The organism is Klenkia terrae (assembly GCF_900491935.1).
In the GTDB taxonomy this organism is placed as follows: domain Bacteria; phylum Actinomycetota; class Actinomycetes; order Mycobacteriales; family Geodermatophilaceae; genus Klenkia; species Klenkia terrae.
In genome coordinates this window covers 675,060-730,852 of sequence record NZ_UEXK01000004.1, presented here as the reverse complement: position 1 = coordinate 730,852, position 55,793 = coordinate 675,060, and the positions used below count along the sequence as shown (strand labels likewise).

The 55,793-nt window shown below is 71.7% G+C and carries 63 protein-coding genes (2 of these 63 cut by a window edge); 48 read left to right on the top strand and 15 right to left on the bottom strand.

The window, feature by feature from the left end; all coding sequences use genetic code 11:
* The 4 genes from LFA75_RS03795 to LFA75_RS03780 form a co-directional block, all read left to right on the top strand.
* Positions 1-1,216 carry the 3' portion of an acyl-CoA synthetase gene (locus LFA75_RS03795; RefSeq protein ID WP_097196981.1) on the top strand. It extends 332 nt beyond the left edge of the window, so 1,216 of the gene's 1,548 nt are visible here — the last part of the coding sequence; its start codon lies off the left edge, out of view; the stop codon is at positions 1,214-1,216.
* Between the two features lie 357 nt (positions 1,217-1,573).
* Positions 1,574-1,924: a PaaI family thioesterase gene (locus LFA75_RS03790; protein ID WP_225232379.1), complete on the top strand. Its 351-nt coding sequence runs from the start codon at positions 1,574-1,576 to the stop codon at positions 1,922-1,924.
* 35 nt (positions 1,925-1,959) lie between these two features.
* Complete coding sequence (locus LFA75_RS03785; protein WP_225232378.1) at positions 1,960-3,009, top strand: BtrH N-terminal domain-containing protein; 1,050 nt, start codon at positions 1,960-1,962, stop codon at positions 3,007-3,009.
* Positions 3,010-3,067: 58 nt separating this feature from the next.
* The gene (locus tag LFA75_RS03780; RefSeq protein WP_097196984.1) at positions 3,068-3,796 is read left to right on the top strand and encodes a dienelactone hydrolase family protein; all 729 of its coding nucleotides are present in this window, start codon (positions 3,068-3,070) and stop codon (positions 3,794-3,796) included.
* Between the two features lie 110 nt (positions 3,797-3,906).
* Here LFA75_RS03780 and LFA75_RS03775 read toward each other — a convergent pair whose 3' ends face one another.
* A complete protein-coding gene (locus LFA75_RS03775) occupies positions 3,907-4,308 on the bottom strand; it encodes a hypothetical protein (RefSeq protein ID WP_097196985.1) in 402 nt (133 codons plus the stop codon).
* A 79-nt stretch (positions 4,309-4,387) separates the two neighbouring features.
* The gene (locus LFA75_RS03770) at positions 4,388-6,685 is read right to left on the bottom strand and encodes an MMPL family transporter (RefSeq protein WP_225232377.1); all 2,298 of its coding nucleotides are present in this window, start codon (positions 6,683-6,685) and stop codon (positions 4,388-4,390) included.
* A 215-nt stretch (positions 6,686-6,900) separates the two neighbouring features.
* Here LFA75_RS03770 and LFA75_RS03765 point away from each other — a divergent pair, with 215 nt between their 5' ends.
* The 3 genes from LFA75_RS03765 (at position 6,901) to LFA75_RS03755 (ending at position 10,879) form a co-directional block, all read left to right on the top strand.
* A complete protein-coding gene (locus LFA75_RS03765; RefSeq protein WP_167758200.1) occupies positions 6,901-7,605 on the top strand; it encodes a TetR/AcrR family transcriptional regulator in 705 nt (234 codons plus the stop codon).
* 151 nt (positions 7,606-7,756) lie between these two features.
* Positions 7,757-8,191 (top strand): MarR family transcriptional regulator, encoded by a 435-nt coding sequence (locus LFA75_RS03760; RefSeq protein ID WP_217991698.1) that lies wholly within the window; start codon positions 7,757-7,759, stop codon positions 8,189-8,191.
* Positions 8,192-8,581: 390 nt separating this feature from the next.
* A complete protein-coding gene (locus LFA75_RS03755; protein ID WP_097196989.1) occupies positions 8,582-10,879 on the top strand; it encodes a heterodisulfide reductase-related iron-sulfur binding cluster in 2,298 nt (765 codons plus the stop codon).
* An 81-nt stretch (positions 10,880-10,960) separates the two neighbouring features.
* On the opposite strand, the gene LFA75_RS03750 is transcribed toward LFA75_RS03755, so the two are convergent.
* Positions 10,961-11,521 (bottom strand): TetR family transcriptional regulator, encoded by a 561-nt coding sequence (locus LFA75_RS03750; protein WP_209305938.1) that lies wholly within the window; start codon positions 11,519-11,521, stop codon positions 10,961-10,963.
* A 227-nt stretch (positions 11,522-11,748) separates the two neighbouring features.
* Between LFA75_RS03750 and LFA75_RS03745 the strand changes: the two genes are divergently transcribed.
* From LFA75_RS03745 to LFA75_RS03730, 5 genes are all read left to right on the top strand, one after another.
* Positions 11,749-13,026 carry a cytochrome P450 gene (locus tag LFA75_RS03745; RefSeq protein ID WP_097196991.1) on the top strand — a complete coding sequence of 426 codons (1,278 nt, stop codon included), beginning with the start codon at positions 11,749-11,751 and terminating at the stop codon, positions 13,024-13,026.
* A gap of 29 nt (positions 13,027-13,055) precedes the next feature.
* Entirely contained in the window at positions 13,056-13,247 is a 192-nt protein-coding gene (locus tag LFA75_RS03740) for a ferredoxin (protein ID WP_097196992.1), read from the top strand.
* A gap of 2 nt (positions 13,248-13,249) precedes the next feature.
* Positions 13,250-13,528, top strand: coding sequence for an NAD(P)-binding protein (locus tag LFA75_RS03735; protein WP_281256827.1), 279 nt, complete (start codon positions 13,250-13,252; stop codon positions 13,526-13,528).
* Complete coding sequence (locus LFA75_RS23980; protein WP_281256828.1) at positions 13,414-13,734, top strand: hypothetical protein; 321 nt, start codon at positions 13,414-13,416, stop codon at positions 13,732-13,734. Before LFA75_RS03735 ends, LFA75_RS23980 begins: the two co-directional genes overlap by 115 nt.
* A 64-nt stretch (positions 13,735-13,798) precedes the next feature.
* The gene (locus LFA75_RS03730) at positions 13,799-14,989 is read left to right on the top strand and encodes an NAD(P)/FAD-dependent oxidoreductase (protein WP_097196993.1); all 1,191 of its coding nucleotides are present in this window, start codon (positions 13,799-13,801) and stop codon (positions 14,987-14,989) included.
* Between the two features lie 231 nt (positions 14,990-15,220).
* Here the strand turns inward: LFA75_RS03730 and trxA are convergent, their stop codons facing one another.
* The 4 genes from trxA to LFA75_RS03710 form a co-directional block, all read right to left on the bottom strand.
* A complete protein-coding gene (gene trxA, locus LFA75_RS03725; RefSeq protein ID WP_097196994.1) occupies positions 15,221-15,589 on the bottom strand; it encodes a thioredoxin in 369 nt (122 codons plus the stop codon).
* 71 nt (positions 15,590-15,660) lie between these two features.
* A complete protein-coding gene (locus LFA75_RS03720) occupies positions 15,661-16,452 on the bottom strand; it encodes a sulfite exporter TauE/SafE family protein (protein ID WP_097196995.1) in 792 nt (263 codons plus the stop codon).
* Positions 16,449-16,802 carry a rhodanese-like domain-containing protein gene (locus LFA75_RS03715; protein WP_135095150.1) on the bottom strand — a complete coding sequence of 118 codons (354 nt, stop codon included), beginning with the start codon at positions 16,800-16,802 and terminating at the stop codon, positions 16,449-16,451. The genes LFA75_RS03720 and LFA75_RS03715 overlap by 4 nt, the downstream gene beginning before the upstream one ends.
* Positions 16,803-16,824: 22 nt before the next feature.
* A complete protein-coding gene (locus tag LFA75_RS03710) occupies positions 16,825-17,640 on the bottom strand; it encodes a GntR family transcriptional regulator (protein WP_225232376.1) in 816 nt (271 codons plus the stop codon).
* Between the two features lie 128 nt (positions 17,641-17,768).
* On the opposite strand from LFA75_RS03710, the gene LFA75_RS03705 reads away from it, so the two are divergent.
* From LFA75_RS03705 to LFA75_RS03665, 9 genes are all read left to right on the top strand, one after another.
* Positions 17,769-18,530: a DsbA family protein gene (locus tag LFA75_RS03705; RefSeq protein WP_209305937.1), complete on the top strand. Its 762-nt coding sequence runs from the start codon at positions 17,769-17,771 to the stop codon at positions 18,528-18,530.
* The gene (locus LFA75_RS03700; protein WP_097196999.1) at positions 18,523-19,428 is read left to right on the top strand and encodes a cytochrome c biogenesis CcdA family protein; all 906 of its coding nucleotides are present in this window, start codon (positions 18,523-18,525) and stop codon (positions 19,426-19,428) included. Before LFA75_RS03705 ends, LFA75_RS03700 begins: the two co-directional genes overlap by 8 nt.
* The gene (locus LFA75_RS03695; protein ID WP_097197000.1) at positions 19,425-19,925 is read left to right on the top strand and encodes a hypothetical protein; all 501 of its coding nucleotides are present in this window, start codon (positions 19,425-19,427) and stop codon (positions 19,923-19,925) included. The genes LFA75_RS03700 and LFA75_RS03695 overlap by 4 nt, the downstream gene beginning before the upstream one ends.
* A gap of 29 nt (positions 19,926-19,954) precedes the next feature.
* Entirely contained in the window at positions 19,955-20,533 is a 579-nt protein-coding gene (locus LFA75_RS03690; RefSeq protein ID WP_097197072.1) for a class I SAM-dependent methyltransferase, read from the top strand.
* 152 nt (positions 20,534-20,685) lie between these two features.
* Positions 20,686-21,102: a hypothetical protein gene (locus LFA75_RS03685; RefSeq protein ID WP_225232375.1), complete on the top strand. Its 417-nt coding sequence runs from the start codon at positions 20,686-20,688 to the stop codon at positions 21,100-21,102.
* 17 nt (positions 21,103-21,119) lie between these two features.
* Entirely contained in the window at positions 21,120-21,602 is a 483-nt protein-coding gene (locus tag LFA75_RS03680) for a DUF2243 domain-containing protein (protein ID WP_097197002.1), read from the top strand.
* Positions 21,603-21,607: 5 nt separating this feature from the next.
* Complete coding sequence (locus tag LFA75_RS03675; protein WP_135095149.1) at positions 21,608-22,447, top strand: cytochrome c oxidase assembly protein; 840 nt, start codon at positions 21,608-21,610, stop codon at positions 22,445-22,447.
* Between the two features lie 574 nt (positions 22,448-23,021).
* On the top strand, positions 23,022-23,411 hold the full coding sequence (locus tag LFA75_RS03670) for a DUF302 domain-containing protein (protein WP_097197004.1): 390 nt from the start codon (positions 23,022-23,024) through the stop codon (positions 23,409-23,411).
* Positions 23,412-23,460: 49 nt separating this feature from the next.
* Positions 23,461-24,819, top strand: a complete 1,359-nt coding sequence (locus LFA75_RS03665; protein WP_097197005.1) for an MBL fold metallo-hydrolase — start codon at positions 23,461-23,463, stop codon at positions 24,817-24,819.
* A gap of 13 nt (positions 24,820-24,832) precedes the next feature.
* Here LFA75_RS03665 and LFA75_RS03660 read toward each other — a convergent pair whose 3' ends face one another.
* The 6 genes from LFA75_RS03660 to LFA75_RS03635 form a co-directional block, all read right to left on the bottom strand.
* Positions 24,833-25,261 carry a DUF2892 domain-containing protein gene (locus LFA75_RS03660; RefSeq protein WP_209305935.1) on the bottom strand — a complete coding sequence of 143 codons (429 nt, stop codon included), beginning with the start codon at positions 25,259-25,261 and terminating at the stop codon, positions 24,833-24,835.
* A gap of 151 nt (positions 25,262-25,412) precedes the next feature.
* Positions 25,413-25,682: a metal-sensitive transcriptional regulator gene (locus LFA75_RS03655; RefSeq protein ID WP_097194514.1), complete on the bottom strand. Its 270-nt coding sequence runs from the start codon at positions 25,680-25,682 to the stop codon at positions 25,413-25,415.
* A gap of 165 nt (positions 25,683-25,847) precedes the next feature.
* Entirely contained in the window at positions 25,848-27,236 is a 1,389-nt protein-coding gene (locus LFA75_RS03650) for an MBL fold metallo-hydrolase (protein ID WP_225232374.1), read from the bottom strand.
* 37 nt (positions 27,237-27,273) lie between these two features.
* Positions 27,274-27,588: a rhodanese-like domain-containing protein gene (locus LFA75_RS03645; protein WP_225232373.1), complete on the bottom strand. Its 315-nt coding sequence runs from the start codon at positions 27,586-27,588 to the stop codon at positions 27,274-27,276.
* A gap of 990 nt (positions 27,589-28,578) precedes the next feature.
* Positions 28,579-29,268 carry an ABC transporter ATP-binding protein gene (locus LFA75_RS03640; protein ID WP_097197012.1) on the bottom strand — a complete coding sequence of 230 codons (690 nt, stop codon included), beginning with the start codon at positions 29,266-29,268 and terminating at the stop codon, positions 28,579-28,581.
* Positions 29,265-30,347, bottom strand: coding sequence for an ABC transporter permease (locus LFA75_RS03635; protein WP_097197013.1), 1,083 nt, complete (start codon positions 30,345-30,347; stop codon positions 29,265-29,267). Before LFA75_RS03635 ends, LFA75_RS03640 begins: the two co-directional genes overlap by 4 nt.
* Positions 30,348-30,561: 214 nt before the next feature.
* Here LFA75_RS03635 and LFA75_RS03630 point away from each other — a divergent pair, with 214 nt between their 5' ends.
* The 3 genes from LFA75_RS03630 (at position 30,562) to LFA75_RS03620 (ending at position 32,902) form a co-directional block, all read left to right on the top strand.
* On the top strand, positions 30,562-31,746 hold the full coding sequence (locus LFA75_RS03630) for a sensor histidine kinase (RefSeq protein ID WP_225232372.1): 1,185 nt from the start codon (positions 30,562-30,564) through the stop codon (positions 31,744-31,746).
* Complete coding sequence (locus LFA75_RS03625; RefSeq protein WP_097197015.1) at positions 31,743-32,378, top strand: response regulator; 636 nt, start codon at positions 31,743-31,745, stop codon at positions 32,376-32,378. Before LFA75_RS03630 ends, LFA75_RS03625 begins: the two co-directional genes overlap by 4 nt.
* A 296-nt stretch (positions 32,379-32,674) precedes the next feature.
* Positions 32,675-32,902 (top strand): hypothetical protein, encoded by a 228-nt coding sequence (locus tag LFA75_RS03620; RefSeq protein ID WP_225232371.1) that lies wholly within the window; start codon positions 32,675-32,677, stop codon positions 32,900-32,902.
* A gap of 309 nt (positions 32,903-33,211) precedes the next feature.
* Here LFA75_RS03620 and LFA75_RS03615 read toward each other — a convergent pair whose 3' ends face one another.
* On the bottom strand, positions 33,212-34,345 hold the full coding sequence (locus tag LFA75_RS03615) for a site-specific integrase (RefSeq protein ID WP_097197017.1): 1,134 nt from the start codon (positions 34,343-34,345) through the stop codon (positions 33,212-33,214).
* 311 nt (positions 34,346-34,656) lie between these two features.
* On the bottom strand, positions 34,657-34,878 hold the full coding sequence (locus LFA75_RS03610; RefSeq protein ID WP_097197018.1) for a helix-turn-helix domain-containing protein: 222 nt from the start codon (positions 34,876-34,878) through the stop codon (positions 34,657-34,659).
* A 548-nt stretch (positions 34,879-35,426) separates the two neighbouring features.
* Here LFA75_RS03610 and LFA75_RS03605 point away from each other — a divergent pair.
* The 24 genes from LFA75_RS03605 to LFA75_RS03490 form a co-directional block, all read left to right on the top strand.
* Complete coding sequence (locus tag LFA75_RS03605; protein WP_097197019.1) at positions 35,427-35,879, top strand: helix-turn-helix domain-containing protein; 453 nt, start codon at positions 35,427-35,429, stop codon at positions 35,877-35,879.
* Positions 35,880-36,278: 399 nt separating this feature from the next.
* A complete protein-coding gene (locus LFA75_RS03600; RefSeq protein WP_225232370.1) occupies positions 36,279-36,686 on the top strand; it encodes a hypothetical protein in 408 nt (135 codons plus the stop codon).
* A gap of 584 nt (positions 36,687-37,270) precedes the next feature.
* Positions 37,271-37,582: a hypothetical protein gene (locus LFA75_RS03595; RefSeq protein ID WP_225232369.1), complete on the top strand. Its 312-nt coding sequence runs from the start codon at positions 37,271-37,273 to the stop codon at positions 37,580-37,582.
* Positions 37,583-37,710: 128 nt separating this feature from the next.
* Positions 37,711-38,262, top strand: a complete 552-nt coding sequence (locus LFA75_RS03590) for an SAF domain-containing protein (RefSeq protein ID WP_225236004.1) — start codon at positions 37,711-37,713, stop codon at positions 38,260-38,262.
* A gap of 14 nt (positions 38,263-38,276) precedes the next feature.
* Positions 38,277-39,080, top strand: a complete 804-nt coding sequence (locus LFA75_RS03585; protein WP_225232368.1) for a P-loop NTPase family protein — start codon at positions 38,277-38,279, stop codon at positions 39,078-39,080.
* Positions 39,070-40,491: a CpaF family protein gene (locus tag LFA75_RS03580; protein ID WP_225232367.1), complete on the top strand. Its 1,422-nt coding sequence runs from the start codon at positions 39,070-39,072 to the stop codon at positions 40,489-40,491. The genes LFA75_RS03585 and LFA75_RS03580 overlap by 11 nt, the downstream gene beginning before the upstream one ends.
* On the top strand, positions 40,488-40,874 hold the full coding sequence (locus tag LFA75_RS03575) for a hypothetical protein (RefSeq protein WP_225232366.1): 387 nt from the start codon (positions 40,488-40,490) through the stop codon (positions 40,872-40,874). Before LFA75_RS03580 ends, LFA75_RS03575 begins: the two co-directional genes overlap by 4 nt.
* Positions 40,817-41,398 carry a type II secretion system F family protein gene (locus tag LFA75_RS03570; RefSeq protein ID WP_225232365.1) on the top strand — a complete coding sequence of 194 codons (582 nt, stop codon included), beginning with the start codon at positions 40,817-40,819 and terminating at the stop codon, positions 41,396-41,398. The genes LFA75_RS03575 and LFA75_RS03570 overlap by 58 nt, the downstream gene beginning before the upstream one ends.
* Positions 41,395-42,309: a type II secretion system F family protein gene (locus LFA75_RS03565; protein ID WP_097197026.1), complete on the top strand. Its 915-nt coding sequence runs from the start codon at positions 41,395-41,397 to the stop codon at positions 42,307-42,309. Before LFA75_RS03570 ends, LFA75_RS03565 begins: the two co-directional genes overlap by 4 nt.
* A 30-nt stretch (positions 42,310-42,339) precedes the next feature.
* The gene (locus LFA75_RS03560) at positions 42,340-42,537 is read left to right on the top strand and encodes a hypothetical protein (protein ID WP_097197027.1); all 198 of its coding nucleotides are present in this window, start codon (positions 42,340-42,342) and stop codon (positions 42,535-42,537) included.
* A 128-nt stretch (positions 42,538-42,665) separates the two neighbouring features.
* On the top strand, positions 42,666-43,010 hold the full coding sequence (locus LFA75_RS03555) for a TadE family protein (protein WP_097197073.1): 345 nt from the start codon (positions 42,666-42,668) through the stop codon (positions 43,008-43,010).
* 26 nt (positions 43,011-43,036) lie between these two features.
* On the top strand, positions 43,037-43,432 hold the full coding sequence (locus LFA75_RS03550; protein ID WP_236825405.1) for a TadE/TadG family type IV pilus assembly protein: 396 nt from the start codon (positions 43,037-43,039) through the stop codon (positions 43,430-43,432).
* On the top strand, positions 43,429-43,875 hold the full coding sequence (locus tag LFA75_RS03545) for a TadE/TadG family type IV pilus assembly protein (RefSeq protein ID WP_014375313.1): 447 nt from the start codon (positions 43,429-43,431) through the stop codon (positions 43,873-43,875). The genes LFA75_RS03550 and LFA75_RS03545 overlap by 4 nt, the downstream gene beginning before the upstream one ends.
* Positions 43,872-45,131, top strand: coding sequence for a LysM peptidoglycan-binding domain-containing protein (locus tag LFA75_RS03540; protein ID WP_225232364.1), 1,260 nt, complete (start codon positions 43,872-43,874; stop codon positions 45,129-45,131). The genes LFA75_RS03545 and LFA75_RS03540 overlap by 4 nt, the downstream gene beginning before the upstream one ends.
* On the top strand, positions 45,031-46,926 hold the full coding sequence (locus LFA75_RS03535; RefSeq protein WP_225232363.1) for a hypothetical protein: 1,896 nt from the start codon (positions 45,031-45,033) through the stop codon (positions 46,924-46,926). Before LFA75_RS03540 ends, LFA75_RS03535 begins: the two co-directional genes overlap by 101 nt.
* Positions 46,927-47,179: 253 nt before the next feature.
* Entirely contained in the window at positions 47,180-47,557 is a 378-nt protein-coding gene (locus LFA75_RS03530; protein WP_225232362.1) for a hypothetical protein, read from the top strand.
* A 7-nt stretch (positions 47,558-47,564) separates the two neighbouring features.
* Positions 47,565-47,822 carry a helix-turn-helix domain-containing protein gene (locus tag LFA75_RS03525; protein ID WP_097197031.1) on the top strand — a complete coding sequence of 86 codons (258 nt, stop codon included), beginning with the start codon at positions 47,565-47,567 and terminating at the stop codon, positions 47,820-47,822.
* 302 nt (positions 47,823-48,124) lie between these two features.
* On the top strand, positions 48,125-48,946 hold the full coding sequence (locus LFA75_RS03520) for a hypothetical protein (protein ID WP_225232361.1): 822 nt from the start codon (positions 48,125-48,127) through the stop codon (positions 48,944-48,946).
* Positions 48,943-49,326 carry a hypothetical protein gene (locus tag LFA75_RS03515; protein ID WP_225232360.1) on the top strand — a complete coding sequence of 128 codons (384 nt, stop codon included), beginning with the start codon at positions 48,943-48,945 and terminating at the stop codon, positions 49,324-49,326. The genes LFA75_RS03520 and LFA75_RS03515 overlap by 4 nt, the downstream gene beginning before the upstream one ends.
* Positions 49,327-49,397: 71 nt before the next feature.
* Entirely contained in the window at positions 49,398-50,135 is a 738-nt protein-coding gene (locus LFA75_RS03510) for a hypothetical protein (RefSeq protein ID WP_318249959.1), read from the top strand.
* Positions 50,136-50,175: 40 nt separating this feature from the next.
* Complete coding sequence (locus tag LFA75_RS03505; protein WP_225232359.1) at positions 50,176-51,756, top strand: hypothetical protein; 1,581 nt, start codon at positions 50,176-50,178, stop codon at positions 51,754-51,756.
* A complete protein-coding gene (locus tag LFA75_RS03500) occupies positions 51,753-53,267 on the top strand; it encodes an SCO6880 family protein (protein WP_097197035.1) in 1,515 nt (504 codons plus the stop codon). Before LFA75_RS03505 ends, LFA75_RS03500 begins: the two co-directional genes overlap by 4 nt.
* Complete coding sequence (locus tag LFA75_RS03495; RefSeq protein ID WP_097197036.1) at positions 53,264-54,772, top strand: ATP-binding protein; 1,509 nt, start codon at positions 53,264-53,266, stop codon at positions 54,770-54,772. The genes LFA75_RS03500 and LFA75_RS03495 overlap by 4 nt, the downstream gene beginning before the upstream one ends.
* Positions 54,769-55,793, top strand: the 5' portion of a protein-coding gene (locus LFA75_RS03490; protein ID WP_097197037.1) for a M23 family metallopeptidase. Its footprint extends 130 nt past the window's final position; only the first 1,025 of its 1,155 coding nucleotides appear in the window; the start codon lies at positions 54,769-54,771; its stop codon lies beyond the right edge, outside the window. Before LFA75_RS03495 ends, LFA75_RS03490 begins: the two co-directional genes overlap by 4 nt.

Genomic DNA, 55,793 nt, shown 5'->3' with positions numbered 1-55,793 from the left:
ACCCGTGGCGCGCGCAGCCCTCACTGGTGACGGCGTCCGGATACGGTCCCGCCTGCTGGTCGGCGGCGAGGTCGAGGACGGGGAGTTCGACTACGAGCAGGTGCTGGCCGGCGGTGAGCCCCGGCCCGTGGACAGCGACGTCGACCGGCGGGACCTGTCGTGCCTGATGTACACGTCGGGGACCACCGGGCGTCCCAAGGGCGCGATGCTCACCCACGACAACCACCTGTGGAACGTCGTGAACAGCCTCTCCTTCGGTCGGGGCCTGCGGGAAAGTGACGTCACCGTGACAGTGGCACCGATGTTCCACATCGGCGGACTGGGGGTCCACACCCTGCCGCTGCTGTACGTCGGTGGAACCAATGTCGTGCTGCCGTCCTTCGACCCGATCCGGACTCTGGAGGTGATGTCCCGGGAGCGGGCCACCGTGCAGTTCATGGTGCCGGCGATGTGGGCGGCGCTCATGTCGGTGCCCGGCTTCGACGGCTACGACCTGTCGTCGCTGGAACTCGCCGTCTCAGGGGGAGCGCCGTGCCCGCTGCCGGTCATCGACTTCTTCCAGGGCAAAGGCCTGCCCTTCCAGGAGGGCTTCGGGATGACCGAGACCGCTCCGCTCGTGTCGGTCCTGGACGCCGACCACGTCAAGGAGAAGGCAGGCTCCATCGGCCGGGCGGTCTTCCACGTCCAGGCACGCATCGTCGATGACACGGACAGAAACCAGCCCGCCGATGAGGTCGGGGAGCTGGTCCTGCGCGGCCCGAACGTGTTCGCCGGCTACTGGGGTCTACCGGAGGCCACGGCCGAGGCGTTCCGCGGCGGGTGGTTCCACACCGGCGACCTGGGCCGCATGGATGCCGAGGGCTTCATCACGCTGGTCGACCGCAAGAAGGACATGATCATCAGCGGTGGCGAGAACGTGTATCCGATCGAGGTCGAGCAGGTCCTCTACCGACACGACGCGATCCGTGAGGTAGCGGTCGTCGGGGTCCCCGACGACCGTTGGGGTGAGACCCCGGTGGCCGTGGTCGCGCTCCAGGACGGCGCCGGGACGACGGCCGAGGAACTGATCGCCTACGCGCGGGAGCGGCTCGCCCACTTCAAGTGCCCCACCCGCGTGGAGTTCGTCCCCGAGTTACCGCGCAACGCCACCGGCAAGGTGCTCAAGACGGTGCTACGGCAGCAGCACGGCGGAGGAGAGCACGCGGTACTCCGCTGACAGTGGCCGACGGCACGCGGGGTCGGCGGAACGGCGAGGGGCAGGAATGACGTCACGGTCGATCACCCGTGATGGGGCAACTCACCCTCCACTTCCGGTTCGTTCCCGGCGTCGGAGTTCTGCTCCCTCCGGCCACTGCCGGCGGCGGGCAGTGTGCAGTCATGAGGGCCGCAGGCGAGCTGGTGCGCGACAGGAGGCAGGGGTGATGACGTGGATTCCGTGATCGGGGACTGGTCGGAGGGCTTTGCCCGTCAGGACCATGCCGGGCCCCTGCCGCCGCACCATGCTCGTTGCCTGGGCTGCGGCCCGGAGAACCCGCACGGGCATCACCTGCAGGTCTGGCGGGAGAGGGACGCCGTGCGGGCGCGGCACGTCTTCGACGAGCGGCACGTCGGCGCGCCGGGCATCGCACACGGTGGCGCGGTGGCGACGGTGCTGGACGACCTGTTCGGCTTCCTGCTGTACCTGATCGGGGAGCCCGCGGTCACCCGTCACCTGGAGGTCGGGTACCGGTCGCCGGTCCTGCTCGGGACCCCCTACCTGCTGGAGGCAGGTGTGCAGCGTCGGGAAGGGCGCAAGCTGTTCGTCCGGGCGCAGGGCACCGACGAGGGGGGAGCGGCCGTGGTCGAGGCGTCCGCACTCTTCCTCGTCGTCGGCCTGGAGCACTTCGCCCGTGGCGGTGGAGACGCGGCGCCTGTGGCGCCGTGAGCGGGCGACGGTTGCTGGAGAGCTATCCCGATCGCATGGCCGGGCACTGCGGGTCCGGAGCACTCCGCGACCTGCTGGACTGGGCGGGGCTCGACTGGGGAGGGGACGTGCTNACCACAGGGGGTCTCGTGGCCAGGGTCGGAGGTGTAAAAGAGCCGGGGCTGGACTTCTCCTATCTGCGGGTGCCGGGTCTGGCGCCGCCGATCTACCTCGTCGGCCGGGGCGGGGACATGGAGGTCGACCTGCTGCGACGCCTGGGTGCGCAGGTGGAGCTGCGGCGGACCGATGACGCGGCGCTGGGATGGCGCTGGGTCCGTGACGAACTGACCGCCGGCCGGCCGGTCATGGTCTGGGCGGACATCGCCGAACTGCCCTATTTGCGCGTGCGGCTGCAGATGAGCCGGCACAACGTCGTGGTGATCGGCTACGACGACGAGCGGCAGATCGCCTACGTCGTGGACAACGACCGCGAGGCCGTCCAAGAGGTGCCGTACGCAGCGCTGGCCCGTGCGCGCCGCTCGACCGGATTCCCGGCGCCGACGCGTCACGCCACGTTCGCTGTCGACTGGCCCGAGCGGCTCCCGGATCTGAGGTCAGCCGCCGCCGAGGCGTTCGCCGCCGCGGCGGCCGGGATCCGACACGGCGGTCCGGGGATCGTGGACTCCTCCGACCTGCCGCCGGGCTCGATCAGCGCGTTGGGGCTCGCCGGGATCCGGGAGTTCGCCGACGACCTGGCCTCGTGGCCGCAGGTGTGGGACACCGTGACCCTGGAAGCCGCGCTGGCCGCCCTCCCGGTGTTCGTCGAGAAGGCCGGCACGGGCGGTGGGCTCTTCCGCCGGCTCCAGGTGGCTGCCTGCCACGACGTGGCGTGGCGGACGGGAAGCTCGGCCAGCGCACGGGCGGGCCTGGCCTACGACAGGTGTGCCGAGGCGTGGAGCCGGTTGGCTCGTGCCGCGACCGCCGACGTTCCGCTGCCGGACCGGGTCGCCGCAGCCGCCGAGGCGGCCGCTCGACTGCCCGCCCTGGAGGAGGAGGCCGCCGACCTGCTCGCGCTGGCTGCCGAGGAACTACGCGTCTCCTCGTGACGCCGGCCCACACGCAGCCCGACAGTTCACAGATGAGCACACGACACGGGGGGTCCTGATGCCGGACACGACGATCGACGGGGCCGCGAGCGCCCCCCAGTTGCGGGCGTACCTCGCCGTCCCGCCGGTCGGCACGGGGCCGTGGCCCGCCGTCGTGGTGGTGCACGAGGCCTTCGGTCTCACCGACGACACCCGCCAGCAGGCGGATCGGCTGGCTGTCGGAGGCTACCTGGCGCTGGCGCCCGACCTGTTCACAGCCGGAGGACCCGTTCGCTGCCTCCGGTCGACGTTCCGGGCGCTGGGCCGTCGCGAAGGCGCGGCTTTCGATGATCTTGAGGCCGCGCGCTCCTGGCTCGTACGGCGACCCGACTGCACCGGCACAGTGGGGATCGTCGGCTTCTGCATGGGGGGCGGCTTCGCCCTGGTCGCGGCGACTCGCGGGTTCCACGCCTCTGCTCCGAACTACGGGCAGACACCGCAGGATCTCGAGCGGGTGCTGCAGGGGGCCTGCCCCGTCGTCGCCAGCTACGGGGGCCGCGACAGGACGCTGCCGGGTGCGGCCCAGCGACTGAACGGTGCCCTGACCAGCCTCGCGGTCGACCACGACGTCAAGGAGTATCCCGACGCCGGCCACTCCTTCATGAACCGGCACAACACCGGGCCGCTCGCCGTCCTCGAACGGGTGGTGGGCTTCGGTTACCACCATCCGTCCGCGGAGGATGCCTGGCGGCGGGTATTCGGCTTCTTCGCGCGCCACCTCCACGACGGGGACCCGACCGCCGACTGAAGGCGCTCGCTGTCGACTCCGCGCCGCCCGTGCAGGACAAGCACCTCAGAAGTGGTGGCCTGCCTATCGAGCGGCCGCCCCCGGCGCGCCGCCGGGGTGGTCCGGGCGCCCTACGCCCGTTCGCGGGCGAGGCGGCGGAGGATCAGGCCGGCGGCGGCGGTGGCGGCGATGAGGTCCTGGCTCAGCAGGGCGGCCGGCATGCCCAGCACCCGTTGCGGGATGCGGTGCTGGTCGTAGGGGGAGGTCCCGGGCACCAGCAGGGTGAGGTTGAACGGCGCCCAGCGGGCGATGGGCAGCAGCGCTGCGGCGGTGAGCAGGCGTTCGTCGGGGCGGTGCTCCTCGGCGGCGCGGAGCAGCCACAGGGCGAGGAGTCCCTCCGCGGTTGCGCCGACGACCTCGGAGGTTCCGTGCCACCGGGCGTGCGGGCCGTACTCGGGCCCGAAGGTGTGGCTGTGGTTCCAGTCGGCCAGCCAGGGCAGGGTGGCCGACGCGACGACGGATCCGGCGATCAACCGCCGTCCCCACCGCGCGAGGCGTCGGTTCCCCGGCCGGGTGAGCTGCCTCGCCGGGTGCCCTCCGATCATCGGCACGTCACCCGGCTGGGGCCGACGCCGGTTCCCGGCCGGGTGGCTCGGCGGCTTCGGGCACGTCGCCGTGCTCGCCGTTGAGCCGCTGGACGAGCTTGTCACCCTCGACGTCGAGGTCGGGGAGGAGCCGGTCGAGCCACGCGGGCAGCCACCAGGCCCGGTCGCCGAACATGGCCATCACAGCCGGCACGAGGGTGAGCCGGATCAGGAACGCGTCGATCAAGATGCCGACGGCGAGCGCGAAGCCGACCTGCTTGACCATCGGGTCGGCGTTGAAGATGAACCCGCCGAAGACCGCGGTCATGATGATCGCCGCGGCGACCACCACCCGGCTGGCCTGGGTGAATCCGTCGGTGACGCTGTCGGTCCCGTGGTGGCCGTGGACGTGGGACTCGCGGATGGAGGAGACCAGGAAGATCTGGTAGTCCATGGCCAGCCCGTAGAGCACGCCGGTGGCGATGATCGGGATCACGCTCATCACCACGGTGGTGCTGTCGAGCCCGAAGACCTGATTGAGCCACCCCCACTGGAAGACGGCGGTCGTGGCCCCGAACGTCGCGAGGATGCTGAGCAGGAAGCCGAGGGTCGCCTTGACCGGGACCAGGATGGACCGGAAGACCAGCAGCAGGACGATCAGCGACAGGCCGAGGACCACCGCCAGGTAGATCGGCAGCACCTCGGACAGTCGCTGGGACATGTCGATGCCGATGGCGGTCAGGCCGGTGACGCCGAGGGTGATCCCCAGGTCGTCCCCGTACTGCGCGGAGCGGTCGCGGATCTCGGCGACCAGGTCCTCGGTCGCCTCGTCGGTCGGGCCGGTGGTGGGGACGACCTGCAGTACCGCGATGGTGCCGTCCTGGCTGAGGCCGGCCGGCATGGCGCTCTGGACGCCGTCGAGCGCGCTCAGGTCGGCCACCAGTTCCTGCAGGGCGGGCGGCTCGATCGGCGTGCCGGGCTCGGCCGTCCGGGCCGCCACGACCAGCGGCCCGTTGAAGCCCTCGCCGAAGCCCTCGGCGACCAGGTCGTATCCCTCACGCTGCGGGGTGCCGCTGCCGTAGCTCTCGGCCGAGGGCATCCCGAGCCGCATGCTGGACAGCGGCAGGGCGAGCAGCGCGGCGACTGCCGTGACCAGGACGACGGCCGCCCACCGGTATCGCACCACCAGGCCGACCCAGCGTCGCGCCGGGTTGCGGGAGCGGTCGCGGTGTCCCGCCTGGCGTGCCCGGGCGCGGGGTGAGCAGATGCGCTCCTTCACGAGACCCAGCAGGGCCGGGAGCAGGGTCAGGGCGACCAGGACGGCGATGGCGACGGTCGCGGCGGCGATGAGCGCCATGACCGTCAGCAGGGAGATGCCCACGACCAGCAGCGCGGTGAGAGCGATGACGACCGTCGTGCCGGCGAAGAACACGGCGCTGCCGGCGGTGCCCACGGCGCGGCCCGTGGCTTCCCCGGCGTCCAGGCCGCGGGTCAGGATCAGCCAGCGCTGCCGGTTGACGATGAACAGCGCGTAGTCGATGCCCACTGCCAGCCCCAGCATCAGGGCCAGGACGACCGACAGGGAGTTCAGCTCGAACAGGTGGGCCAGCGCGAAGGCGCCGCCGATGCCCGCGCCGACCCCGGCCAGGGCGGTCAGCAGCGGCAGCCCAGCGGCGACCACGGAGCCCAGCGTGACGACGAGGACGAGGGCGGCCACGGCGAGTCCGACGATCTCCCCGACGCCGATGATCTCGGGTATCTCCTGCAGGGTGGCGCCCGGCAGCACGGCCACACCGGCCTCTTCCGCCGGGGCCTCCGCCGCCGCGACGGTGTCCGCGACGGTGCCTTGAGGGAGCTCGAAGATCTGGTCGTCGAACTGGAACTGGAACAGTGCCACCCGGCCGTCCTCGGACACAGTCACTCCCAGCACCGGCTGGCCCCCGACGACCAGCGTGCCCGGCGGGGCGCTGGGCGCGTTCCCCGGTGTCTCCGGGGTGCTCCTCGGCGGGGTGGCCGGGGCCGCGCCCGGCTGCTGCTGCGACTGCATCAGGTCGGCCGGATCGACGACCTCCTCAACCGAGTAGACCCCTTGCACCGCCTCGGCGAGCACCGGTCCCAACAGCTCGGAGTCCAGTCGGTCGCCGGCCGGCGCCTGGAACACCAGCGACCCCTGGCCGCCGGACACCTCTGGCAGTTCGCGGGCCAGTTCGTCGATCACTTCCTGCGCCGGCGTCCCGTCGATCCGGAACTCTGTGCTGAGTTTCGGCGGGTTGAGGACCAGCGCGCCGACGAGCGCGACGAGGAGCGCCGCCCACACCCCGATCACGCGGAACGGGTGCCGATAGGTCCAGCGCCCCACCCGGTACAGCAAAGTCGACACCGCAGCCCCCAGAGCCGGTCAGTGCGTCACAGCGCCCATGCGGGCCCCGCGGAATGGAAGTGATAGGAAGCTATCGTAAGCGCGGTCAGCTCGGGACGCGGAGGGGGGCTTGTGGCGGCACCACGGGGGCCGCCCCGAGTCGGCGTGAGAGGAGTGCTGCGATGACATCGGCGACAAGAGGTCGGCGGCGCGACGCCCTGGCCAACAGTGAGCGGTTGATCGCGGCTGCCCGAAAGGTCTTCGCCTCCGGTGGCCAGGGGTCGCTGGAGGAGATCGCCGGCGAAGCCGGTGTCGGGGTCGCCACGCTGTACCGCCACTTCTCGAGCCGGGAGAGCCTGACCCGGGCCGTGTACCGGTCGATCATGCGAGATGAGCTCCTGCCGCTCCTCCGGCACTCGTGCGCGCAAGGCAGTGCCCGGAAGTCGTTCCTGCTAATCGTCGAGCGGCTGCTGGAGCTGCTCGACCGGGAGCGCGGATTGATCGCCTCGTCGGCGAACTTCGCGGTGCTGACCGACGACATGCTGAGGGAGTTCCTGGAGCCTTTCGCCGTCCTGCTGCGGCATGCGCAGGAGGCCAACGAGATCCGTGCGGACCTCCAGCCCTACGACATCCCGCGTGTGCTCAGCATCCTCGTCGTCGGTCTGTCCACGCCCCCGGCCTCGCCGGCGGACCGGCGCCGGTACGTGTCCCTGGTCTTCGACGCGATGAGACCCGACCAGGCCGAGCCGCTGCCTCCGCTCGACGAGAAGGATGTCGTGGAAGGCATGCGCAGCGGCTTCACGGCGATCCGGATCGCAAGTTCGTCACGCCATCCTGAGAGCAGCCCTCGTGAGGGCATCCATGTTCAGCCAGGTGAGTTCGGGTGATCGATGCCAGCGACCCCCCACCCGACGCCCCGGGGTCGTGATGGCCGCTTCGCCCGGTGACACGGGTCCGGACCGGGGACCGCGGGGGGCGACGTCCCCGCGGACCGAGGGACTGCCCCACCCCGCCGACCTCGACGCGGGGCGTGACTCCGTGCGGGTGCATCAGCGACTGACCGCTGAGTTGCATCGTCTGGGTCTGTCCACGACGGCCTCGCGCGTGCTGGCCTACGCCCTCGCCGACGGTCGGGATCGCCTCACCGCCCGAGATCTCGCCGAGGGGATCGGCAGCAGCGCGGCTGCGATCAGCGGCGCCGTGCAGGAACTGGTCCGTCTGGGACTCTTGCAACGGGATCGCGAGCCCGGTGTGCGAAGTGGGTACTACCGGCTGGGCCGGCCGAATCCCCTTCCGCGCTATCTCGCCAGTCGCCTCGTCCTGCTGGAGAGGCTCGAGGAAGCTCTGGAGGCCGGCTTCCGTGAACTCGCCCCCCGGGACGACCGAGACCGACTTCTGGAAGCACGGGACTTCCTGTCGTACTTGCGCGCCAGCGCATCCCGCGCGATAGCTCGCTGGGAGAGGTCGTCTTGATGACCGCGCCTGGAGCCTCGGGTGCGTGTCCGGGCACGTCCCGCCCGCTCTCGACGGCGGCACGACCGAATCCGGCCCGGAGATTGTGCAGCGGTATCGGCAACTGTGCGCGGCCTTCATCGCAGACTTCGACCTCGCGCCCTCGGGAGTCGTCACAAGGGGGAAGCCGCTCCGCAGACAGCCCCTGGACGCGCGGCGCCGCCACCGAGTTACCGACCAGTCGTCTAACCTCCGGCCGCTATCGCGCACAAGTAGTGCGGAGGGCGTCCCTACACGTGCCCCGCCTCTCGCCTTCCGCTGTCGCACGCGGCGCGCTTACCGGAGCAAACCCGTCCCTCGCGTGACGGACGGGAGTCGATCGACGCCGCCAGGCGTACGGGGAGGAAGAGAATGACGGGCCCTCTGCAGATTGTCCTGGGCACGATCAGCGTCCTTTTCCTGATCGTGGCCTCGGTGATGGCCTACCGCGCGGTGCGGGCGATGGTGCGGATCATCCGCATCGGCCAGCCCGACGGCACCCGCTTCGGCCCGGTCAAGGACCGGCTCAAGACCTTGGCGATCGAGTCGCTCGGCCACACCCGCATGCTCAAGTGGTCGACAATCGGCGTCGCGCACTGGTTCGTCTTCATGGGGTTCTACGGTCTCGTCCTGACGCTGGTCGAGGCGTTCGGCGAGGTGTGGGACCCGGCGTTCCACGTGCCGCTGATCGGCGAGTGGGGGGTCTGGAACCTGTTCGCCGAGGTCATCGGCACCGGCACGATCCTCGGGATCCTGTACCTGATCTACCGGCGCCAGAAGGACCACCCGCGCCGGCAGGGCCGGAAGAGCCGCTTCGCCGGCACCAACGAGGGCCGCGGCTACTTCGTCGAGGCAGTCATCCTCACCATCGGGATCTCCATCCTGCTGATCCGGGCGCTGAAGGTCTCCTCCGACCTGACCGACGCCCCCGCCTGGTCGCACCCGATCTCCGGCGCCCTGGCCACGGTGCTGCCCGACAATCCCGACCTGCTCACGGTCGTCGCGTTCGTCAAGATCGTGGCGAGCCTGGTCTGGCTGGTCGTGATCAGCCGGATCCTGAACATGGGCGTCGCCTGGCACCGGTTCAGCGCCTTCTTCAACATCTACTTCAAGCGCAACGACGACGGCACGGTCGCGCTCGGCCCCCTGCAGCCGATGACCAGCGGCGGCAAGCCGATCGACTTCGAGGATCCGGGCGAGGACGACATCTTCGGCCGCGGGAAGATCGAGGACTTCACCTGGAAGGGGATGCTCGACTTCACCACCTGCACCGAGTGCGGGCGCTGCCAGAGCCAGTGCCCGGCCTGGAACACCGGCAAGCCGCTCAGCCCCAAGATGGTGATCATGGATCTTCGCGATCACCTCTACGCGAAGGCCCCCTACCTGCTCGGCGAGAAGACCGCGAGCGAGACCGCTCCCGACTACGACGTCCTCAAGCCCAGCGACGAGCAGGCCTGGGCGTCCGGGTACGCCCGCATCGAGGGCACCAACGACGCCCAGGCGCACCGGCCGCTGGTCGGCACCCTCGAGGAGGGCGGGGTCATCGACCCCGACGTCCTGTGGAGCTGCACCAGTTGCGGCGCCTGCGTCGAGCAGTGCCCGGTCGACATCGAGCACGTCGACCACATCATGGACATGCGCCGCTACCAGGTGCTGATCGAGTCGAGCTTCCCCTCGGAGGCCGGCGTGATGATGAAGAACCTGGAGAACCGCGGAAACCCGTGGGGCATGGGCGGCAACGTCCGCGAGGACTGGCTCAAGGAGCTCGACTTCGAGGTCAAGGTGGCCGACGGGCCGCTCGACTACGACATCGAGTACCTGTTCTGGGTGGGCTGCGCCGGCGCGATCGACGACCGCGCCAAGAAGACCACCAAGGCCGTGGCCGAGCTGCTGCACATGGCCGGCGTCGAGTTCGCCGTCCTCGGCAACGGGGAGAGCTGCTCGGGCGACCCGGCCCGCCGCATGGGCAACGAGTTCCTCTTCCAGATGCTCGCCCAGCAGAACGTGGAGACCCTCGACGGCGTCTTCGAGGGCCGCGTGCCGGGCATGCGCAAGATCGTCGCCACCTGCCCGCACTGCTTCAACTCCCTCGGCAAGGAGTACCCGCAGCTCGAGGGCCACTACGAGGTGGTGCACCACACCCAGCTGCTCGGTCAGCTCGTCGAGGAGGGCCGGCTCACGCCGGTCACGCCGGTCGACCGCAAGGTGACCTACCACGACCCGTGCTTCCTCGGCCGGCACAACAAGGTCTACACACCGCCGCGCGAGATCCTCGACTCCGTCCAGGGCCTCTCCACCCAGGAGATGCACCGCTGCAAGGACCGCGGTTTCTGCTGCGGCGCCGGCGGCGCGCGCATGTGGATGGAGGAGAAGATCGGCAAGCGGATCAACATGGAGCGCACCGAGGAGGCCCTCGAGCTCGACCCGGACGTGATCTCCACCGCGTGCCCGTTCTGCATCACGATGCTCTCCGACGCGTTGACGTCGAAGAAGCAGAACGGCGAGGCCGGCGAGCACGTCGAGGTCCTCGACGTCAGCCAGATCCTGCTCCGCTCGATGACGCCGGCGGGTGTCGCGGCACCGGGTGCCGAGTCCGGCGCCGACGTCGGCACGAAGGCCGACGACGTCGTCGGCCTGGACTCCGCGAACACGGAGCACGGTCAGGCATGATCCAGGACGCCGACGGGGCCCGTCCCTAGCGGGGGCGGGCGCCGTCGTCTTCCCGGCCCGGGATCCGCATCGGTCGCGCGCTCATACGGTCCCCAGCTGCAGGGTTCGCAAGGCGATCCGAGTCAGTCGGCGCGCGGTGGTCGTGCGGTCATCGACGGGGAGTACGAGATGGCTGACTGCGAGTCGGACCACTGCGTCCACGCCGTCGGCCAGGTCTTGCGGGTCCAGCTGGGGGAAGTGCTCCGTGAACCAGGAGATCAGGGTTCGGGTGGCGGCGTCGAGCACCGGTGCGGAACGTGTCGTGAGCATGGGCAGCAGCTCGTTGTCGGCGTCGCGTGCCGAGGTGAGGATCGCGCACAGCAGGGGACTGGCGTCGGCCTCGGCCAGCACGTACTCGATTGCTGCGGTGATTCCCCCGGCGGCGTCCTGAGGATGGGCTTCGAGCGTTCCCGAGATGCCGACGAGAAACCGCTCGGTCTCCTCCATGATCAGCGCTTCCCCGAGGCCTTGCTTGTCGCCGAACTGCTTGTACAAGGTCGGGCGCGATACCCCGGTCAGCGCGGCGACATCCCCCATGCGCACTCGGGACCAGCCCTTCTGGACCGTCAGAGCCCGCGCCGCGTCCAGTGCGCGGTCGCGCACGTGTTGGCGGAAGGTCAGACGAAGAGGCTCTGCCGCCACTGGCCGCCCCCGTCCCATCGTCTTTGTTCCGTCCTTGACAATTTCCGACAGTGTGTCACAGCGACTGCCGGGGCCTCCTTCTGTCCAAACCGGTCCTGACAAATCCCGAGTCGGGGTCTACAACTTGACAAAAATGGGCGGTGTGTCAACCTGGTTGCCACCCGTACGGAGCAGACCCTGGAGCCGTGATGACCACCGTTGCCCATCCGCGCGACACCCGCCCCTATGACCCCGCGGACATCTCGTCCCGAGCGTTCTGGTCCCAGACGGCCGCCGAGCGGGAGAAGACCTACGCCGTGCTGCGCGCCGAGCGCCCGGTGAGCTGGCACCAGCCGGTCGAGGACATGCTGATGAAGGACCCGAACGACCAGGGGTTCTGGGCTGTCGTGCGCCATGCCGACCTGGTCGAGGTCACCAAGCGGCACGAGGACTTCATCTCCGGCGAGGGCATCGTGATGGAGTCGATGCCGCAGGAACTACTCGACGCGGGGCAGGGCTTCATCGCGATGGACCCGCCGCGGCACACCAAGATCCGGCGGCTGCTGAGCTCGGCGTTCACCCCCAAGCAAATCCGTCGCATCCACGACCAGATCCAGGGCAACGCCCGGCGCATCGTGGACGACATCGCGACCAGGGGCGAGGTCGACTTCGTCCCCGAGGTGGCGGCTCTCGTCCCGATGCACAACATCTGCGACATGATGGGCATCGACGAGGCCGACCGGGCGAAGATGGCCTACGAGTCGCAGTTCGCCGGCGGCTGGAACGACCCGGAGCTGATGGGCGACCAGGAACCCCTCGACCGCCTGTTCCAGGCCATGCTGTACCTCGGTGAGCTGGCCGGCAGGTACATCGCCGAGCGCCGGCGCAACCCGGGCGAGGATCTGCTCAGCAACCTCGTGCAGGCCGAGGTCGATGGTGAGCGGCTGACCGACGACGAGATCATGTCCTTCTTCGGGCTGCTCACCATCGCCGGCAACGACACGACCCGGCAGAGCACCAGCCATGCGATGAAGGCCCTGACCGACTTCCCCGAGCAGAAGGCCTGGCTCATGGAGGACCTCGACGGCCGGCTCAAGGGGGCGGTCGAGGAGATGGTCCGATGGGCCACCCCCATCATGACGTTCCGGCGCACCGCGTCCCGCGACTGCGAGCTGAACGGGCAGCAGATCACCCAGGGCGACAAGGTGGTCATGTTCTACGCCTCGGCCAACTGGGACACCGAGGTGTTCGACGCGCCCGAGCGCTTCGACCTCTCCCGGAACCCCAACCCGCACGTGAGCTTCGGTGGCGGCGGAATCCACCACTGCCTGGGCAATCAGCTGGCCCGCCAGCAGCTGGCGGCCATCTACCGCGAGCTGCTGACCCGGCTGCCCGACATCGACGTGTCCGGAGAGCCTTCCTACACGGTCAGCACCTTCTTCCACGGCGTCAACCACCTGCCCGTGCGCTTCACCCCGCAGCGCTGACCGTCCACCCGACCGGAAAGGACACTCCCGTGAGGATCGTGCTGGACGAGAACAAGTGCTCGTCGTTGGGAATGTGCGAGTCGGTCGCCCCGGACTTCTTCGAGGTCGGTGACGACGGCGCGCTCAAGCTGCTGAACCCCACGCCCCCGGGGGGCCGCCGGGCGCTGATGGAGGAGGCCGTCGCGGCCTGCCCCACGAGCGCGCTGAGCATCGAGGAGTGAGGATGGGCGCATCGCGCCCGGAGCACGACGCCCACGTCCTAGTCATCGGCAGCGGCTTCGGCGGAAGCGTCGCGGCTCTGCGGCTGTCGGAGAAGGGTTACCGGATCACCGTGCTCGAGGCCGGGGATGCGCTTCACCGACGACACGTTGCCCGGGACCTCATGGGATGTCCGTCGGTTCCGGTGGGAACCCCGCCTGGGGACTCAAGGGGATCCAGCGGATCAGCAAGGTCGCCAAGGTCGTGGTCCTCGCCGGGGCGGGCGTCGGCGCCGGTTCGCTGAACTACGCCAACACCCTGTACCAGCCGCTGACCATCACCGCACAGGCCGAGCGCGCCTGCTCCCTCTGGCCCAACAAGGCAGAGCGGGATGTGCGGCCACCGCTTGGCGCGGCCTACCAGCGCGTCGCGCCTGTCGCGCCATCCGTGCCGGCCGTCCCGCCCACGCACCGGGGGCACTGCGCCATCAGCTGCTGCCGGCCTGTGTGACCGCCGACCGCTGACGCGCCCCGTGTTCTTGGCGCATCAGCGCCGACTGTTCTCTGGAGAGTCGATGTCTGAAGGACCTGTCGTCGTCGTCGGAGCCTCACTGGCCGGGCTGCGCGCGGTCGAGTCCGCCCGCAAGACCGGCTACGCCGGGCGGCTGCTTCTCGTCGGGGCCGAGGAGCACCTGCCCTACGACCGGCCACCGTTGTCCAAGGCCTTCCTCGACCCAGGCGAGGACCCGGCGGTGCCGCACCACCGCACCGAGGAGGAGCTGCGCGCCCTGGACGTCGAGCTGCGCCTCGGCGTGCCCGCGACCTCGCTCGACACCGATGCCCGGGAGATCGTCCTGGGCGGTGACGAGCAGCTGCGCTACGACCGGCTGGTCATCGCGACCGGTGCGCGCGCCCGGCAGCTGCCCGGGGAGCAGCTCGACGGCGTGCACACCCTGCGCACCGTGGAGGACGCCCGCAGCATCCGCCGGGCCCTGGACGGCGGCTGCCGCATGGTCGTCGTCGGTGGTGGCTTCATCGGGTCCGAGGTCGCCTCGGCCGCCCGCAAGCGGGACGTCGACGTCACCATCCTCGAGGCGGCCCCGCTGCCGCTCGTTCGTGCCGTTGGCGAGCAGATGGCCGCCGCCTGCGCAGACCTGCACGCCCGCAACGGCACCGAGCTGCGGTGCGGTGTCTCCGTCACCGGGCTCGAAGGCGAGGATTGCGTCGAAGGCGTCGCGCTGTCCGACGGCTCGATCCTGCCCGCCGATCTCGTCGTCGTCGGGATCGGCGCCGACCCCGTCACCGACTGGCTCACCGATTCAGGGCTGCAGGTCGAGGACGGCGTCGTGTGCGACGAGACATTGCGTGCCGCGCCCGAGGTCTACGCCGCGGGCGACGTCGCGCGCTGGCACAACCCGCTCTTCGGCCGGATGATGCGCCTCGAGCACTGGACGTCGGCCGCCGAACAGGGCGCCGCTGCGGCGCGCAACGCTCTGGCCCCCGCCGAGGCCACCCCGTACAGCACCGTCCCCTACTTCTGGTCGGACTGGTACAGCGACAAGCTGCAGATGGTCGGCATCACCGCCGCCGACGAGGTCACCGTGATCGGGGACCTGGACGACACTCGATGGCTCGCCCTCTACCGCCAGGAGGACCTGCTCGTCGGCGCCCTGGCGCTCAACATGCCGGGCAAGATCATGAAATATCGGGCGATGATCGGCCGGGGAAGCGCCTGGCAGGACGCTCTCGCCTTCGCAGGTCGATGAACGCCGGTCCCGTCACGGGGAGGCCACGTGTCGCAATGGCGCGAAGGTCCTGCCGCAGTCGCCTCGGAAGCCAAGAGACGTGGGGGAAAGACCGCGATGGCACCGGGGCGGCACTCCACCCACCAAGTCTGCTCCAAGGCTTGCAATCGCCCGACAGGATGATCAGTCATGGCGGCACCGCGAATTCCAACGCAGATGATGTCGCGGGACACCGCGAGCGAGGTCCCGCGATCAGGCGGTGAGGCGCTGGTCGGCGAGGTCGGCGCGCACCTGCTCCATGTCCAGTCCGCGCACCGCGGTGACGAGTTCCTCGAGCGCCTCGGCGGGCAGGGCGCCGGGCTGTGCGAACACGAGGACGCCGTCGCGGAAGGCCATCAGGGTCGGGATCGACCGGATGCCGGCGGCGGCGGCCAGCTCCTGCTCGGCCTCGGTGTCGACCTTGCCGAAGACGATGTCGGGGTGGCGCTGCGCGGCGGCCTCGAAGACCGGTTCGAAGGCCCGGCAGGGGCCGCACCAGCCGGCCCAGAAGTCGACCAGCACGATGCCGTCACGGCTGACGGTGTCCTGGAAGGTCGAGGCGGTGAGGTCGGTCGAGCTCATGATGTGACCCTTTCGTTGTCCGATACCCATATGGGTATAAGCCCGCGAAAGGTGCGTCCTGTTCCCGACGGTCAGCCGAGGAGCGAGATCAGGCTCGAGGTGGCGGTGTAGACGGCGACGGCGATGAGCAGGACGGCGAAGGCCCGCGTGAGGGTTGCGCCGGAGAGGCGGTCGGCGACGACCTTCCCGCCGAGCGAGCCGGCGACGGCGGCCAGCGTAAAGGGGGCGATCACGGCCCAGTCGAAGTGAGCCGTGCCGGCGCGTGCCAGCAGGGCGCCGGCGGAGTTGATCGAGATGACGACCAGCGACGTGGCAACCGCCTGTGGCATGGACATGCCCAGGGCGAGGGTGAGCGCTGGGACGATCACGAAGCCTCCGCCGACGCCGAAGAGCCCGGTCATGAAGCCGACGAGCAGGCCTGCGCCGGCGATCCGTCCGATCCGCCCGGCTCTCCAGCGTCGTGCGGGCTGAAGTGCGTCGCCCTCTTCTGGCGGGAGCGTCTCGTCTCCGCTGTTGGCGAGCATGCCCACAGCGGCGACGACGATCACCGCGGCGAAGCCGAGCAGGAGGACATCGGGGTTCATGAGCCGGTTGACCGCGGTCCCGGCGAAGCCGGCCGCGATGCCGGTGATCCCGAAAGCGACGCCGACGCCCCAGCGCACGCGCCCACTGCGGGCGTGGCCGAGTGCGGCGATGACCGAGGTGACGCCGACGATGAACAGGCTGCTGGTCGTGGCAGCGCGGGCGTCCTGGCCGATGACGTAGACCAGGGCGGGCACGGTGAGGATGGAGCCGCCGCCGCCCAGGGCGCCCAGGCTCAGGCCGATGAGCAGGCCCAGCCCGAGCGTGGCGGCGACGATCACGCGACGGTGCCCGGCTCTCCGTCGTCGGTGACCACCGGGAGGCCGGCGTGCGCCCACGCCTTCATACCGCCGGCCAGGTTGTGCGCCCGCACGCCGGCAGCGGCCAGGGCGTCGGCGGCCTTGCCCGAGCGGTTGCCGGATCGGCAGACGGCGACGACCGGCCGGTCCTGCGGCACCGCCTCCGGGGCGAGGAGACCAAGCGGCAGGTGCTCGGCCTGCGGGGCGTGGCCCGCTGCCCACTCCTGTGGCTCGCGGACGTCGAGGAGCACGGCCTCGCCCCGCTCGAGCAGTTCGGCGGCCTGGCCGGGATCCACATCGGGGAGCCGGGTGGTGCGGGACGCCTCGGTCATCGTCGGTCCTTCCTGGGTGGGGTCAGCCGAAGCTCGGCGTGAGCGCGGAGGCGGCGAGATCGCCGCTGGGCGGCTCGGTCGCTCCCGGCCGGGGGTCCAGCGTGCTGGTCAGGGCGAAGCGGTCGGCCCGGATCAGGGTGTGCCGCCACTCGACGGGGACACCGGAGCTCGTGCCCGTCCGCTCGACGGAGAACACGGCCGACGGCGGCTGCAGGTCGAGAGCGTCGTGCTCGGCCCTGCTCGGGATGACCGCCCGGACCGTCTCCTGCCCGCCGGTGACCGGGATGCCGGTACGGGCGAGCTCCTCGTACAGGCTGGTGCGGCGGAAGTCGACGTCCAGCAGGGGCTCACCGATCGAGGCGGGGGGCCAGACGCGGGCGAGGGCCAGTGGGCGGGCGTCGGCCAAGCGCAGCCGCCCGAGGGGGGCCAGCGGGGTCGACTCCTCCAGCCCCAGCCGGGGGGCGATGACGCCGTCCGCCCGCAGGGTCAGCACGCGTACCACCGACGTCTGCACCAGCCCGCAGGCCTCCACGGAGGAGAACAGCGAGTAGGCGATCCCCGTGGGCTGGGCGATGACCGGGTCGAGCGCGGCGAGCCGGGGGCGCCGACCGCGCCCGGTGCTGATCACGCCGTCGGCGCGCAGCTGGCGCAACGCCTCGCGGACCGTGTGCCGGCTGACCGAGTACTGGAGGCCGAGCTCCACCTCACCGGGGAAGCCCTCGGTGAACTCGCCGCCGTCCAGCCGGTCGCGGAGATCGGCGGCGAGCTGGCGCCACAGCGGTGTGTTCGTGTGGCGATCCAGCCGTGCCGCCGGGGGAATGCGCGGGAGCTCCGGCATGGCTCCTCCAGTTCGGTTCACGGGGCCGTGGGTGGCGATCGACGACCGCAGCAGCTCTTGTACGGTCAACTGTAGACGAGTTGTCCGGACAACCCGCGTCGACGATGGCGCGTCAGGGGGAAGTTCTCGTGCCCAACGCTGCTCCAACCACGCCGCCGGAGACGGGCCGATCCACGACGGCGCAGGCCCTGCGTGGACCGTTCATCGCCCTGGCCGTGGTCGTCGTGCTCGGCGTCGTCGCCGTCGTCTGGGGTCTCGGCCGTGCTGACGGGAGGGACGCCGGCGGCCCGGTGGCGGACGTCCACCACGAGGGTGGGTCGGCGCAGCCGGCGGACGACCAGGCCCGACGGATCGCCGACGACCCGCTGGCACAGGGGGACGCCGACGCGCCGGTCGTCCTCGTCATGTGGGAGGACTTCCAGTGCCCCTTCTGCGCGAAGTTCGCCCAGGAGACCGAGCCGGTGCTCTTCGACCGGTTCGTCGAGGACGGCACTCTCCGGCTGGAGTGGCGGGACTTCCCCTACTTCGGTGAGCAGTCGGTCCAGGCGGCGCGGGCCGCACGGGCGGCGGGGGAGCAAGGCGCCTTCTGGGAGTACCACGACGCGGTCTACGCGCTGGGCTTTCCGCCGAACAGCGGTCAGCTGACCGACGACGTGCTGCTCGGGCTCGCTCGCGACCTCGACTTGGACGTCGACCGGTTCACCGCGGCCATGCAGTCGCAGGAGACGCTCGACGCGGTCACCGCTGACTTCCGTGAGGGGCAGCAGCTCGGCATCGCCGGCACGCCCGCCTTCCTGCTCAACGGCCGACCGATCATGGGTGCGCAGCCCACGGACACCTTCGTCGCGGCGATCGAGCAGGCGGCCGCCGAGGCCGGGGCCGATGGGTGAGCTGGGGCTCGCGGCGGCGTTCCTCGGTGGCGCGCTGACGCTCATCAGCCCCTGCAGCGCACTCCTGCTGCCGTCGTTCTTCGCCTACGCGTTCGCGCATCCGCGGGAGCTGCTCGCCCGCACCGTCGTCTTCTGGCTTGGCCTCTGCCTGACCCTCGTGCCCCTCGGGGTGGGGTCGGCGCTGGTCTCGACGCTCTTCTACGGGCACCGCGAGGTGCTGATCGCCGTCGCCGGGTGGACGATCATCGCTCTCGGGGTCGTGCAGCTCCTCGGCGGTGGCTTCGGCCTGCCCGGAGCCGACCGGCTTCGTGCCCGGGTCGCCACCCCGGGCCGGGCCCGCGGTTGGGCGAGCACCTTCGCGCTGGGTGCGGTCTACGGCCTCGCCGGGTTCTGCTCCGGGCCCATCCTCGGCGCCGTGCTGACCCTAGCTGCGACCGATGGGGGCGTGGTGGGAGGAGGAGTCCTCCTGGCCGTCTACGCCCTCGGGATGGCGGCGCCGATGTTCGTGCTCGCGCTGCTGTGGGACCGGTTCGACCTCGGTCGGCGCAGATGGCTGCGCGGTCGCCCGCTGTGCATCGGCGGTCGGCAGCTGCACACGAGCCAGCTGATCTCCGGTGCCCTGTTCATCGTGATCGGCTGGCTGTTCCTCCGCTTCGACGGCACCGCCGGCATCACCGGCGTCCTCGGGCTCGGGGACACCACGGACCTCGAGTTCATGGCGCAGAGCTGGATCGCCGAGCTGTCGGCACGCGATCTCGACGTCTGGTTGCTGGCGGCCACCGCAGCGCTCCTCCTCGGCGTCATCGCGCGCCGCCTGCACCGGATCCGCACCAGGACCACCGATGCCGGTCCTGACGACGACACGATCCGCGCGCTCGACCGACAGGAGTCCCGATGACCTCGATGTACCTGGCGCTCCGGGCCTGGGACCGCCGGCGCTGGCTCACCGCGCTCGCCATGACCGCCGTCGGCGTGCTGGTGGTCGCCGTCCCGACCGACCTCATCGACACGCCGGTCTTCAGCCGGGAGGTGCCGCCCACATGGTGGTCCTGGCCGGCCCTGCTGGCGAGCGCCGCGCTCGCCGGGCTGCTCGTGGCGACCTACGTGCGCGAACCGGGGTCGCCGGAGCCGGCTCCGGCCGTGGAGGAGCGCCGGTCGCGCTGGTGGGGTGGTGCCGGCGGACTGCTGACGTTCTTCGCCGTCGGGTGCCCGGTCTGCAACAAGCTCGTCCTGCTGGCCCTGGGCGCCAGTGGCGCGATGACGTACTTCGAGCCGGTACAGCCCGTGCTCTCCGTCCTCGCGCTGCTCCTGCTGGCGTGGGCGCTGGCCCGCAGACTGCGGGGGCAGGTCGCCTGCGCCGTGCCGGCTCTGCCGCACGCCGGCGCGGCCCGCTGAGGCAGCCCGGTGTGATCGAGGGGAGCGACATGGAAGCCGCTGAGTGGGACCGCCGCTACGCCGAGGCGCGGCAGTGGTCCGTCGAGCCGAACCGCACGGCCGCCGAGGTGACCGCCGGATTGCCCCCCGGGCGGGCTCTGGACGTCGCCGCGGGCGAGGGACGGATGGCGCTGTGGCTGGCCGGCGGGGGATGGGATGTCGAGACGATCGACTTCTCGGCCGTCGGTCTCGGTCGGGGGCAGGAGAACGCGCCGCCCGGGGCGCGTGTGACGTGGCGGGTCGAGGACGTGCTGACCGCCGATCTGGGCTCGGCGGAGTTCGACCTGGTTCTCGTGCTGTACCTGCACCTTCCACGCCCCGAGCTGGTCGACGTCCTTGCGCGGTCCGCCGGCGCCGTCCTCCCGGGCGGGCACCTGTTGGTCCTCGGCCACGACCGGGAGAACCTCATCCGTGGGACCGGGGGCCCACAGGACCCCGACGTGCTCTACGACCCGGAGTTGCTCGGGACGGCGGTCCGGGGCTGGCGCACGGAACGCCTCGAGCGGATGGACAGGGACACCGACTCCGGCACCGCCGTGGACACGCTGCTGTTCGCGCAACGTCCCTGATGACCGTGTAGATCCGCGCCGGAGGGGCTATGACCGTCCGCAACTCACAGGAGGGATCACAGGGGATGTCTGCGGACGAGGCAAGTCGTGCCCGAGCACTGCTTCCGGCAGCAGGCCGCGGCGCGGCCGCCGGCCTGCTGGGGGTGGCTGTGATGACGGCGGCTGAGAGGCTGGAACAGGCCGTCACCCGCCGGCCGCACTCCTACATCCCCGCCCGGACCCTGCTCACTCTGCTCGGCCGCCATCCGTCCGACGCCGACCGGCCGACGGGCTGGAACTGGGCGATGCACTACGGGACCGGGGCCGTGCTGGGGGCCCTGCGGGGTGTGTGGGCTGCGGTCGGGCTCCGTGGCCCGCAGGCGCACGTGGCGCACACCATCGTGCGGCTGTCGACCGACCAGACGCTGGAGAACACCACCGGGGTGGGGGCCCCGCCGATGGTCTGGCCCCGCAACGAGCACGTCGTAGACATCCTGCACAAGGCCATCTACTCGGTCACGACCGGGCTGATCGTCGAGCGGTGGATCCCGCCCTCCCTGCAGTCCCGCCGCGGGCTGACCAGCCACTGACGCCAGGAGGACTCGGCATGACGGACACCGCCGCCCGACCCATCACGGCGGACCGCCACCGATCGGTGCTGACGGGCACCATGCTCGGCGTCGCGATCATGGCCGCGATCGACGAGATCGTGTTCCACCAGATGCTGAGCTGGCACCACTTCTACGACCGGTCCACCCCTGACATCAGCCTGCTGTCGGATGGGTTGCTGCAGACGGCCTACCTCGTGCTGCTGGTCGCCGGATTCTTCTGGTTCGCCGACCTGCGCCGCCGCGGGACGCTGGCGCGCCGTTCGGCGTGGGGCGGCTTCGTGCTCGGCCTGGGCATCTTCCATCTGTTCGACGGGATCGTCGACCACAAGCTCCTGCGCCTGCACCAGATCCGCTACGGGGTCGACCTGCTGCCCTACGACCTGGCCTGGAACGGCGCCGCGCTGGTGCTGTTGGCGGTGGGTGCGGGTCTGCTGTGGCGGTCCCGGGGCGAAGGGCAGGCCGGGGCCGACCGGCGGTGAACACCATGTCCGGAGCCGCCGTGCTGGCGCACGGCGGTTCGCACGGGACGGGCTCCGCCGCGGCGGCGTGGCTGTTGCCGGTGCTGGTCGCCGTCGTGCTCGGCGCGGGCTACCTGGCCGGCGTCGCCCGCATGCGGGGGAGTGGCCGCCGCTGGAGCGGCGGGCGGACGGCGAGCTTCCTGCTGGGAGCCGTCCTGGTGGGAGCCGCGCTGTCCCCGGCTGTCGACGCCGGCACGGCCGACGGGCACATGGCGCAGCACCTGTTGCTGGGGATGTTCGCGCCCATTGCCTTGGTCATGGGCGCCCCGGTGACCCTGCTGCTCTCGGGTCTGCCCGTGTCCGCCCGGCGCCCGGCAGCCGTGCTGCTGCGGTCGCGGGTGCTGCACGGGCTGTCCCACGTGGCCACCGCCGCGGTGCTCAGCGTCGGCGGGCTGTACCTGCTCTACCTGACGCCGCTGTACGCCTTGAGCGCCCGGTCAGACGTTGTGCACCACCTGTTGCACCTGCACTTCCTGCTGGCCGGGTACCTGTTCGCCTGGGCGGTGGCCGGGCCCGATCCCGCGCCGCGCCGGCCGGGCATGGCGGTACGTCTGGTCGTCCTCGTCGTCGCCGGCGGCTTGCACGCCTTCCTGGCCAAGCTGCTGTTCTCCCGTGCTCCGGTGCTACCGGTGGGTGGCGGGCACGACGCCGCGGAGGTCGAGGTTGCTGCACAGTTGATGTACTACGGCGGCCACGTCGCGGACCTGTTGCTGCTCGTCGCGCTGTTCGCCGCCTGGTACCGCCGCACAGGGCGGGCACTCGCGCGGGAACCGGCCGCGGTGGCCAGCAACGCTCCCGCCGTGTGAGCTCCCGGCGCGCGTCAGTGGCGGGCAAGCCCGTCAGAAGGGGACGGCTGCTCGGTGCGTGTCAGCGACGGCGGAGACCAGGCGCCGCCACCGCGATCGGCGGGCCGGGGCAGAGCTGGTCGCGACCGGTGTGGCGGCCGGGGTGACCGCCTCGACTGCTCGGGCGAGCGGCAAGGGTGTGGGGACGGGCGCGGCGATCTCGGTCAACGGAGGTCCTTCGGCTGGCGTGCGGGCGGACACGGGACCGCTGAGCGCTGGCTCAGCGGGAAGGAGTGCCGCCCGGACAGAGCCGGTCGTCGACCACGAGCGGGGTCACCGCGAGGAGGCACACGCAGAACGCGGGCCGGCTCGGTGCAAATCCCCAGTACACAGATCGAGAATAGGCAGCGGGCGACCGCGAGGGCAACGACGCAGGTCAGCCCGCTGGCCGTCGTCCAGCGTCGTCGCCGGCCCCAACGGGCGGTACGGCAGGGTCGGTGCGGGTAGGGACGCCGAGACCTCGCCGCACCGACCGGCGGTCCGAGCAGGCGGGCCGCCTCTCAACGTCGGGCGGCGCTCCGGAAGGAACGGCCGCATGGAGTACCGACGGACCCTCGACCTCGACGTTCCGTTCCCAGAGGCGGTGACACGCACAAAGGAGGCGTTGGCCGAGCAGGGCTTCGGCATTCTCACCGAGATCGACGTGCAGGCCACGCTGCGGCAGAAGCGCGGAGTGGAGATGGAGCCCTACCTGATCCTGGGCGCCTGTGCCCCCGACCTCGCGCAGCAGGCACTGGAGGCGGACCGCGGCGTCGGCGTGCTGCTGCCGTGCAACGTCGTGGTCAGCCAGGCCGGTGACGGCTCCACGGTGCAGGTCCTCGACCCGCAGACCATGGTGTCGATGACCGGCCGGCCCGAGCTGCAGCCCATGGCCGACGAGGCCGGGCGTCGTCTGGATGCGGCGCTGGCGGCACTCAGGAGCTGAGCCCGCCGCAGACGGTTTGTACCGTACGGGGTAGAGAAGGGACAACGGCATGTTCGATGTGCAGACGATCGAGACCTCCAGCCTGGGCGACCGGAGCTACCTCATCGACGACGGCGAGGTCGCCGTGGTGATCGATCCCCAGCGCGACATCGACCGGGTGCTGGACCTGGTCGCGCGGCGCGGCGTGCGGGTCACCCACGTCCTGGAGACCCACGTCCACAACGACTACGTGACGGGGGGCCCCGAACTCGCCCGTGAGACGGGTGCCGCCTACGTCCTGCCCAGCGGGAGCGACGCCGAGCTCGACCACGTGGCGGTGTCCGACGGCGAAGTGATCGCAGCCGGGCGGCTGCGGCTGACGGCCCTGCACACCCCCGGGCACACCCACCACCACGTCAGCTATGCGCTGGCGGACGGCGACGGCGACGGCGACGTCCAGGCGGTGTTCACCGGTGGATCCATGCTCTACGGCGCTACGGGCCGCACCGATCTAGTCAGCCCCGAGGTCACCGACGAGCTGACCCACGCCCAGTACCACTCGGTGCGGCGGCTGGCCCGCGAGCTACCGGCCGAGGCGCAGGTGTTCCCCACTCACGGCTTCGGCAGCTTCTGCTCGGCCACCCCGACCAGCGGGACGTCGTCGACCATCGGGGAGCAGGCGAAGGTCAACCCCGCGCTCACGCAGGCCGAACAGGAGTACGTCGACACCCTCCTCGCCGGGCTGGACGCCTTCCCGGCCTACTACGCGCGCATGGCGCCCATCAACCGGCGGGGCCCCGCGCCGGTCGACCTCTCCATGCCCGAGAAGGTCGACCCCGCGGGGCTGCGCCGGCGTATCGAGGCGGGGGAGTGGGTGGTCGACCTGCGCGAGCGCACGGCGTTCGCGGCCGGCCACCTGACCGACGCGATGAACGTCGAGCTCGGCACCAACTTCGTGACCTACCTCGGCTGGCTCTACCGCTACGGGGAGCCGCTGACGCTGATCGGCGAGAGCGAGGAGCAGGTGGCCGAGGCTCGCCGCGAGCTGGTGCGGATCGGCGTCGACGAGCTGGCCGGTGCCGCGATCGGGGACGTCGAGTCCCTCGCCGACGGGCAGCCGTTGCGGTCGTATCCGGTGAGTGACTTCGCCGGCCTGGCCGAGGCGATGGAGCGGGGGCCGGTGCAGGTCCTCGACGCCCGGCGCAACGACGAGCGGGCGGACGGCTTCGTGCGCGGCTCGCAGCACATCCCGCTGCACGAGCTCGCCGACCGGCTCGACGAGGTGCCGCAGGGCGAGGTGTGGGTCTACTGCGGCTCCGGCTACCGGGCCTCGATCGCGGCCTCGGTGCTGGACCGACCCGGCCGTTCCGTGGTCCTGGTCAACGACTCCTACGAGTCGGCCGGAAAGGCTGGACTCGAGGACGCCTAGGTCTCGAGGTGTGTCAGCGTGCGCCGGCCGCTGCGAGGGCGCGCTCAGCCGCCCCGGGCTCCAGCTCCAGCCCGGCGAAGTCTCCGCGGAGGGCCTTGATGGCGGTGCGCTCGGCGTCGATCTCGTTGCGCGACCGGGACCCGAGAGCGCGGAAGGCGGCGATCGGTGGGCACCAGCCCTGGATCGCATGCTGGAGCAGGAACGCGGGCACCACGCCGGCGAGCGCGAGCCATCGCTTCGACCGCGTGGCCGCGAGGGCGACGCCCACGAGCATGAGCGTGGCGGCATTCGCCTCGAGCTTGCGCTCGACGTCCCACTCCCGGTCCAGCTGGGAGAGGTGCCTGCTCGACCTCTCCCGCGGCGCCGTCCCGAACTCCGCGATCCGCGCCAGCCGCTCGTCGTCCAGGCGCCGGGTCAGCCGCTGGGGAGTGTGCGTCCGCACCGGGTCGGTTTCCTCCTGGCCTATCTCGCCTCCATCTCGTCACGGGCGGGTGCCTCGGAGCCCGTGCCCGTCGGCCCTGCGGGTGAAACGGACCAGGAAACGGCGCGCGGCCCGCACCGAACTACCGGTGCGGGCCGCGGGGAGCCGCTGCTCAGGCGAGCGAGAGGAACAGCTTCTCGAGCCGGGCGCGGTCGAGGGCGGCGTTGCCGTCCTCGCCGGCAGTGATGCACTGCTCGAGGCCGGTGGCGATGATGGCGAACCCGGCCTTGTCCAGGGCCCGGGACACGGCCGCCAGCTGCGTGACGACGTCCTCGCAGTCGCGGCCGGCCTCCAGCATGCGGATCACGCCCGCGAGCTGGCCCTCAGCACGCCGGAGCCGCTTGATGACATCTCCGACGACCTGGGTGTTCTCGAGCTGCATGTCCCTCATCCTCTCCCGTCCGCCGGGGTGATACCCCGGCGGGTACTGCTTCTTGAAGCGCCGCGCGGTGCGTGGGCATTCCCGGACGCACCGCGCGGCCGTCTGGGTCAGGCCCGGGCGGTGCGTCCGGGAATGCCCACGCACCGCGCGGCGCNGTGGGGGTGGTCATGCGGGGATCTCCTGCTTGATCGCGTCGGTGGTGAGGTAGAGGCCGGCGGGGCCGGCATTGTCGAAGGAGTCGTCGATGGCGACGACGTCGATGCCGTGCGCGTCGAGCAGGGCGGCGACGACGCCGGCGCGGTAGCCGCCGGCGCAGTGCACCCACACCGGCCCGGCCGGGACCTCGTCGAGGCGCTCGAGCACCTCGTGGATCGGGATGTGCAGCGAACCGGCGATGTGCCGCTCGGCGCGTTCCTGGTTGCGCCGCACGTCGAGCACGAGGGGGCTGCGGCCGGCGGTGAACTCGGCGGCGAGGTCAGCGAAGGGGGCGGTGCGGTAGGCCCGCAGCGGCGCGCCGCCGGACCAGTCCTCGACCGTGCCGGTGGCCATCGCCGCCGGCCGGTCGATGCCGACCCGGACCAGCTCGCGCTGGGCCTCGGCGACGTCCTCGGCGGTCTCCCCGAGCAGGGTCACCGGGGTGCCCCAGGGCATCAGCCAGGCGAGGTAGGTGACGAACTGCCCGTCCAGGCCGAAGTTGACCGTCCCGCCGACGTGCCCGGCGGCGAAGGCCGTGCGGTTGCGGAGGTCGACGACCCACTCGCCGGCCTCGATGCGCCGGCGCAGCTCGGCCGGGTCCGCCTCGGTCGGCAGGGAGAGGTCGGCCTCGCCGGGGCCGGCGGAGTTGGCCGCGCCCATGTGCGCGTAGTAGGCCGGGTAGGCGTCCAGGCCGGCGAGGAGATCCTCGACGTAGCGGGACTCGTCGGTGGTCAGGGCCGGGTTGGCGAGCTTCTCCTGGCCGATGGTGCTGGCGGTGCCGCCGGACTGGGTGGCCGAGCAGAAGCTGCCGAAGCCGTGCGTCGGGTAGACGGCGGTCTCGTCCGGGAGCTCGGCGGCCAGCCGCTGCGCGGAGTGCCACTGGGCGTGCGCCAGCGTCTGGGTGTGGTCGGGGCCGAGCAGGTCGGGGCGCCCGGTGGAGCCGTAGAGCAGGGAGCCGCCGGTGAAGACCGCCACGGACTCACCGTCGGCCTCGAGCGCGAAGGACAGGTGGGTGTGGGTGTGGCCGGGGGTGAGCAGCACCCGCACGCGCATGCGGGCCCCCACCTCGACGATGTCGCCGTCGGAGACCCCGGTGCGCTCGAAGGAGACCTGGTCGTCGGCGTTCAGCAGGTACTGGGCGCCGACCTCGCGGGCCAGTTCCAGCCCGCCGGTCACGTAGTCGTTGTGGATGTGGGACTCGAAGACGTGGGTGATCCGGACGCCGGCGGCCTCGGCGATGCCGAGCACGCGGTCGTAGTCGCGCTGCGGGTCGACCACGAGCGCGACCTCGCCGTCGTGGGCGATGTAGGTGCGGTCACCCAGGCCGGGGGTGTCCAGGGGGAGGACGGTGATCGTCATCGGGGTTCCTCTCGGGGCCGTGGTGGCGTGGTTCAGGTCAGGCGGCGGTGGCGACCGGGCGGCCGGACTCGATCCAGGCGCCGGTGCCGCCGGCGACGCTGGTGGCGTCGATGCCGACGCCGCGCATGAGGGCCGTCGCCTGGGCACTGCGGCCACCGGCCTGGCAGATCACGTAGACCGGACGGTCCTTCGGCAGCTCGGGCAGGCGGGCCGGCAGCACGCTCAGCGGCATGTTCTGCGCGCCGGGGACGTGGCCGGGGCGGTACTCGCGCGCCTCGCGCACGTCGACGACGAGGGCATCGCCCTCGGCGAGCCGGGCGGCAAAGGTGTTCTGGTCGATCTCGGGGATCACGTCAGCTCCTGAAAGTCTGTGGGTCAGATACCCGGGGGGGTATGTGTGGACCAACGGTAGCACCGTCCGACGCATTCCCCCGGGGGCATGTTGTGCGAGCGGCAGAGCTCACCAAGCCAGCGCTGCCTGCACCCCACCTGTGTGGTGGAACACCGGTGTCGACGAGGACCTCCGCCCTCGCGATCACCCTCGAGGAGAAGGAAAAGGACGGATGTGTCGAGCGGTGTCCTGCAAGACATGCGGCAACACAACGTGGGCCGGCTGCGGTCAGCACGTGGACCAGGTGATGCAAGGCGTCCCAGCCGCACAGCGCTGCCCAGGGCACGATCGGCAGGCCGGCCGCGCTGGCGGCGGCTTCTTCTCGAAGTTCCGGCGATCGCGGTAGTCGACGGGCGGATCCAGTCGGTCGGCCCAACGCGCGAAGAGGAGGTGCCGGCTGCCTGAGCAGCCGGCCCCTCGATTCGCGCCGCCTACGCGGCCTTCTGGCCCAGAGGGCGGCGGGTCTCCTCCAGGAACTTCTCGTCGCCCTCGGCGGGCTCGTGGACGTAGATGTCCGCGCGTCCGCATCATTGCAACTCACGGACAACTACTCCGCGCCCCTGCCCCCACCCCGACCCGGGTACAAACAACCGCAAGATGACCGTGAATGACGTAGCGGGACACCTGTGAGAGGTGTCCCGCTACATCGCATCGGAGCGGGTGACGGGAATCGAACCCGCACAGTCAGCTTGGAAGGCTGGGTGACTCCACCCGTGAATCCGCTGGTGACAGCCTCACGAGGTGGCCGTCGTGCTTTCCGCGTGCCTTAGGTGCGATCCGATGAACGAACTCCTGCACATCGTCGCCGGACCACGGTGTGCGCCACTCCGATGACGCCGGCCGAGGCGGAGGGGGTCCGGATGTCTTCCCCCGCCTGGGACACCCCCAACTGCCCCCCAATCCCGGGGCATCGCCTGGTCGCTGCTGGCCGCCGCGGAGGGGTGATGGCCCTCAGCGGTGTCCGGCCGTAACGGGGCTGCGCAGGTGTCCGTCGTGGATCTCGACGATCTGGTCGACGGCGGTCAGGTGGGTGCGGTCGTGGGTGACCAGGACGGTGGCGGTTCCTTGCCGGTGGGTGAGGGTGGTGATGAGGTCCAGGATCGCGGCGCCTCGTTCTTGGTCCAGGGCGCTGGTGGGCTCGTCGACCAGCAGCACGGCCGGCTCGTTCATCAGCGAGCGGGCGATGTTGATGCGCTGCCGCTGGCCGCCGGAGAGCTGGTGCGGCCGGCGGTCGGCCTGCCCGGTGAGCCCGACGGCCTCGAGGAGTTCCATGGCGTGGCCTCGTGCGGCCCTCGGGGCGCGGCCGTCGAGGTGGGCCATCACCTGGAGTTGCTCGGCGGCGGTCAGTGACGGCAGCAGGTTGGGCTGCTGGAAGACCATGCCAATCCGGGTGCGGCGCAGCTCGGTCAGCCGGCTGCGGCTCAGCCCCGTGGTGTCGGTGCCGGCGATGACCACGTGCCCGGTGTCCGGGCTGATGAGTGTGGCCGCGACGGCCAGCAGGCTGGACTTGCCGGAGCCGGACGGGCCGACGAGGGCGGTGATGGTGCCGGCCGGCACGTCCAGGTCGACGTCGTCCAGGGCGGTCAGGCGAGCACCGCCGTCGGGGTAGGTGAGGGTGACATCGGTCAGGTGCAGGCTCATCGGGCACTTCCCAGGGCGGTCAGCGGGTCGACGGAGGTGATCCGGCGGATGGACAGGGCTGCGCCGGCGACGCCGAGCGCGATCATGACCAGCGCCGGGACGGCGACGGTGGCGAGGTCGAGGACGAACGGCACGGCGTGGCCGAGGGCGGCGCCGGCGGCGACCGCGATCGCGGTGCCGGCGACGGTGCCGAGCACGAGCAGCACCACGGCCTGGCCGAGCGCGTCGCGCAGCAGGTAGCCCGTGGACGCGCCCAGTGCCTTGAGGACGGCGATGTCGCCGCTGCGCTGGATGGTCCAGACGGTGAAGAACGCACCGATCACCAGTGCGGAGATCGCGAACAAGAATCCGCGCATCAGCTGCAGGGAGCCGTTCTCTGAGGTGAACGACCCGATCGCGGACAGGGCGTCGTCGCGGCTGACCGTCGTGGTGCCCAGCTCGGCGTCGGCGGCGGCCAGGTCGGCGTCGGAGGTGGTGGTCAGCGCGATGACGGTGGCGCTGGGATCGTCGTCGCCGGTGCTGCCGGTGAGCGCCTGGAAGTCGTCCAGGCTGGTCCACATGACGGGGGTGTGGCTGTAGGAGGCGTCCCCGGCGATGTCGGCCACCCGCAGTTCCTGCCCGGCCACCGTGACGGTGTCCCCAATTCGGGCCTCGAGCTCGTCCGCGGCGGCGGTGGACAGCACGACCGCGCCGTCCCGGACTTGCCCGGCGGACGGGGCCAGGCCGGAGCCCGCCTGCACCCCGAACGCGGACACGCTGGCCGTCCGCCCGTCGGTCTGCGCGCGGGTGGTGAGGATGCCCAGCGGCTCGGCGCTCGTGACTCCGGGCACCCGCTCCCATGCCGTCCACGTGTCGGCGTCGACGCTGGAGACGGTGAAGGAGAAGCCCTCTCCGTCGGCGGGCGCGGCGAACGCGAGGGAGTCGGCGGGCAGGTCGGTGATGGCGGAGGTGTTGGCCCGGGCCAGGCCGGCGGTCAGGCCGGACACCAGCCCGACCAGCACCGTGATGAGCACGACCACGGCGCCCATGAGGACGAAGCGTCCCTTGGCGAACCGGAGGTCTCTCCAGGCGACGAACACGGTTCAGGCTCTCCTCGCTGCACGTGCCAGGCGACGTGCCCGGCGACTGGATCCAGCCTCGCCAGGAGAGGGCATTCCAGGCATCGTGCGGGAGACTGCTCCGGCCAGGCCAGGAGGTGCACGGCCGCCTCAACCTTTCGATGGATGCGGTGCTCGCGCAGCTGCCTAGCCTGGAGGTGCCATGACCCCGACTGCTCCCGTTCCGGTACAGCCGGTGCTGCGCGGTTGTCTGCACCTGCTGGTGCTCGCGCTGCTGGGATTGGCCGTCGCACGCGCCGTCGCCGAGGACGCCCCGCATGCCGGTGCGGTCCTCGCCGCGGCGGTCGCCGTGGGCCTGATCTACGCCGTCGGCCCTGCTCTGCCGTCGGTGCAGCGCTCCACCGCCGCGGCGGCAATCTGGCTGACGATCCTGGGCCTCGGCTGGCTGGTGCTCCTGTACTGGACGCCGGACGGCATCTGGCTGGCTTTCCCGCTGTTCTTCGTCCAGCTCCACCTGCTGCCCATGCGCTGGGGGCTCACCGCCGTCGCGACCACGACTGTCGCGGCGATCGCCGGGTTCGCCTGGCACCAGGACGGCCTCACCGCGCCGATGGTCCTCGGCCCGGTCCTGGGCGCGGCCGTCGCGGTGGCCACCGTGCTCGGCTACCAGGCGCTGTACCGGGAGAGCGAAGCGCGCCGGCGGCTGATCGACGAGCTCACCGCCGCCCGCGCCGACCTGGCCGCCGCCGAGCACACGGGTGGGGTGCTGGCCGAACGCGAGCGGCTCGCCCGGGAGATCCACGACACCCTCGCCCAGGGCCTGTCCAGCATCCAGCTGCTGCTCCGCGCCGCGGAGCGCGCCCTTCCCGGCCGGTCGGACAGCGCCCTCGGTCACGTGCGGCAGGCCCGCCAGGCCGCCGTCGACAACCTTGCCGAGGCGCGGCGCTTCGTCCGGGACTGGACTCCGCCGGGCCTGGAGGTGGCGGGCTCACTGCCCGCCGCGCTCAAGCAGCTGTGCGCGACCACCGCCGATGCCTTTGGGCTGGCCGTGCACGCCTCCATCTCCGGTGTGCCGATCGAGCTGCCGGCTGCCCAGGAGACCGCGCTGCTGCGCATCGCACAGGCGGCGCTCGCCAACGCCGTCCAGCACGGGCAGCCGTCACGCGTCGAGCTGACGCTGAGCTACATGGGCACCGACGTCGCCCTCGACATCGTCGACGACGGCACCGGGTTCGACCCCGAGCTGGTCGCACCGCCCGGCCAGGGTCCGGACGGGACTGGGTTCGGCCTGGCGGCGATGCGCGCTCGCGCGCGCGCCCTGCAGGGCGCGCTGGTCGTGGAGTCCGCGCCCGGCAAGGGCACGGCGGTGGCGGCCACCCTCCCGGTCCCCGCAGGCACCGTCGAGGAGGTGTCGGCTTGACGTCCGGACCCGTCCGGCTGCTGCTCGCCGACGACCACCCCGTCGTCCGCGCCGGCCTGCGTGCGGTCCTGGAGGGCGAGCCGGACTTCGACGTCGTGGCCGAGGCGCCCACCGCCGAGCGGGCCGTCGAGCTCGCCGCCGAGCTGGAAGTCGACGTGGTGCTCATGGACCTGCAGTTCGGCAGCGGCATGGGCGGCTCGCAGGCCACCGCGCTCATCACCGCTCGCTCCGGCGCGCCACGGGTGCTTGTGCTAACCACCTACGACACCGACGTGGACATCCTCGCCGCGATCGAGGCCGGCGCCACCGGCTACCTGCTGAAGGACACCCCGCCCGACGAGCTCGCCGCCGCAGTACGGACGGCAGCCGCGGGCAAATCCGCGCTCGCTCCGGAGATCGCACAGCGGCTGATGGACCGCGTACGAACGCCCGCCGAGACGCTCAGTTTCCGTGAGGTCGAGGTTCTGCAGCTGGTGGCCGAAGGACTGTCGAATCAGCAGATCAGCGGGCGACTGTTCCTCAGCCAGGCGACCGTGAAGTCCCACCTCGTGCACATCTACGCCAAGCTTGGCGTCGATTCACGGACCGCTGCCGTGGCCGCCGCCACCGCTCGAGGGCTCATCCGCCGATGAGACGGTGAGGCGTAGATGCGGGGAACCCGGTGGTTCTATCCCCGATGCGGCGTTCGGAGCGGACTCCGGCTGGTCGGGCGGGGTTCGCCGGCCACCACAGAAGCGCCGTGTAGCTTGCTGACGTGGCTGGCTTCGCGATTCTGTGCGGGCTCGCCGGCGACTGACTCTCGCGCCGGTGGGTCCGAGAGCACGTCAGTCGAGGTCGCTCTCCCGCTGACCAGGGCCCCAACGGCCCGGAGGCATCCATGGCCATCCACCAAGATCTCGTTCCCAGCGCAGCCAGAGTGCGCGTCGTCGTGGCCGACGCGCTGGGACTGCAGCGCGTCCTCACCATGTTGACCGGACGCAACCACGCCTTCACTCGCCTGGAAGCCGAAGAGGCCAACGGTGGTCGGTGGACGGTCACCGTGCATCTGACTGCCTCGTCGCATGAAATGGAACTCGTGACCCTCCGCTTGGACCGTCTGCCCAGCGTCCTGACCGTCGACGTCACTTCGCCTGGCCAACTCGCCGCCACCGCGTGAGGACGTGACCCAGGGCCGACGAGCTGCGCCGCTCCTGGGTCAGCAACATGTTCAGTCAGTCATCCCTGGCGTGCACCGACCCGGCCGGCCGACGGCGGTCGTGGGATTGGCCTCCCAAAAAGGGTGCCCCCAGCTAGGGGTTGACCGGGGTGATCTTGCCTCCCAGCATGCAACGAGGAAGGGTAAAGGCCCTGGTTAGTCGCCTGACCAGGGGCCTCGCCGGTGGGGTGAGTGACGGGGCTCGAACCCGCATCACCAGCGACAAGGTTGAGCTCGTGGAGTGGCTCGATCTCCGGAGCTCAAGCCGGATCAGGCAGAAGTCGTGCCGTCGGAGTGCCTCAGCGCCGCGCTCATGGCGGCGGCGAGCGCGGCATCTCGTTCTTGCTCGGCGCGCTGGTAGCGCAGCGCCGCGGCGGGGGAGGCGTGCCCGAGTCGGTGCATCAATTCCCTGGTGGTGGCGCCGTGCCGGGCGGCGACGGTGGCGCCCCAGCCGCGCAGGTCATGTAGATGGGAGCCAGCCGGCAGTCCGGCCGCCTCTGCTGCTGGAGCCCACACCCGCGAGGCGAAGTTGTTGCGTCGTATAGGCCCGCCCTTCGGCCCCACGAAGACCAGTCCGTGCGCACCGGGCTGGGCGTACGTCGCGAGGTGGTGTTCCAGGTCGCCGATGATGTGCGGCGGGATCGCCACGGCTCGGCGACCTGCGGCCGACTTCGGCGGGCCGTAGGAACGTTCCTGCCCGATCACGTCGATGACCGCGCTCTTCACGCTCACGGTGCCTGCCTTGAGATCGAGGTGCTCCCGACGGAGCGCCGACAGCTCACCGATGCGCAGTCCCGTCCAGGCAGCCAGGAGGATCAGCGCTCGCCAGCGATCCTCGACGGCATCGACGAGCGCCTGGACTTGAGCGAGCGTGAACATCGGTCGCTCACTGGAGCGTTCCTGCCCTGCTCCACGGATGGAGCACGGGTTCCGAGCGATGAGATTGTCGTCGACAGCCGTAGTGCAGATGGCGCGCAGCAGTCGGTAGCACTTGGCCGCTGTGACCTGACCCGGTCCGGCGGGGCCGCTGAGCTTCCCGTACCAGGCCCGGACAGAAGAGGCCTCCAGCTGGCGAAGGGGCGTCGATCCCAGGGACGGGACGATGTGGTTCTTGAGCTGTGCTCGGTAGAGCTCGGCCGTGCGAGGGGCCAGTGGCCGGCCACGGACGAGGCGGGTCTCCACCCAGTGCTCGGCATAGACCTGGAGCGGCTCCTTGCCCGCCTTCGGGTCGATCCAGCGGCCCGAGTCCAGCTCGGTCTGCGTCTTGGCGAGCCATCTGTAGCCGTCGGCCTTGGTCGCGAACGTGGACGGCGCCGAGACTTGCCTGCCCGTGTCATCTGTGTAGCGGGCCTGATAGCGCCCCGAGCGGAGCCGACGAACCGTGCCCCAGGTCCTTCGGCTCACGTCAGCCTCCCCGTGCCTTCGGTTGAGGCGACTGTCGGGCGATTGCCGACCGAGTTGAGGCGGCGACGCCGATCGACTGATGGCCTTCCACGAGTCTCATCGGGGGGCTTGACGTACTTAGGACGACGTGCTCGCCGCGGCAATAGCGGGCGGTGGGCGCGAGGTCGGTGGAGGGGCCGCAGAATCGCCACCCCCACGCCATGGTTGACGAGGGCAGGGACAGGCGCCCAAGTGGCGTGGTGACCGCCGAGAATTTCGGCCCGGCATAGGCGCGCCCCCACGGTCGCTGCCGGTGTGCGGCACGAGTCGAGCTACTCCTCACTCGTGACACGTCCGGCCTCGATGAACTCGTCGAGGATCGAGCGCTGGAGCCGGACGTACTTGCCGAGCTTGACGTAGGTGATCCGCCGTTGAGCGATCAGCCGGCGGATGAACCGCTCTCCTGTTCCCAGGTAGTCCCCGGCCTGGGCGACGGTCAGCAGCTGATTGTGCTGTTCAAGCGACGCGACTCGTTCCGAGGTCGTCGCAGGCATCAGGAACCGACCTGCTGACCGAGGATGGGACGGCCACGGATGCCGCGGTCGACGTCACCGATCGGGGTGCCCCGAGGCCGGCACGGATACCGCGGCGGCTGTGGCTGGGCTGTTGGTCTCATGGCGCAAAGGCTTCCGCGGACTGTTCCGGTATTCCTTCAGTCTTGAGGCCTCGGTTTGGTGGCTCGGCAAGACGACGCAGGCGCTCTCCACAGCCATGTCGCGGGTGCCGGCTTTGTCGAGCATGTCGTCCTCCAGTTCTTCTCCAGTTCCCCTGCGGAGGCAGATGCGCAGTCGGTCGTGGCCCTGCAGAGGGTCTCCAGTGGACGAGAGGTGCGTTGGACGTCGGGAGGATGCCGGCGCAGGCCTCCAGCCACCGCCCGACGTCACCCTCCCGTTGCCCCCTCCGTCGACTGGTGTCGCAGCGTGCCGACACGCAGGCGCGCCGCGCCGGTGACGAGGCGCTTGCCCGATCGGGGCGGGCACACGGCACTAGGGTTCGGCGCCACGGGGCGGGTGTCCACCGATCGGGTGATGGGGGAGCTGCCGTGGCGCGGCCGCTGCTTCGAGGCGACCGCCTGCAGGCTGCCCGTGAGGCCATCGGCCTGAGCCGAGAAGAACTGGCTGAAAATCTGGAGCTCTCCAGTCCGGTGCGCATCCGGGTCTGGGAGACGGGACTCGAGCGTCCGCGACCCCGCTTCGTGCCGAGGCTTGCGACCGCGCTGGGCGTCGACCCCTTGTATCTCCTCGACGTTGACCGCGACGACCCACCTCTGGCGGCTCTGCGCTTGGCGGCCGGATTTGCCACGAATGAGGTGACTGGGCCCGGGTTGTCGGTCATGACGTATTTGCGGCTGGAAGACGGCCGCCCCGGGGCGGATCCCTCGCCCGAGGTGATAGCCGCCATCAGCCAGGTTCTCGGCGTGGACAGCCCGCGAGTGGAGGCGGCCGTCCGCCGCTCTCGCAGGGACCACGCGGCCATGGCGACTTTCGAAGGCTGAACTGGAGAATTACTGGAGAAAGAGCCTGCCTCCCCGGACGATCCCGGTGGTAATTTCCCGCGCAGTTGCCCGGGGGAGGTGCCCAATGGCCCGCACGACGGAGTCGAGTGCGGCATGGGACCGCATGCCCCAGGGACTCGTCCACCGACCGCGGGCAGTCAGCCTCGTACCGAAGCACGGTCTCCCTACCCGGCGCGGGCAGTCGCGATGACCAGGCGGCGGTGGGCGGCTGGTGCGCTCCTTGCGCTACTGCCCCTCGCTGGATGCACGGCGGGCGAGGCCAGTCCGGAGGGCTCGACGCCGAGCGCGACGACGTCTTCGACTTCGCGGACTTCGACGACCGCTCCTGCCACGAGCAACGCGCCGAGCCCCGAAGACGAGGCGGCAACAGATGCCACCGTGGTCGTCAACGAGCTGCTGCGCGTCACTGACGCGGCCAAGAAGGACCCAGGTGCCAGGGACTGGGAGCCAGAGATCCGGCGGTTCTCGGGTGACCCCGCCGCGCTGCTCGCCGTCACGGCAGTACGGGACTACGCAGCCCTCGGGCTCCGTCAGGAAGGCGACACCGCAGTCGACCTGGAGGTCACCGACGTCGACCTAACGGCTCCCGAGGGACCCACCGTGAGGATCACCGGCTGCTACGACAGCGAGAGCACGCGCGTTCTGAGGGTCGAGAACGGGGAGGTCGTGCCCCACGGGACTCCGCCGCGGTACGTCTGGGACATCACCGTCACGCGCTACGAGGCCGAACCGGGATCCCCGTGGCTGGTCAACGAGTTGGACCCGCTGACGGATCGACCATGCTGACGTCGCACCGCGTGGTCCTGCTCGCGATCGCGATCTTCACGGTCTCCGGCGGGCTGAACGTCGCAATGGCAGCTCCACCCGTGGAGTGCGCGCAAAGGGATGCCCAGACCGGGATCTGCCTGGTCCAGGCGACATCCGCGGGACAAGGCGCCGGTGGGGACAACGACGTCAGCCCTGGCTGGGAGCAGCCGGCAGTCGGAGAGGCGCCCCCGCCCAGTTGCACGAGAGCGGTTGCAGATCCTCAACCGTGGATTGGGGACCCGGTATGGGCCGGACATCGTCCGGAAGACGGGATGATCTGGGTCTTCACATGCCCGCGCCCGGTCGGAACCGGATCAGGATTGTGGTCGGGCCTGATCTTCTTGTCGAACGGGGCTGGAGCACCTGGCGCCCCCCCGGTGGACCCTCGCCTCCTCGCTCAGGAGGCAATCGCATCCATGGCACTGAAGGCGCCGGACATCGGGATGGCACCACCGCCGGCTTCCCGGAGCGGATTGGTGGGTCTACCGGTGTGGATGTGGGTCGCACGCACCGCAGGCACGACTGGCCCTGTCCAGGCCTCTGCCTCCGCCGGAGGCGTGACGGTGACCGCCGAAGCTCGGGTCAGCCAGGTCCTCTGGAACATGGGCGACGGACACATCGTCACCTGCGGCCTCGGGACGCCGTACGTGCAGGGCACCGAAGGCGCGTCTCCGGACTGCGGCCATGTGTATGCGCAGGCGTCGAGCCGACACGTACCGGGCGGTGGCCCGTGGCCCATCACAGCGACGAGCACGTGGACGATCACCTGGTCCGGTAGTGGGCTGTCGGGCACAGAGACGCTGGAGCTGTCCTCTTCGGCGGAGTTGTTCGTCGGTGAACTGCACGTCCTCAACCAGGACGGGGCAAGCCGATGACCCGGACCCAGCCGCCGACGACCGGGGCAGCGCCCTCTCCGGCGGAAATGCATGGCCTGCCTCGCGCGCCGGTGCTGCCGCCACCTCGCCGCCGGCGCCGTCCGGCCCTTCTGGCATTGGCCGTGAGCATGGTGGTGCTCGGTGCTCTTGGGGCGACCTATCTGGCGACGTCGCTGGGTCAGACGACCGCCGTGATCGCGATCGCACGCGAGGTGCCGTGGGGGCAGACTCTCACCGCTGCCGACCTCGTAGAAGCAACGATCTCTGCCGATCCGGCGTTGGAGCCCATCCCGTACGTCGACCGCGACGAAGTGATCGGCCTGGTCGCGGCGACCACCCTGGGGCCCGGTTCGTTGCTCACCCGCGACGCCCTGACCGATGAGCGCCTCCCGGCTCCAGGACAGCAGCTGATCGGGGTTGGCGTGTCGCTCGTGCAACTACCGACGACCCCGCTGCGGCCGGGCGACGACGTCCTCCTGGTGCCCGTGGCCGCGGGCAGCGCTCCAGCCACGACCCAAGGAGTTCCGAGCGTGGTGGAAGCGACCGTGGTGAACTCTGGCCCTCCCGGAACCGACGGGCTGCGGGTCGTCGACGTGCTCGTCGACGAGGCCGACGGGCCGGACGTCGCCGCCCGTGCCGCCGCAGGCCTGATCGCCATCGTCGTGGTGGCCGGCGAGTAGGCGGGGCGGCTGCCGTGTTGATCGCACTGTGCTCGGCCAAGGGCGCACCCGGCGTGACCACTAGCGGGCTGGCTCTGGCGCTGTCCTGGCCTCGCCCGGTGGTCCTAGCCGAGCTGGATCCGGCCGGCGGGGACGTATTGCCGGGGTACGGCCGAGGCGAGCCGTTCGCGGGCGGGCTGGCCGACCTGGAGCTCGCGGCGCGGCGCGGCGGGCCGGCCCTGCACCTGGACCGTCAGCTGCTGCGGCTCGACTCCGAAGGACGTGCGCGGCTGCTACCCGGCCTGGCCGATCCCGCCGGCGCCCGACATATGGACTGGAATCGCCTGGCCGCCGTGCTGGCGGCGGGGGAGGACGGCGCCGTGGACGTGGTGGCCGACTGCGGGCGGCGGCGCGCTGAGCACTTCCCGGCCGCCGTGGTCCAACGGGCTGCCGCCGTCGTGCTGGCCACCGGCTCCACGCTTCGCGCCGTGCGTGCGGCGACGCAGGCGATTGCCGAACTCCGAGGGCGGGAGGCGTACCCCGGCATGCTGGGCACGCTGGTGATCGGGCCGGGGGAGCCGTACGGCGAGCGAGAGATCAGCGAGGCACTCGGCGTTCCCTCGGTCGGTTCGCTGCCGCGGGATCCGAAGGCGGCCGCAGTGCTCAGCGACGGCGCGCCGGCGGGCCGGCTGTTCACCCAGTCGCCGCTGCTACGAGCCGCGCGGACGGTCGCGACCCGGTTGGTCGAATTGGCCGCGGCTCACGAATCCAGGTTGACACCACCGCCAGCGCCCGTGCCTGCGCCCGCAACCACGTTTGGGGGCAGCCGTGTCCGCTGACCTCACCACCGACCTGCTCAGCGCGGGCACCGTGCCTCGACGAGCGGACGCATCACCGGTGGCGGTGGACTGGACGCTGGTGCGTCGGCTGCATCAGACAACGGCGACGGCCTTGGCCGAGGAGCTCAAGCGCCGCCCGACGCTCAGCATGATGGCGCAGCATGAGCTGGCCCGCACGCTCGTCCAGGACGGCGTCGATGAGTTGGTCCGGCAGCGGATGCGCGCCGGGCAGATGGTTCCCACGCCGGCCGAGGAGCGGGTGATCGCTGACGCGGTGTTCGCCGCCCAGTTCGGGTTGGGCCGGCTGCAGCCCTACGTGGACGACCCGCTGGTAGAGAACATCGAGGTTCACGGGTACGACAACGTGTGGATCGGTTACGCCGACGGCCGGGACGTCCGCGTTGACCCGATCGCCGACTCGGACGAGGAGTTGGTGCGGCAACTGCAGCACATCGCCGCTCGGCTGGGCCGCGCGGAGCGGACGCTAACCACAGCCAGTCCGCTGCTCACCATGCGCCTGCCTGACGGGTCCCGGTTGGCCGCAGTCATCGAGACAGTGCCGCGACCCCATCTGGTGATACGCCGACACCGGATCCGGAACGTCGACCTCGACGACATGGTGGGTCTGCGGGCGATCGACCGGCCGCTGGCCGAGTTCCTGCGGGCGGCGGTGCGGGCGCGCAAGAACATCGTCGTCACCGGCGCCCAGGCTGCTGGCAAGACGCTGATGCTGCGGGCGCTGGCCAACGAGCTGCCGGTCGAGGAGCACCTGGCCACGATCGAGAAGCATTTCGAGCTGCTGCTGCACGAGCTGCCCGACCGGCATCCGAGGGTGGTGCCGTTCGAGGCCCGGGAGGGCACCGGCGAGCGCGGACCCGACGGCCGCCGCCTCGGCGAGGTGACGCTGACCGAGCTGGTCGAGCAGTCGCTGGTCATGAACGTCAGCCGCGTGTGGCTGGGCGAGGTCCGCGGCGATGAGGCGTGGCCGCTGATCGAGGTGATGGAGGCGGGGGGGGGCGGCTCGGCCTGCACTCTGCACGCCCGCTCAGCCCACCACGCCCTCGAGCGGCTGGCCAACCTGTGCATGCGCGGCCGCGCCGCGGTCACCCCGGAGCATGTCTACCGGTCCTGCGCGTCGGCGATCGACCTGATCGTGCACATCACCACCGTGGACGAACGGTGGATCGGGGGCGAGCGGCACCGGTTCGTTAGCCAGGTCCTCGAGTGCAACGGCATCGGGGAGGGCGGGCGCCCGGCCGTCACCGACGTCTTCGCCCCAGGCCCCGACGGCAGGGCCATACCCGAGCACGATCCGGTGGACCTCGCCGACTACGTCCGGGTGGGCTTCGATCCCGACTGGCTCCGGCCAGGCCACGGGCGCTGGGCTGGCGCTGTCGGGGGACGACGGTGAGCGGCACGGGGTTGCTTGCCGGCGTCTGCGGGGCGCTGCTGATGGGCGGCCTGCTGCTAGCCGCCCACGCCCTCACCGCCCCCGAACCGCCGGCTCGGCCGCGGCGCCGCCAGCCGCGTCCGACGGCGCGGGCCGACGGCCCGGCGGTGCGGCGGCAGCGGGCGCTGTGGGTGGCCGCCGCCGTTGCGGCGGCGGTGGTGTGGCTGGCCTCGGGCTGGCCGGTCGCTGGCGTGCTGACCGGGTTGGCGGTGATCGGTGTGCCGTGGCTGCTGGCGCAGTTCTCCGGCGGCAACGCCACCGTGGAGCGGCTGGAGGCGCTGCAGGAGTGGGTGCGCCGCACCTCCGACGTACTCGCTGCGGGCGGGGGCTGGAGCAGACGCTGATTCGTTCGGCCCGCACCGCTCCCGAACCGATCGCGGCGGAGGTAGCGGCACTGGCCGCGCGGCTTCAGGCGCGCTGGCCGACGTCCCGGGCGCTGCTGGCCTTCGCCGACGATCTCGACGACGCCGCCGGGGACCTGGTCGTCGCCGCCCTGTTGCTGGGTGCGGAGCTGCGCGGGCCGGGGCTGGCACGGGTGCTGACCGAGCTGGCGGGAAGCCTCACCGAGGACGTAACCATGCGGCGCAAGGTCGAGGCCGACCGCGCCAAGCCCCGCGCGAATGCCCGGTGGCTGCTGCTGATCACCGTCGCCGCATCCGCGCTGGCCGCGCTCAACGGCGACTACCTGGCTCCCTACGGCACGGGAGTCGGGCAGCTGGTGCTGGCCGCTATCGCCGGGCTGATCGTCGCCTGCCTGCTGTGGATGCGCCGGCTCACCGCCCCTGCGCCGTCCCCACGCTTCCTGGTCGATCCCGACCGCAGCCTGCGGGTTCTCGGTCTCGAGCCGAACGAGCTGCCGGTCCCATGAGCGGCATCCAGGCACTGCTGATCGGCTCCGGCGCGCTCGTCGGTCTCGGAGCGTTCCTGCTGCTGCGGGTTGTTCTCGTGGTCGAGCAGCCGCGGTTGGCCGACGCGCTGGCCCGCCTCGACGGGGGCGCGGCTCCTGTCCCGGTCGCGCCGATGCCGGAGGGAGGCGACCGGTGGGCACGCGCAACCGGCCGCGCCGGTGCCTGGGCCGCCGCCCGGCTGCCCGCCGCCGGGAGGAGCGCGCCGTCCCAGGCGCTGACGCTGATCGGCTGGACGCCGGAGGGTTACGCCGCCCGCAAGGTCGGTCTGGCCGCCTTCGGCGCGGTGTTCGTTCCACTGTTGACCGCCGTGCTCGGCATGACCGGCGTCCGGCTGCCGGTGGTGGTGCCGGTGGCCGGATCGCTGGCGCTGGCTGGCGTGTTGTTCCTCGTCGTAGACCTGGTCGTGCGCGACCAGGCCGCCGAGGCCCGCGGTCAGATGCGGCGGGCGCTGGCGTCCTATCTGGATCTGGTCAGCCTGCGCCGCGACGCCAGCGAGGGCCCCACCATCGCCCTGGAGCGGGCCGCCGGCGTGGGGGAGGGCTGGGTGTTCCGACGGATCACCGACGCCCTGGTCGCCGCCCGGCTGGCCGGCGATCCGCCGTGGGACGGCCTGCGCCGAATGGCCGCCGACACCGGTGTTGGTGAGCTGGCCGACGTGGCTGACATTGCCGAGGTCGCCGCCTCGGAGGGCGCGTCGATCGCGCCGACGCTGCGGGCGCGCGCGCAGTCGCTGCGGGTCCAGTTGCTGGCCGAGGAGGAGGCGGCGGCCAACACCGCCAGCGAAAAGCTCACCGCTCCCGTCGCCCTGCTGTCGATCGCCTTTCTGCTGCTCTTCCTCTATCCCGCCCTGGCCCGTCTCATGGCCACCTGACCCGGTGACCCCGATCCGAGAGGAACCCCGATGACCTCGATACTCACTCTCCTGACCGTCGTCGGCGCGCAGCTGCGCGACCGGCTGCGCGATCTCCGCGACGAGCCGGAGCGCGGCTCGCTGTCGGTCGAGCAGGTGATCATCACTGTGGCGCTGATCGGCATCGCCGTCGCGCTGGTGGCCGTGATCGCCAACGCGGTCACCTCTCGGTCGGCCCAGATCCAGTAGCCCGGCCCGTGCCTCACCTCGCCGGCCCGTGTGGCCCTGCGGCCGTGTCCCGGCCCTGCCCTGCTACGGGCAGCCGGGCCGGCGGCGTGGGGCGCCGACGGATGTCGGGCGAGCGCGGTGCGGCGTCGGTGGAACTGGCGGTCGCCTTCCCGGTGGTGTTGCTGCTGGTGATGACGCTGATCCAGGCGGCTCTGTGGTTCTACGCCCGCTCGATCGCGCTGGGCGCCGCCCAGGAGGGCGCCCGCGAGGGCCGCGTGCAGCCTGCCTCGACCGCGCGCGCCCAGTCTGCCGCCGAGGGCTTCCTCGACCAGACCGCGCAGGACCTGCTCGTCGCCCGGAACGTGACCGTGACCGGCTCGCCGAGCAGCATCGAGGTGACCGTCACCGGCAGCTCGCTCAGCCTCTTCCCCGGCCTGTCGGGCTGGTCGGTGACCCAGACCGCCGTCGGCCCGGTGGAACGGCCCACGCCATGAATGCCCAGGCCAGGGAGCGGGGGTCGGTGTCGGTCGAGCTGGCGCTGCTGGCCCCGGCGCTCCTCCTGCTGCTGTCCTTCGCCGTCGTCGCCGGCCGCACCCAGATCGCCGAGGGTGCCGTCCAAGAGGCCGCACGAGCCGCCGCGCGGGAGGCATCGCTCGCCCGCGACGCTGCCACCGCCGCCGCACGGGCCGGCGCCCAGGCGGAGCGCACCCTGGCCGCTCAGGATCTGCGCTGCGAGCGCACCACGGTGGACGTCGACACCGCGGGGTTCCAAGCCCCGCTCGGCCAGCCGGGCGACGTCACGGTGTCGATCACCTGCGTGGTCGGCATGGCCGACCTGTTGGCCCCCGGCCTCCCCGGCTCGGTCACCGTCGAAGCCTCCTTCATCAGCCCCATCGACGCCTACCGCGAACGATGACCGGCTACCACGGACACCGGCGGCCGGACGGAGAGCGCGGCGCCATCAGTGTCTTCCTCGCCGTTCTCGTTCCCGGGCTGCTGCTCATCATCGGGCTGGCCGTCGACGGCGGCGCGAAGGTGGCCGCGACCCAGCGCGCCAACGCCATCGCCGACGAGGCGGCGCGCGCGGGCGGACAGGCCCTCGACATCTCCGCGGCCCTCGCCGGACAGGTGCAGGTCGACCCGACCGCCGCTGTCGCCGCCGCGCAGGACTACCTCGACCGCAACGACGTGCAGGGCGCGGTGACGGTCGTCGACGGCGACACCCTGTACGTGACCACCACGATCACCCAGCCCACCACCTTCCTGGGCCTGATCGGCATCTCCACCCTCACGGTGGAGGGCTCCGGCACCGCCGACCTGATCACAGGGACCGGCCAGAACGGGGGAGCGGGCCCATGACCACGCCACCGCGGGCATTCGACGTGCTGCGCCAGCTGCTCGCCCTTCTGGTGTTGGCGGCCGCCGTCGCCGGCGTCCCGATTGCGCTATGGCACCTCGGTGGCGCTTACCTGCCCGACGAGCTGCCCTCCTGGGTGGAGGTGACCACTGCGCTGAGCGGACCGGACACCGGCGCCGTCTTCCTCGGACTGCTCGTGGTGATCGGCTGGAGTGCCTGGGCGTGCTTCGCCCTGTCGGTGGCCGTCGAGCTCGTCAGTCAGTTGCGCGGACTGCCACCGCTGCGGCTGCCCGGCCTGGCGGTCCCACAGCAGCTCGCCGGCCTTCTGGTGGCCGCCGTCCTCGGTTTCGCCAGCGCACCGCTGTGGGCCGCTCCGGCCGTGGCCGGTCCGCCGGTCGTCGCCGAACAGCCGCTTGACCACGAGGAGCCGCCGCCGGCGCCCGCCCCGCCAGCCGACACCCCGCCTACCGCACCTCCCGCGGCCGGTCCGACCTACTCGGTGCAGCCGCGCGACACTCTCGGCCGCATCGCCGCCCGCTACCTGGGCGACTGGACCCGTTTCGAGGAAATCCTCGAGCTCAACCGCGGCCGGCCCCAGCCTGACGGCGCGATCCTCATCGACCCGGGGCTGATCCGTCCGGGCTGGGTATTGATCCTTCCGCCCGACGCCAGCGTCCCCGTGGTCGACAGGACGGCCGGCGAGGTGACCGTGGGGCCCGGCGACACCCTCACCGACATCGCCGAGCAACACGGCCTGGACGGCTGGCAGCCGATCTACGCCCTCAATGCCGGCGAACCCCTTCCCGGCGGCGGCCGATTCACCGATCCCGACCTGATCCTCCCCGGGCAGGTCCTCGACCTCCCGCCCGTAGACCCGGCAGCCGCTGGCTCGTCCTCATGCGGCGGAACTGGCGGCCGTTCTCGCCGGCAGCGGGGCACTGCTCGCCGCAGGCGTGGGCGCGACGTGGCTGGCGCACCGCCGCCAGCGGCTGCGCCGCCGCCGCCCTGGCCGACGGCTGATTCCCCTCCCGAAGGGGCTGTCGGCCACCCAGACGGTCGTCACCTCGGCGGCCGACGCGGGTACGGCCGACTACGACGCGCTCGACCTGGCGCTGCGCGGACTCGCCGTCCGGATCTCCGAGCACCCAGACGGGCTGATGCCCGACGTTGTCGCCGCCCGACTGCACGGCGGCCGGCTCGAGCTGCGGCTGCACGCCCCGGCCGACAGTCCGCCGCCCGAACCGTGGACCGCCGATGACACCGGCCTGTGGTGGTTCGTGCGGCTGGACCGGGACACCGGCGTGGCCACCGAAGTGGTCCGGGCTCGCCTGGCGCCATATCCGACCCTGGTCACCATCGGGACCGACGGCGGCGACCGTTGGCTGCTCGACCTGGAACGCCTCGGCGCCGTGTACGTGACCGGACCGGCCGACCGCCGCACGGACTTCGCCCGGCACCTGGCCGCCGAACTGGCCGTCAACAGCTGGTCGGACCACCTCACTGTCACCACCGTTGGTTTCGGCGAGGAACTGCTCGACCTGGCACCGCACCGGGTCCAACCGACCGACACCGCCAACGATCCCGCTCTGCACGCCGCGCTGCGGGAAGCGGCCGAGCGCGACACCGACGACGTGCTGGACGGGCGGTTGCGGGCCGGAGCGGGGGACGGCTGGATGCCGCAGGTCGTCCTCAACCCACAGACGCCAGATCAGGGCGGCGAACTGACCGAGGCCGCCGCTGCTTTGCCCGCCCGCGAGCGGCGCGCCGCGGTCGCACTCGTGCTCGGCGTCGACGCGGGGGAGGCCGGCGACGAGTGGCTGCTGACGCTGACGGACGACGGGTCGCTGCTCATTCCGGCACTGGGGCTGCGGCTACCGGCTCCACAACTGACCGCCGAGCAGGGTCGCGACATCGCCACGCTGCTGGCCTTCGAGCGTGACTCCAATGACGACCCAATCCCCGTCGCCGCCGGCGACCGCCCCTGGCAGGTGCACACCGACGCCGCCGGCGCCCTCCGCAACGACGCATCCGATTCGGGCATCACCGAGCCACGGGTCCAACTGGCCGCCCCGCAGACGGTCGTACGCAGGTCCACCACTGCTGCAGCAGGCGATGCCACGCCGCGCTCGCCGACCGACATTGCCGCCCGAACGACGTCGTCGGCGAGCGATGCCGCCGAGGCGCCGGGGCGTGCGGCGCCAGCCGACATGCGCAGCCGGATCGAGGACGACCTCGCCCAACTCGACCGCGATCTCGCCGACTGGTGGTCGCCAGAATGCGCCCGGCCGCGGCTGACGCTGCTCGGACCGGTCACCCTGAGCGCGCACGGTGATGAGGCGGCCGTCGCCCGGTCCGGGCTGCGGCGCCGTTACGAGGAGACGGTCGCCTACCTCGCCACCCGCCCGCACGGCGCCACCGCCGACGAGGCCGCCACCGCGCTGCAGCCTGCCCGCGGCGGCAGGGCCGACCCGGTCAGCGCCCGCGCCTACGTCCACCGGGTCACCGCCGGCGCCCGCGCCTGGTTGGGCACCGATCCCGCCACCGGCCAAAAGCACGTCAGTTCCGGCCACCGCGGCCGCTACACGTTGACCGGCGTGCTTGTCGACGCCGACCTCTTCCGCCAGCTGCGCGCCCGCGCCGCTGTCCGCGGAAACGACGGCCTGCCCGACCTGCTGGCCGCCCTTCAGCTGGTGTCTGGCTCGCCGTTCGCCCAGCGCCCGGCCGGCTACGAGTGGCTGGACGGCTTGGACCTCACACTCACCGCCGCGGTCTGCGACGTCGCCCACCAGGTCGTCACCGCCGCCCTCGCCGACGGCGACCTGGCCGCCGCCGGCACCGCCTCGGCCACCGCCCTGCTTGTGGCGCCGGACGACGAACAAGTGCTGCTGGACGCGATGTGGGTGGCCTACCACCAGGGCAACCGCGCCGAGGCCGAGACCTACGTCGCTCGCATCGTGGCCGTCCACGACGGTGAGGACGAGATGGACCTGCCCATGAGCACCGCGGAGACCATCAACCGCGCCCGCCGGCAGTTCCTCGACCGTGCCTCGTGACGACGGCCGCTGGCTGCATCCACCACAACGAGGGAAGCGTCCAACCTGGACGAACCGCAGTCCGGGACGTCCGGGACCTTCGCCGGCAGGTCGAGGTGTCGTACCTGCTGACCACACTCGAGTGCGCAGGCCCTCGGGATGGAAGGAGAGACGCTGGTCATCATCGACCCGATCGCCGCCGACCTCGACCTCGACGAGGTAGAGGTCAGCGCTGCTGAATGCCGCGGTCGGTGACTACGCCGCCGAGGCCGCCGTGCTGCTGCTCGCCAACGACGGTTACTGGCCGGCTCATCTGCCCGCCGCTGGGATGATCACGGTGGAGGCCGAGCCGGTCGGCGGGCAGATGTGGGCGCGCATTGAGTGGGCCGAGCTCGACGCTGCCCTCGCCGACGGGCGGCTGCCCGGCAGCCCGGAGGAGCTTGCGGTGCTCCGGGTAGCCGTAAGCCTCGCCGACGGCCGGCCGGTCGACCTTGCCGACGTGGTGGTGGCGCTGGACCGTCGCAGACTCGGCCTGGTGCTCGCTGCGTTTGCGCACGCCGCCGGCAGCCACGATCACTGCGCTCCGGCCGGCCAGGGCGTAGACCCCGACCTCCGGCTGGGACCGCTGATCGCCTGGCCGGCTCGGCACTGATCCAGCCATGCCCTATCCGCCGCGGCCACAGCTTCGCCCGCTGCCCGCCTTCGCCGGTACTGCCCGCACCGGCACCGTGCCCAGTCTGCGGCTGCAGACGCAGCTGGAGGCCTTCGTCCTCGCCGAGTACGCCGCCGGCCGCTCGCTGCGGCAGATCGCCGAGCTGATCGACCGTTCGCCCACCGCAGTCCGCCGCGTGCTGGACAAGCACGGGGTTCCACGGCGCGCGGTCGGCGCTCCACGGCAGGGTGCCCAGCGTCCCTGACCGAAACCCGATCGAGGGCCGGCATCCGCCGGCGTGCGGCGTCGGGACTCCGGTAATCCTCCAGTCGTCCGCCGGTGAGAGTCGTTCGGTACCACCCCAGCGCCGGCACACACTTCACCTCGGCCGATGACCGCTCTCCAGTTTGCTAACTGGAGGACTTCTGGAGGCCCGGACGACACGGTCGGCGCATGCAGAGCCCAACCCCGCGTCGGGGACCGCGGCGCGGTCGGATGAGCCGTGACGCGCCGCCGTCGGGATCGATGGCGATCGCGGACCCACTGACTTCTCGTCGAGCACGGCCGATGACGGTCGAGGCGATGCGCGCGGCCGTCATCGCGATCCGCTCAGGGAACTTCGACGACCTCAACGATCTCGACGTCGTTTGGAGAGGCCAGGCGTCGCGCGCTGCGGGTCCTGTCGCTGCCTCCCGGCCGGCTGCCAGTTCGATCCCGTGGGTGGCGTCCAACGTCGGCGATCCTGTCGTCCTGGTGATGGCCGGTCACGCCGGCGCCGGCGCTTCGACGGTCGCCTTGGCCGTGGCCGAAGGGCTGGCGGAAGCCAGGCGTGTGCAGCTGGTCGACTATGCCGAGCCTGTCCAGTCGGGCTTGGTGGCGGCCCCGGCCATCGAGATGGGCACGGACGGGGCCTGGCGGCGCGGTCGCCGGAATCGACTCGACGTCGTCCGCCTCACTCGGCATCCGGCCGACGGAGTGCTTCCGCCGCCACCAGAGACCGACGACGCTGAGCCCCTGAGGGTGGTCGATGCCGGCTGGTCGCTGACCCGCACGCTGCTCGATCCACCCGGTTCGGTCGTCGGCGGCGCGATGGTCGTCGTCGTCACCCGGGTGACGGTGCCGTCGGTCCGGCAGACCGAGCAGCTGCTCGCCGCCGTCGGCGGCGAGGCGGCGGTCGCCGCAGTGGGCCCGGCCCGCTGGCCCCGGCTGGTGGAGGTCAGCTGCGGTCCGCGGCTTCGTGAGTTGCGGTCGCGGGGGCAGGTGGTCCCAGTGCCGATCGACCGGCAACTGCAGATTGCCGGGCTGACCGGCGACCGGCTACCGAAGCCAGTGGCGGCCGCCGGCCGGGCGGTGGCCGCACTCGTGGCCCCGGCGGGGGGGACTCCGTGACCGCCGGGCGCCGGAGCACCGCCGTGGCGGTGCGGGCCGCATCAAGCGTGGTGTTCGTCCTTGCCGGGTTCGTCGTGCTGGATGCCGGGCCGGCGACTGCGACGCCGGCCGAAATCAGCGCGGCGGTCTGCCCCCAGGCACCGCCCGGGATGGAAGCCTTCGCCGACGATGTGACCGCCTGGGTGAAGTGGGGCGTGCTGGCGCTGATCGGCATCGGCGCGGTCGTGTCCCTCGGGTCGATCCTCGTCGGGCGGATCTTCTCCCATCCGCACGCCTCCCGGTACGGGGCCATGGGCGTCGCGGTGGTGGTGATGGTGGCCATCGCCTACACGGTCATCCTCGTCATCCTGGACTCGATCACCGGCAGCGGGTGCACGTGATGCGCCGCCACCGAGACGTCCAGGGAAGCGCTATCCCTGGGTGGGGAGCTGGTCGACTTCTCACGCTGGTCGTGGTCGCCGCCCTCGTCGCGCTAGCGGTCTTGGCCGGCGTGGTCCTCGCAGTCGTTGGGGCGCTGACCGAGGAGGAGTCAGGCTCAGCGCACGCTGCGCGACAGGGAGATTCACTCTCCACGGATACGTCGTCCCAAGATGCCCTGGCCGCGACGCCGATGCCGACCGCCGACCCGGACGACGCGCTGCCAGGTCCGGTGTCGCGGCAGGCGGCGGGTGTCATCGAGTTGCCGCGCACCACGGCCGACGGCCCGGCTGACGTGCCCACCGGCTTTCCCCGCACTTCGGAAGGGGCCCTGGCGCAGTTGGCCGCGATCGACGTGACGGCGATGCAGACCGGCTCGATGGACGGTGTGCGGCGTGTCATCGCCGAGTGGGCTGCCCCTGGCGGCCCGACCCCGGAGTCGTGGTCCGGGGTGGCTGGCATGGCGAGCCTTCTGTCGGCGGCGGGGCTGTCCGGTGCCGGGTCCCCGCAGTTGGCCATCGTTGTCCGACCGGCGATGGGGCTGATCAAGGGAACGGTGGGTCCGCAGTTCGCGGTGGTGTGCGTAAACCTCGAGTTCACCGTCACCGTCGAGCAGACGTCGCGGATCGCGATCGCCGACTGCCAGCGCATGGCATGGGTGGGGGACCGGTGGATGATCGGTGCCGGGCCGGAGCCCGCGCCGGCGCCGTCCGTCTGGCCGGGTACCGACACCGCGATCGCGGCTGGCTGGCGGGATCTGCGCCATGCCTAGCCCACAGCCACGACGGCGTAGTCGGGTCGGGCCCAGAGCTTTGGTCGTCGTTCTGCTGGCGGCGGCGGGATGGCTGGCAGTCGCCGCTCCCGCATTGGCCGACACGGCGGTGGTGGTCGCCTTCCCGGCCGATCCGTCATCGGCCGAGGACGCGTTGTCGTGTCTGCCGACCAACCCGTTCTGCGTGATCGGTGAAGCGGCCGGAGCCGTGGTCGCCGACGTGTGGATCAGCGCCATGTTGTCGCTGTGGGAGGCCGGGCTGTGGCTACTGGGCCTGGCCTTCTCGGTGATCGACGCGCTCGCCACCCCTGACCTGTCCGCAGGGGGCCCGCTGGCCGGGGTCTATCCAGTGACCTTCGGCATCGGCGCGGCCGTGGCTGCGCTGATGGCCATGGTGCAACTCGGTGTCGCGGCGGCACGCCGGGACGGGCAGAGCCTCGGCCGGCTGCTCATCGGCCTGCTGCAGTTCGGGCTGGTCTGGGTCAGCTACGTCGGCATCGCGGCGCTGCTGGTCACCGGCGTCTCCGGGCTGATCACCGCCTTGCTGCGCAGCCTGCTCGACATCGACACTCTGGCCGCCTTTGACCCGTCGATCAGCGTGGGCCGCGACGTGGTCAACGGCACGGTTGCCACCGTTCTCGGAGTCAGCTCCATTTTCCTCCTGGTGCCGGCCAGCGTCGGCTACCTGCTGCTGATGCTGGTCCGCGAGGCGGCGTTGATCGTGCTGGCGGCGACCTCGGCCATCTCGGCCGGCGGCCTGTTGGCACAGTCCTCGAGCGCCTGGTTCTGGCGCAGCCTGCGCTGGTTCCTCGCCGCACTGCTGGTCGCCCCGGTCGCCGTCCTCATCCTTGGTGTCGGCGTCACCATCACCGAGGGCATCGTCACCGGAGCCGAGGAAACGAGCACAGAGGCAGCGGTCGGCATGGCGGTGGTCGGCTGCCTGCTGATTCTGCTCGGCGCGATCTGCCCGCTGGCGCTGTTCCGGCTGCTGGCCTTTGTCGACCCCGGTACCTCCAGCGGCGCGGCTCTGCGTTCGTCCCTGGCCGCCTCTGGCGGAGTCATGGGCGCACTGGGCAATCTCGGCGGGGGAGGTGGTCGTGCTGCGGGGGCCGCCGCTGTCGCCGCCTCCGGTGGGGTTGCGGCCTCCGGAGCCGCGGCAGAGCTGGTTGGAGACCGCGCGCAGGGGGAGTCGACCGCCGACGCCGCGACCAGTGGTCGCTTCGCCGGCGCGCTGCGTGCGCTGACAACGGGCACCTCCACGGCCGGCCGTCTGGCCGCTGGGGTGGCCGCCTCGGCGGCCGACGTCCTCTCCGGAGCTGGCATCGGACACACCGCGCCCTACTACAGGCAGTCAGTTCGGGGCCGGGCTTCCGTGGCGGGAAACGGGCACGCTCGCGCAACCGCGCTCTCACGACAGGACGACGCGTCGCCGCGTCCGGACGGGGACGGCCAAGACCCCCTGACTCCTGATCCGCTGTGGTCGTCCCTCGCCGACGGCGCAGCGGCTGTTGGCTGGCCCGCGGAGCGGGCCAACGGCGCCGGACGCGGCGGGTCTCCCCAATCCGACCTCCCCGCTCCGCGGGGGCGGCCTGACTCTCCTGCCGACGACGGTGCCGCATGAGCGCACACCGCTACGGCGAGTACGCCAAGGACGTCTCCGGTTGGTTCCTGGGGATGACCGGCACGCAGCTGGCCTTGGTGACGCTCGCCGGCGTTCCGGCGCTGCTGGCCCTGAACGGCCAGGCCTGGGGGTTGTTCGTCGGCTGGCTGCCGGTGTGGGCGCTGCTGGCCGCCGTGCTGCTGGTGCCTATCCGGGGCCGTGCCGCCGGCCGCTGGTTCGGCGACCTCTGTCTGCACGCGATCGGAGGAGCCATGGGCTGGGCGGCGTTCGGCTCACGGGCCGGAGCGGGGACGGCCGACGACCTGTCCGAGGCCGACCTGCCGGGAGTGCTCGCCGGAATCCGCACTCACGACGGGCCGCCCTTCGGGCAGCTGTTCACCCGGCCGGTGATCGTGCAGAACTGCGCCGCACGGACCTGGGCAGCGGTGGCGTCGATTGCCCATCCCGGCATCGGGCTCGCCGAGGCGGGCGAGCGGGACCGGATGGGCGCCGGCCTGGCCGAGATGTGCGAGCTCGCCGCCCGCACCGAGCTGATCGACGTGCTCGTCCTGCAGGTGCGCACCGTGCCCGACGACGGCGCGGAGCGCGCCGCCTGGGAACGCACTCACACCCACCCCGACGCGCCGACGCTCGCCGCGCGGGTCAACGCGCTGCTGGGCGCAACGCTGACGCCGGCCGCGGTACGGACCGAAGCGTTCGTGACCGTCGTGGTCGGCGAGGGACGGATCGCCCGGGCGGCGAGGGAGTCCGGCGGGGGCGTGGACGGCCGGGCCCGGGTCTTGCACTCGGTGATGGCAGAGGTCGAGGCCGCGCTTCGTGGACCCGTCGGCTGCACGACGGTGTCCTGGCTCGACTCCGCACAGCTCGCCGCCGCGGTGCGCACCAGCTTCGCCCCGGGTGACCGTGGCGAGCTGGTCGCCGCCGACCTGGCGGCCGCCTCCAGCCAGCAGTTGGCCACCGGGGTGCCGATGGCCGCCGCGGCACCCACGATGGCGCGCGCCGAGGTGCGGCACTACCTGCACGACGCCTGGGCGTCGGTGACCGACACGATCCTGCTGCCCGACTCCGGTGCGGTGCTCGGCGCGCTCGCCCCGGTGCTCGTGCCGACGGTGGCGGGGGAGCGGCGCTGCCTGACCGTCTTCCTCGACCCGCTGCCGCTGACCCGGGCGACCCGGGTGGTCAGTCGGGAGCAGATGAGCGCCACCACCGGCAACGAGATGCGCGCCCGGATGGGTTTCCGGCAGCGGGCCCGGCAGCGGCGGGACACCGAGCGGGTCGGTGCCGCCGAGGAGAAGCTCACCGCCGGCCGTGCTCTGGTGCGCGTCGCCGCGGCGGCCTGCGTCACCGTGCCGGCGACGTGGCCGGTGGTCGAGCACGGCCGCCGGCTGTCCGCCTCGGTCCGGGCCGCCGGCTTCGTGCCGCTGCGACTCGACCTGGCGCAGGACTCCGCCTTCGCCGCTGCCGCCATTCCCCTCGGCGTTGGGCTGCCGGACCGCAGAGGCCGACGATGAGCCGCCGTCCCTTCCGCCGTGGCCGGGACGTCGCTGTCCTGCTCGACGACTTCGGCCACCGGCTGCCCGCCGTCCCCGCGATCGAGACCGCGGCACGGGAACGGGGGCCGTTCACCCAGCTGGTGCCCCGCCGCGGCCCCCGCGGACGTGGTCGTGGCCGAGCGGCGGCGCTGGCGCCGCTGTCGGTGTGGCGGATGACCTCGGAGCAGACGCCGGTGGTGTGGCCCCTGATTGCCACCTCGGGCCTACCGCCCACCGGCGCACAGATGGGACTCGACCTGCTGTCCGGCGGAGCGTTCTACTGCGATCCGGTCGGCTGGGTCACCGACGACGATCTCCCGGTCACCAACCCCAACGTCGTCGTCTTCGGCAAGCCCGGCCGCGGCAAGTCCGCCACCGTCAAGGCCTTCGCGCTGCGGATGCTCGCCTACGGCTATCGCACTCTCATCCTCGGGGACACCAAGGACGAGTACGAGCCCCTCTGCAGAGCACTCGGCGTGGAGCCGTTCGTCATCGGTCACGGCCTGCCGACCCGGGTGAACCCGCTGGCCTTCGGCCCGCTCGGGTACGGCTGGGACCGCCTCGACGCCGCCGAGGCCCGGCGCCGCGAGGCGCTCCTGTTCGCCCGGTGGCTGGTGCTGCTGCGCGGCCTGATCGGCTCGCAGGCGGTGCCGTTCGGCCCGGTGGAGGAGACCGCGGTCGGGGAGGCGCTGCGGCTGCTCACTGGCTACCGCTCGGGCGCCACCCGGCTGACCGAGCCCACCATCCCGCAGCTGTGGCGGGCACTCGACGAGCCTCCCGACGAGCTCGTCGCCGGCTGCCGCTACGCCGACCGGCGGCACTTCATCGACGCCACCCGCACTCTCCGCGACGCTCTCGGCGCCCTGGTCAAGGGCTCCCTGGCCGGGTTGTTCGACGACCACACCACCATCGCCGTCGACTGGCGCGCCCCGATCCAGTCGCTGTCGCTGTCCCGGGTCGAGCCGCTCGGTGACCAGGCCGTCGGCATCGCGCTGACCTGCCTCAACTCCTGGGGCCAGGCGATGCGCGAGATCGCCGAGCCCGGGGACCTGCGCATCGTCATCCGCGACGAGACGTGGCGGCAAATGCGCCTGGGTGCCGAGGCGATGAAGAGCCTGGACGCCAACCTCCGGCTGTCCCGCCGCGACGCCGACGTGCAGATCCTGCTGGCGCACAAGCCCTCCGACATGCTCACCGCCGGGGACGCGACCTCGCAGGCGGTCGCCATCGGCCGCGACCTGCTGCACCTGTGCGACGTCAAGGTCCTGCACGGCCAGGACCAGGCCATCGGCGACGAACTCGGCAGCCTGCTCGGCCTGGCCCCGATAGCCCAGCGGGTGGTCACCGGCTGGGCCGTCGCGGGCAAGGGCCGGGCACTGTGGCTGGTCGGGGACCGGGCGTTCAAGGTGCAGACCGTCCTCACCGAGCCCGAGCTGCGGCTGACCTACACCAACGAGGCCCTCACCGCCGGGGGAGCGCGATGAGCGGCGCGGCGGAGCGCGCGGCGCGGGCGTGGCTGTGGAAGGCCGCCGCTCCGGTCGCCCTCCCGGTGCTCGCCGGGCTCACCCTGTTGCTAATCCCGCTCGCCGTTCTGGCCGCACCCGACCAGCCAGCGGCCGCATCGTCGCGCTGCTCGATCGGCGGCACCCGGGGCACCGTCGCCGGCATCGAGCTGGACGCCGTCCAGATGGGTCACGCGCAGACCATCGTCGCCGTCGCCGCGGCGCAGGGACTCGACCCCTATGCGGCCACCGTGGCGCTGGCCACCGCATACCAGGAGTCCCGGATCCGGATGCTGGCCAATGACGGCAGCAGCCCCGAACTCACCGCCGAGCAGGCTGCGGTGACCGCCACCAGCCTCCAGCACGCGCACGACGGCCTCGGCTCCGACCACGACAGCGTCAACACCTTCCAGCAGCGCTGGATCGCCGGCTGGGGCACCGTCGCCCAGCTGATGGACCCCGTCTACGCCGCTGCGGCCTTCTACGACCGGCTGGTCGAGGTGCCGAACTGGCGGACCATCCCGCTCACCCAGGCAGCCCAGGAGGTGCAGGTCTCGGCCGCGGGCGGCGCCTACGCCCGCTGGGCGCCGTTCGCGGGCGAGCTGACCGGCATGCTGTGGCCCACCGCCCAGGCCATCGTTGCCGACCCTGCTCGCGGGGCGTCCGGCGTCTGCCCGAACCTTCCGGTGCCCGCCGGATCCTGGATCCGGCCCACCGCCGGTCAGGTCACCTCCGGCTCCGGGCCCCGCTGGGGCACCCTGCACGCCGGCGTCGACATCGCCGGCCCCCGCGACAGCCCCGTCTACGCCGCCGGCGGCGGCACCGTCATCACCGCCGCCTGCACCAGCGCCTACTGCGACCGTGACGGCGGCCTGGGGCTGGCCGGCTACGGCAACCTCGTCGAGCTCGACCACGGCGGCGGGGTGACCACCCGGTACGGGCACCTCTCGACCTACACGGTCAGCGCGGGCCAGCACGTCGGCGCCGGGACGCTGGTCGGCTT

Coding starts and splice junctions, on each gene's coding strand:
- LFA75_RS03780 (WP_097196984.1), top strand. CDS start 3,068: ATGCCGGACACGACGATCGACGGGGCCGCGAGCGCCCCCCAGTTGCGG.
- LFA75_RS03765 (WP_167758200.1), top strand. CDS start 6,901: ATGACATCGGCGACAAGAGGTCGGCGGCGCGACGCCCTGGCCAACAGT.
- LFA75_RS03755 (WP_097196989.1), top strand. CDS start 8,582: ATGACGGGCCCTCTGCAGATTGTCCTGGGCACGATCAGCGTCCTTTTC.
- LFA75_RS03745 (WP_097196991.1), top strand. CDS start 11,749: ATGACCACCGTTGCCCATCCGCGCGACACCCGCCCCTATGACCCCGCG.
- LFA75_RS03735 (WP_281256827.1), top strand. CDS start 13,250: ATGGGCGCATCGCGCCCGGAGCACGACGCCCACGTCCTAGTCATCGGC.
- LFA75_RS23980 (WP_281256828.1), top strand. CDS start 13,414: ATGTCCGTCGGTTCCGGTGGGAACCCCGCCTGGGGACTCAAGGGGATC.
- LFA75_RS03730 (WP_097196993.1), top strand. CDS start 13,799: ATGTCTGAAGGACCTGTCGTCGTCGTCGGAGCCTCACTGGCCGGGCTG.
- trxA (WP_097196994.1), bottom strand. CDS start 15,589: ATGAGCTCGACCGACCTCACCGCCTCGACCTTCCAGGACACCGTCAGC.
- LFA75_RS03715 (WP_135095150.1), bottom strand. CDS start 16,802: ATGACCGAGGCGTCCCGCACCACCCGGCTCCCCGATGTGGATCCCGGC.
- LFA75_RS03710 (WP_225232376.1), bottom strand. CDS start 17,640: ATGCCGGAGCTCCCGCGCATTCCCCCGGCGGCACGGCTGGATCGCCAC.
- LFA75_RS03700 (WP_097196999.1), top strand. CDS start 18,523: ATGGGTGAGCTGGGGCTCGCGGCGGCGTTCCTCGGTGGCGCGCTGACG.
- LFA75_RS03695 (WP_097197000.1), top strand. CDS start 19,425: ATGACCTCGATGTACCTGGCGCTCCGGGCCTGGGACCGCCGGCGCTGG.
- LFA75_RS03690 (WP_097197072.1), top strand. CDS start 19,955: ATGGAAGCCGCTGAGTGGGACCGCCGCTACGCCGAGGCGCGGCAGTGG.
- LFA75_RS03685 (WP_225232375.1), top strand. CDS start 20,686: ATGACGGCGGCTGAGAGGCTGGAACAGGCCGTCACCCGCCGGCCGCAC.
- LFA75_RS03680 (WP_097197002.1), top strand. CDS start 21,120: ATGACGGACACCGCCGCCCGACCCATCACGGCGGACCGCCACCGATCG.
- LFA75_RS03675 (WP_135095149.1), top strand. CDS start 21,608: ATGTCCGGAGCCGCCGTGCTGGCGCACGGCGGTTCGCACGGGACGGGC.
- LFA75_RS03670 (WP_097197004.1), top strand. CDS start 23,022: ATGGAGTACCGACGGACCCTCGACCTCGACGTTCCGTTCCCAGAGGCG.
- LFA75_RS03665 (WP_097197005.1), top strand. CDS start 23,461: ATGTTCGATGTGCAGACGATCGAGACCTCCAGCCTGGGCGACCGGAGC.
- LFA75_RS03655 (WP_097194514.1), bottom strand. CDS start 25,682: ATGCAGCTCGAGAACACCCAGGTCGTCGGAGATGTCATCAAGCGGCTC.
- LFA75_RS03650 (WP_225232374.1), bottom strand. CDS start 27,236: ATGACGATCACCGTCCTCCCCCTGGACACCCCCGGCCTGGGTGACCGC.
- LFA75_RS03640 (WP_097197012.1), bottom strand. CDS start 29,268: ATGAGCCTGCACCTGACCGATGTCACCCTCACCTACCCCGACGGCGGT.
- LFA75_RS03610 (WP_097197018.1), bottom strand. CDS start 34,878: ATGCCTGCGACGACCTCGGAACGAGTCGCGTCGCTTGAACAGCACAAT.
- LFA75_RS03590 (WP_225236004.1), top strand. CDS start 37,711: ATGGTGGTGCTCGGTGCTCTTGGGGCGACCTATCTGGCGACGTCGCTG.
- LFA75_RS03565 (WP_097197026.1), top strand. CDS start 41,395: ATGAGCGGCATCCAGGCACTGCTGATCGGCTCCGGCGCGCTCGTCGGT.
- LFA75_RS03560 (WP_097197027.1), top strand. CDS start 42,340: ATGACCTCGATACTCACTCTCCTGACCGTCGTCGGCGCGCAGCTGCGC.
- LFA75_RS03545 (WP_014375313.1), top strand. CDS start 43,429: ATGACCGGCTACCACGGACACCGGCGGCCGGACGGAGAGCGCGGCGCC.
- LFA75_RS03540 (WP_225232364.1), top strand. CDS start 43,872: ATGACCACGCCACCGCGGGCATTCGACGTGCTGCGCCAGCTGCTCGCC.
- LFA75_RS03535 (WP_225232363.1), top strand. CDS start 45,031: ATGCCCGACGTTGTCGCCGCCCGACTGCACGGCGGCCGGCTCGAGCTG.
- LFA75_RS03525 (WP_097197031.1), top strand. CDS start 47,565: ATGCCCTATCCGCCGCGGCCACAGCTTCGCCCGCTGCCCGCCTTCGCC.
- LFA75_RS03520 (WP_225232361.1), top strand. CDS start 48,125: ATGACGGTCGAGGCGATGCGCGCGGCCGTCATCGCGATCCGCTCAGGG.
- LFA75_RS03500 (WP_097197035.1), top strand. CDS start 51,753: ATGAGCGCACACCGCTACGGCGAGTACGCCAAGGACGTCTCCGGTTGG.
- LFA75_RS03495 (WP_097197036.1), top strand. CDS start 53,264: ATGAGCCGCCGTCCCTTCCGCCGTGGCCGGGACGTCGCTGTCCTGCTC.